General features: G+C 72.1%; 58 protein-coding genes (2 of these 58 only partly in view). 35 read left to right on the top strand and 23 right to left on the bottom strand.

Annotated elements, in window-relative coordinates; translation table 11 throughout:
• On the bottom strand, positions 1-107 hold the start of the coding sequence (locus ACIGAQ_RS13530) for a bifunctional [glutamine synthetase] adenylyltransferase/[glutamine synthetase]-adenylyl-L-tyrosine phosphorylase (RefSeq protein ID WP_399782268.1). The gene continues 2,902 nt to the left of window position 1, outside the view; only the first 107 of its 3,009 coding nucleotides appear in the window; its start codon is at positions 105-107; the stop codon falls past the left edge of the window.
• A gap of 113 nt (positions 108-220) precedes the next feature.
• Here ACIGAQ_RS13530 and ACIGAQ_RS13525 point away from each other — a divergent pair, with 113 nt between their 5' ends.
• The 3 genes from ACIGAQ_RS13525 to ACIGAQ_RS13515 all read left to right on the top strand — a co-directional run bounded on the left by ACIGAQ_RS13525 (position 221) and on the right by ACIGAQ_RS13515 (position 1,945).
• Positions 221-685 (top strand): pyridoxamine 5'-phosphate oxidase family protein, encoded by a 465-nt coding sequence (locus ACIGAQ_RS13525; protein WP_399783172.1) that lies wholly within the window; start codon positions 221-223, stop codon positions 683-685.
• A 106-nt stretch (positions 686-791) separates the two neighbouring features.
• Positions 792-1,241, top strand: coding sequence for a VOC family protein (locus ACIGAQ_RS13520; protein ID WP_311687351.1), 450 nt, complete (start codon positions 792-794; stop codon positions 1,239-1,241).
• Positions 1,242-1,318: 77 nt separating this feature from the next.
• On the top strand, positions 1,319-1,945 hold the full coding sequence (locus ACIGAQ_RS13515; RefSeq protein ID WP_399782265.1) for a glyoxalase: 627 nt from the start codon (positions 1,319-1,321) through the stop codon (positions 1,943-1,945).
• 54 nt (positions 1,946-1,999) lie between these two features.
• Here ACIGAQ_RS13515 and ACIGAQ_RS13510 read toward each other — a convergent pair whose 3' ends face one another.
• Together ACIGAQ_RS13510 and glnA are read right to left on the bottom strand one after the other, a co-directional pair.
• On the bottom strand, positions 2,000-2,206 hold the full coding sequence (locus ACIGAQ_RS13510; protein ID WP_399782262.1) for a hypothetical protein: 207 nt from the start codon (positions 2,204-2,206) through the stop codon (positions 2,000-2,002).
• A gap of 81 nt (positions 2,207-2,287) precedes the next feature.
• A complete protein-coding gene (glnA, locus tag ACIGAQ_RS13505; RefSeq protein ID WP_311687354.1) occupies positions 2,288-3,649 on the bottom strand; it encodes a type I glutamate--ammonia ligase in 1,362 nt (453 codons plus the stop codon).
• A gap of 292 nt (positions 3,650-3,941) precedes the next feature.
• Between glnA and ACIGAQ_RS13500 the strand changes: the two genes are divergently transcribed.
• On the top strand, positions 3,942-5,129 hold the full coding sequence (locus tag ACIGAQ_RS13500) for a globin domain-containing protein (RefSeq protein WP_399782259.1): 1,188 nt from the start codon (positions 3,942-3,944) through the stop codon (positions 5,127-5,129).
• Here ACIGAQ_RS13500 and ACIGAQ_RS13495 read toward each other — a convergent pair.
• Positions 5,120-5,578: an Rrf2 family transcriptional regulator gene (locus tag ACIGAQ_RS13495; RefSeq protein WP_362273994.1), complete on the bottom strand. Its 459-nt coding sequence runs from the start codon at positions 5,576-5,578 to the stop codon at positions 5,120-5,122. The two genes, ACIGAQ_RS13500 and ACIGAQ_RS13495, sit on opposite strands and share 10 nt — an antisense overlap.
• A 186-nt stretch (positions 5,579-5,764) precedes the next feature.
• On the opposite strand from ACIGAQ_RS13495, the gene ACIGAQ_RS13490 reads away from it, so the two are divergent.
• The 6 genes from ACIGAQ_RS13490 to ACIGAQ_RS13465 all read left to right on the top strand — a co-directional run bounded on the left by ACIGAQ_RS13490 (position 5,765) and on the right by ACIGAQ_RS13465 (position 11,722).
• Complete coding sequence (locus tag ACIGAQ_RS13490) at positions 5,765-6,430, top strand: DUF3105 domain-containing protein (protein ID WP_311687358.1); 666 nt, start codon at positions 5,765-5,767, stop codon at positions 6,428-6,430.
• Entirely contained in the window at positions 6,427-7,047 is a 621-nt protein-coding gene (locus ACIGAQ_RS13485; protein ID WP_399782254.1) for a DUF305 domain-containing protein, read from the top strand. The genes ACIGAQ_RS13490 and ACIGAQ_RS13485 overlap by 4 nt, the downstream gene beginning before the upstream one ends.
• A gap of 158 nt (positions 7,048-7,205) precedes the next feature.
• Positions 7,206-9,146 (top strand): protease pro-enzyme activation domain-containing protein, encoded by a 1,941-nt coding sequence (locus ACIGAQ_RS13480; RefSeq protein WP_399782251.1) that lies wholly within the window; start codon positions 7,206-7,208, stop codon positions 9,144-9,146.
• Between the two features lie 77 nt (positions 9,147-9,223).
• Positions 9,224-10,978 (top strand): NAD+ synthase, encoded by a 1,755-nt coding sequence (locus tag ACIGAQ_RS13475; protein ID WP_399782248.1) that lies wholly within the window; start codon positions 9,224-9,226, stop codon positions 10,976-10,978.
• Between the two features lie 55 nt (positions 10,979-11,033).
• Positions 11,034-11,333 (top strand): ArsR/SmtB family transcription factor, encoded by a 300-nt coding sequence (locus tag ACIGAQ_RS13470; protein WP_399782245.1) that lies wholly within the window; start codon positions 11,034-11,036, stop codon positions 11,331-11,333.
• Complete coding sequence (locus ACIGAQ_RS13465; RefSeq protein WP_362274004.1) at positions 11,330-11,722, top strand: VOC family protein; 393 nt, start codon at positions 11,330-11,332, stop codon at positions 11,720-11,722. The genes ACIGAQ_RS13470 and ACIGAQ_RS13465 overlap by 4 nt, the downstream gene beginning before the upstream one ends.
• A gap of 79 nt (positions 11,723-11,801) precedes the next feature.
• On the opposite strand, the gene panB is transcribed toward ACIGAQ_RS13465, so the two are convergent.
• Positions 11,802-12,674, bottom strand: a complete 873-nt coding sequence (gene panB / locus ACIGAQ_RS13460) for a 3-methyl-2-oxobutanoate hydroxymethyltransferase (protein WP_399782242.1) — start codon at positions 12,672-12,674, stop codon at positions 11,802-11,804.
• 217 nt (positions 12,675-12,891) lie between these two features.
• Here panB and ACIGAQ_RS13455 point away from each other — a divergent pair, with 217 nt between their 5' ends.
• From ACIGAQ_RS13455 to ACIGAQ_RS13430, 6 genes are all read left to right on the top strand, one after another.
• Complete coding sequence (locus ACIGAQ_RS13455) at positions 12,892-14,493, top strand: MFS transporter (RefSeq protein WP_311687367.1); 1,602 nt, start codon at positions 12,892-12,894, stop codon at positions 14,491-14,493.
• 77 nt (positions 14,494-14,570) lie between these two features.
• The gene (locus ACIGAQ_RS13450; RefSeq protein WP_399782239.1) at positions 14,571-15,209 is read left to right on the top strand and encodes a TetR/AcrR family transcriptional regulator; all 639 of its coding nucleotides are present in this window, start codon (positions 14,571-14,573) and stop codon (positions 15,207-15,209) included.
• Between the two features lie 280 nt (positions 15,210-15,489).
• Positions 15,490-16,452: an endonuclease/exonuclease/phosphatase family protein gene (locus ACIGAQ_RS13445; protein ID WP_399783169.1), complete on the top strand. Its 963-nt coding sequence runs from the start codon at positions 15,490-15,492 to the stop codon at positions 16,450-16,452.
• Between the two features lie 136 nt (positions 16,453-16,588).
• Positions 16,589-17,806: an MFS transporter gene (locus ACIGAQ_RS13440; protein ID WP_399782236.1), complete on the top strand. Its 1,218-nt coding sequence runs from the start codon at positions 16,589-16,591 to the stop codon at positions 17,804-17,806.
• 235 nt (positions 17,807-18,041) lie between these two features.
• Entirely contained in the window at positions 18,042-19,061 is a 1,020-nt protein-coding gene (locus ACIGAQ_RS13435) for an ATP-binding cassette domain-containing protein (RefSeq protein ID WP_362274018.1), read from the top strand.
• Positions 19,058-19,873, top strand: coding sequence for an ABC transporter permease (locus tag ACIGAQ_RS13430; protein ID WP_311687375.1), 816 nt, complete (start codon positions 19,058-19,060; stop codon positions 19,871-19,873). Before ACIGAQ_RS13435 ends, ACIGAQ_RS13430 begins: the two co-directional genes overlap by 4 nt.
• Before the next feature lie 21 nt (positions 19,874-19,894).
• On the opposite strand, the gene ACIGAQ_RS13425 is transcribed toward ACIGAQ_RS13430, so the two are convergent.
• Both ACIGAQ_RS13425 and ACIGAQ_RS13420 read right to left on the bottom strand, forming a co-directional pair.
• Positions 19,895-23,230: an AfsR/SARP family transcriptional regulator gene (locus tag ACIGAQ_RS13425; RefSeq protein ID WP_399782232.1), complete on the bottom strand. Its 3,336-nt coding sequence runs from the start codon at positions 23,228-23,230 to the stop codon at positions 19,895-19,897.
• A 23-nt stretch (positions 23,231-23,253) separates the two neighbouring features.
• The gene (locus ACIGAQ_RS13420; protein ID WP_399782229.1) at positions 23,254-23,628 is read right to left on the bottom strand and encodes a DUF6578 domain-containing protein; all 375 of its coding nucleotides are present in this window, start codon (positions 23,626-23,628) and stop codon (positions 23,254-23,256) included.
• A 104-nt stretch (positions 23,629-23,732) separates the two neighbouring features.
• Here ACIGAQ_RS13420 and ACIGAQ_RS13415 point away from each other — a divergent pair, with 104 nt between their 5' ends.
• A complete protein-coding gene (locus tag ACIGAQ_RS13415; protein WP_311687380.1) occupies positions 23,733-24,533 on the top strand; it encodes a site-2 protease family protein in 801 nt (266 codons plus the stop codon).
• Positions 24,534-24,537: 4 nt separating this feature from the next.
• Here the strand turns inward: ACIGAQ_RS13415 and ACIGAQ_RS13410 are convergent, their stop codons facing one another.
• The 3 genes from ACIGAQ_RS13410 to ACIGAQ_RS13400 are packed head-to-tail and all read right to left on the bottom strand — an operon-like array spanning position 24,538 to position 26,613.
• Entirely contained in the window at positions 24,538-24,777 is a 240-nt protein-coding gene (locus ACIGAQ_RS13410) for a hypothetical protein (protein ID WP_311687382.1), read from the bottom strand.
• A gap of 4 nt (positions 24,778-24,781) precedes the next feature.
• Positions 24,782-25,501 (bottom strand): NADPH-dependent F420 reductase, encoded by a 720-nt coding sequence (gene npdG, locus ACIGAQ_RS13405; protein ID WP_399782224.1) that lies wholly within the window; start codon positions 25,499-25,501, stop codon positions 24,782-24,784.
• Positions 25,502-25,539: 38 nt separating this feature from the next.
• On the bottom strand, positions 25,540-26,613 hold the full coding sequence (locus ACIGAQ_RS13400; RefSeq protein WP_399782221.1) for an exo-alpha-sialidase: 1,074 nt from the start codon (positions 26,611-26,613) through the stop codon (positions 25,540-25,542).
• A 118-nt stretch (positions 26,614-26,731) separates the two neighbouring features.
• On the opposite strand from ACIGAQ_RS13400, the gene ACIGAQ_RS13395 reads away from it, so the two are divergent.
• Complete coding sequence (locus ACIGAQ_RS13395) at positions 26,732-27,334, top strand: hypothetical protein (RefSeq protein WP_311687388.1); 603 nt, start codon at positions 26,732-26,734, stop codon at positions 27,332-27,334.
• A gap of 79 nt (positions 27,335-27,413) precedes the next feature.
• On the opposite strand, the gene ACIGAQ_RS13390 is transcribed toward ACIGAQ_RS13395, so the two are convergent.
• Positions 27,414-27,644, bottom strand: a complete 231-nt coding sequence (locus tag ACIGAQ_RS13390; RefSeq protein ID WP_399782218.1) for a hypothetical protein — start codon at positions 27,642-27,644, stop codon at positions 27,414-27,416.
• Positions 27,645-27,702: 58 nt separating this feature from the next.
• Between ACIGAQ_RS13390 and map the strand changes: the two genes are divergently transcribed.
• Together map and ACIGAQ_RS13380 are read left to right on the top strand one after the other, a co-directional pair.
• Positions 27,703-28,560, top strand: coding sequence for a type I methionyl aminopeptidase (gene map / locus ACIGAQ_RS13385; RefSeq protein WP_311687391.1), 858 nt, complete (start codon positions 27,703-27,705; stop codon positions 28,558-28,560).
• Between the two features lie 155 nt (positions 28,561-28,715).
• A complete protein-coding gene (locus tag ACIGAQ_RS13380; RefSeq protein ID WP_399782215.1) occupies positions 28,716-29,363 on the top strand; it encodes a heme oxygenase (biliverdin-producing) in 648 nt (215 codons plus the stop codon).
• A gap of 80 nt (positions 29,364-29,443) precedes the next feature.
• On the opposite strand, the gene ACIGAQ_RS13375 is transcribed toward ACIGAQ_RS13380, so the two are convergent.
• Complete coding sequence (locus ACIGAQ_RS13375) at positions 29,444-29,656, bottom strand: hypothetical protein (RefSeq protein ID WP_311687395.1); 213 nt, start codon at positions 29,654-29,656, stop codon at positions 29,444-29,446.
• A 98-nt stretch (positions 29,657-29,754) separates the two neighbouring features.
• Positions 29,755-30,399 carry a PhzF family phenazine biosynthesis protein gene (locus ACIGAQ_RS13370; protein WP_399782212.1) on the bottom strand — a complete coding sequence of 215 codons (645 nt, stop codon included), beginning with the start codon at positions 30,397-30,399 and terminating at the stop codon, positions 29,755-29,757.
• A gap of 143 nt (positions 30,400-30,542) precedes the next feature.
• Here ACIGAQ_RS13370 and efeO point away from each other — a divergent pair, with 143 nt between their 5' ends.
• The 4 genes from efeO (at position 30,543) to ACIGAQ_RS13350 (ending at position 34,874) form a co-directional block, all read left to right on the top strand.
• The gene (efeO, locus tag ACIGAQ_RS13365) at positions 30,543-31,691 is read left to right on the top strand and encodes an iron uptake system protein EfeO (RefSeq protein ID WP_311687399.1); all 1,149 of its coding nucleotides are present in this window, start codon (positions 30,543-30,545) and stop codon (positions 31,689-31,691) included.
• A 13-nt stretch (positions 31,692-31,704) separates the two neighbouring features.
• Positions 31,705-32,943 carry an iron uptake transporter deferrochelatase/peroxidase subunit gene (gene efeB / locus ACIGAQ_RS13360; RefSeq protein WP_399782208.1) on the top strand — a complete coding sequence of 413 codons (1,239 nt, stop codon included), beginning with the start codon at positions 31,705-31,707 and terminating at the stop codon, positions 32,941-32,943.
• Positions 32,944-32,947: 4 nt separating this feature from the next.
• The gene (gene efeU / locus ACIGAQ_RS13355) at positions 32,948-33,778 is read left to right on the top strand and encodes an iron uptake transporter permease EfeU (protein ID WP_399782205.1); all 831 of its coding nucleotides are present in this window, start codon (positions 32,948-32,950) and stop codon (positions 33,776-33,778) included.
• Between the two features lie 103 nt (positions 33,779-33,881).
• Entirely contained in the window at positions 33,882-34,874 is a 993-nt protein-coding gene (locus tag ACIGAQ_RS13350; RefSeq protein ID WP_362274047.1) for a hypothetical protein, read from the top strand.
• A 13-nt stretch (positions 34,875-34,887) separates the two neighbouring features.
• Here the strand turns inward: ACIGAQ_RS13350 and ACIGAQ_RS13345 are convergent, their stop codons facing one another.
• Positions 34,888-35,619 (bottom strand): bifunctional DNA primase/polymerase, encoded by a 732-nt coding sequence (locus ACIGAQ_RS13345; RefSeq protein WP_311687406.1) that lies wholly within the window; start codon positions 35,617-35,619, stop codon positions 34,888-34,890.
• A 249-nt stretch (positions 35,620-35,868) separates the two neighbouring features.
• Here ACIGAQ_RS13345 and ACIGAQ_RS13340 point away from each other — a divergent pair, with 249 nt between their 5' ends.
• The gene (locus ACIGAQ_RS13340; RefSeq protein WP_311687408.1) at positions 35,869-36,726 is read left to right on the top strand and encodes a glycerophosphodiester phosphodiesterase; all 858 of its coding nucleotides are present in this window, start codon (positions 35,869-35,871) and stop codon (positions 36,724-36,726) included.
• Here ACIGAQ_RS13340 and ACIGAQ_RS13335 read toward each other — a convergent pair.
• Positions 36,705-37,376, bottom strand: coding sequence for a TetR/AcrR family transcriptional regulator (locus ACIGAQ_RS13335; protein ID WP_399782200.1), 672 nt, complete (start codon positions 37,374-37,376; stop codon positions 36,705-36,707). The genes ACIGAQ_RS13340 and ACIGAQ_RS13335 overlap by 22 nt on opposite strands.
• A gap of 106 nt (positions 37,377-37,482) precedes the next feature.
• Here ACIGAQ_RS13335 and ACIGAQ_RS13330 point away from each other — a divergent pair, with 106 nt between their 5' ends.
• Complete coding sequence (locus tag ACIGAQ_RS13330; protein WP_311687411.1) at positions 37,483-37,689, top strand: DUF6243 family protein; 207 nt, start codon at positions 37,483-37,485, stop codon at positions 37,687-37,689.
• Between the two features lie 101 nt (positions 37,690-37,790).
• Here ACIGAQ_RS13330 and ACIGAQ_RS13325 read toward each other — a convergent pair whose 3' ends face one another.
• A complete protein-coding gene (locus ACIGAQ_RS13325) occupies positions 37,791-38,783 on the bottom strand; it encodes a small ribosomal subunit Rsm22 family protein (protein ID WP_311687413.1) in 993 nt (330 codons plus the stop codon).
• Positions 38,784-38,932: 149 nt separating this feature from the next.
• Here ACIGAQ_RS13325 and ACIGAQ_RS13320 point away from each other — a divergent pair, with 149 nt between their 5' ends.
• Complete coding sequence (locus ACIGAQ_RS13320; RefSeq protein WP_399782196.1) at positions 38,933-39,379, top strand: SRPBCC family protein; 447 nt, start codon at positions 38,933-38,935, stop codon at positions 39,377-39,379.
• A gap of 43 nt (positions 39,380-39,422) precedes the next feature.
• Here the strand turns inward: ACIGAQ_RS13320 and ACIGAQ_RS13315 are convergent, their stop codons facing one another.
• Positions 39,423-40,004, bottom strand: a complete 582-nt coding sequence (locus ACIGAQ_RS13315) for an HD family hydrolase (protein WP_399782193.1) — start codon at positions 40,002-40,004, stop codon at positions 39,423-39,425.
• A gap of 14 nt (positions 40,005-40,018) precedes the next feature.
• Positions 40,019-41,140 carry a helix-turn-helix domain-containing protein gene (locus ACIGAQ_RS13310; protein WP_399783166.1) on the bottom strand — a complete coding sequence of 374 codons (1,122 nt, stop codon included), beginning with the start codon at positions 41,138-41,140 and terminating at the stop codon, positions 40,019-40,021.
• 419 nt (positions 41,141-41,559) lie between these two features.
• Between ACIGAQ_RS13310 and ACIGAQ_RS13305 the strand changes: the two genes are divergently transcribed.
• Both ACIGAQ_RS13305 and ACIGAQ_RS13300 read left to right on the top strand, forming a co-directional pair.
• Positions 41,560-41,883 (top strand): hypothetical protein, encoded by a 324-nt coding sequence (locus ACIGAQ_RS13305; RefSeq protein WP_399782190.1) that lies wholly within the window; start codon positions 41,560-41,562, stop codon positions 41,881-41,883.
• A 414-nt stretch (positions 41,884-42,297) separates the two neighbouring features.
• Positions 42,298-42,882 (top strand): hypothetical protein, encoded by a 585-nt coding sequence (locus tag ACIGAQ_RS13300; RefSeq protein ID WP_399782188.1) that lies wholly within the window; start codon positions 42,298-42,300, stop codon positions 42,880-42,882.
• A 21-nt stretch (positions 42,883-42,903) separates the two neighbouring features.
• Here ACIGAQ_RS13300 and ACIGAQ_RS13295 read toward each other — a convergent pair whose 3' ends face one another.
• From ACIGAQ_RS13295 to ACIGAQ_RS13285, 3 genes are all read right to left on the bottom strand, one after another.
• A complete protein-coding gene (locus ACIGAQ_RS13295; protein WP_399782185.1) occupies positions 42,904-43,632 on the bottom strand; it encodes a hypothetical protein in 729 nt (242 codons plus the stop codon).
• Between the two features lie 108 nt (positions 43,633-43,740).
• Positions 43,741-44,916, bottom strand: coding sequence for a serine hydrolase domain-containing protein (locus tag ACIGAQ_RS13290; RefSeq protein WP_362274063.1), 1,176 nt, complete (start codon positions 44,914-44,916; stop codon positions 43,741-43,743).
• Positions 44,868-46,166 carry a multidrug effflux MFS transporter gene (locus tag ACIGAQ_RS13285; protein WP_311687421.1) on the bottom strand — a complete coding sequence of 433 codons (1,299 nt, stop codon included), beginning with the start codon at positions 46,164-46,166 and terminating at the stop codon, positions 44,868-44,870. The genes ACIGAQ_RS13290 and ACIGAQ_RS13285 overlap by 49 nt, the downstream gene beginning before the upstream one ends.
• Positions 46,167-46,251: 85 nt before the next feature.
• On the opposite strand from ACIGAQ_RS13285, the gene ACIGAQ_RS13280 reads away from it, so the two are divergent.
• Positions 46,252-47,298 carry a Gfo/Idh/MocA family oxidoreductase gene (locus tag ACIGAQ_RS13280; protein WP_362274069.1) on the top strand — a complete coding sequence of 349 codons (1,047 nt, stop codon included), beginning with the start codon at positions 46,252-46,254 and terminating at the stop codon, positions 47,296-47,298.
• Here the strand turns inward: ACIGAQ_RS13280 and ACIGAQ_RS13275 are convergent.
• Positions 47,285-48,925, bottom strand: coding sequence for an alkaline phosphatase D family protein (locus tag ACIGAQ_RS13275; protein ID WP_399782181.1), 1,641 nt, complete (start codon positions 48,923-48,925; stop codon positions 47,285-47,287). The genes ACIGAQ_RS13280 and ACIGAQ_RS13275 overlap by 14 nt on opposite strands.
• 134 nt (positions 48,926-49,059) lie before the next feature.
• On the opposite strand from ACIGAQ_RS13275, the gene ACIGAQ_RS13270 reads away from it, so the two are divergent.
• Entirely contained in the window at positions 49,060-49,818 is a 759-nt protein-coding gene (locus ACIGAQ_RS13270; RefSeq protein WP_399782178.1) for an SDR family oxidoreductase, read from the top strand.
• A gap of 241 nt (positions 49,819-50,059) precedes the next feature.
• Here ACIGAQ_RS13270 and ACIGAQ_RS13265 read toward each other — a convergent pair whose 3' ends face one another.
• Positions 50,060-50,386 carry a nuclear transport factor 2 family protein gene (locus tag ACIGAQ_RS13265; protein ID WP_399782175.1) on the bottom strand — a complete coding sequence of 109 codons (327 nt, stop codon included), beginning with the start codon at positions 50,384-50,386 and terminating at the stop codon, positions 50,060-50,062.
• Positions 50,387-50,553: 167 nt separating this feature from the next.
• Between ACIGAQ_RS13265 and ACIGAQ_RS13260 the strand changes: the two genes are divergently transcribed.
• The 4 genes from ACIGAQ_RS13260 to ACIGAQ_RS13245 all read left to right on the top strand — a co-directional run.
• Entirely contained in the window at positions 50,554-51,120 is a 567-nt protein-coding gene (locus ACIGAQ_RS13260; RefSeq protein ID WP_399783163.1) for a DoxX family protein, read from the top strand.
• 97 nt (positions 51,121-51,217) lie between these two features.
• Entirely contained in the window at positions 51,218-51,571 is a 354-nt protein-coding gene (locus tag ACIGAQ_RS13255; RefSeq protein ID WP_311687433.1) for a MazG-like family protein, read from the top strand.
• A complete protein-coding gene (locus ACIGAQ_RS13250; RefSeq protein WP_399782172.1) occupies positions 51,568-51,843 on the top strand; it encodes a hypothetical protein in 276 nt (91 codons plus the stop codon). The genes ACIGAQ_RS13255 and ACIGAQ_RS13250 overlap by 4 nt, the downstream gene beginning before the upstream one ends.
• A gap of 490 nt (positions 51,844-52,333) precedes the next feature.
• Positions 52,334-53,826, top strand: the 5' end (the start) of a protein-coding gene (locus ACIGAQ_RS13245) for an amino acid adenylation domain-containing protein (RefSeq protein WP_399782169.1). It continues 11,332 nt past the right edge of the window; 1,493 of the gene's 12,825 nt are visible here — the first part of the coding sequence; it begins with the start codon at positions 52,334-52,336; the stop codon falls past the right edge of the window.

Genomic DNA, 53,826 nt, shown 5'->3' with positions numbered 1-53,826 from the left:
GCGAGCTCGACGCTGTCCAGGAGCCGCTCGGCGGCGGAGGCGTCGGTGAAGCCGTGCCGCAGCAGCCGTGTGAAGGTACTGCTCCTGCGCCCCGGGGCCGCCGTCATCCGGGCCTCCCTCACACTCTTTCCCGGTCCTGCATCGGATCAAGGTCGTACGGCTTCGAGCCTAACCGCAGGGCCCGGGACGAGCGCCGGTGAGTTCGGCGGGCGGACAGGGTCTGTACGGGGAGAGCACGGGCCAGGAGGAGGCGCGGGCCCGGCTCATGGCGGCCGAGCTGTTCCGGATCTCGACCGTTCGGCCGGACGGGCGCCCGCACGTCACCCCCCTGCCGGCGGTCCGGTCGGACGGCGCCCTGCACTTCTGCACGGGCCCGGAGGAACGCAAGGCGCGCAACCTCGCGCGGAACCCGCACGTGGTGCTGACCACCGGCACGAACACCTGGGACCGGGGGTACGACCTGGTCGTCGAGGGCGAGGCGGTGCGGGTGACGGACGAGGCGCGGCTACGGGAACTGGCCACCGCGTGGGAGGAGAAGTACGGCAGTTTCTGGCACTTCGAGGTACGGGAGGGCCATTTCCACCACGGCGCGGGGCGCGCGGCCGTCTACTCGGTGGCGCCGCGCACGGTTTTCGGCTTCGGTAAGGGGGAGCCGTTCAGCCAGACGCGGTGGCGCTTCGCCTGAGGCCCGGCCCCCGGTGCCCGACGCCCCACGCCTGGTGCGTGTGCCTCGCCTGATGCCTGATGCCTGATGCCTGATGCCTGATGCCGCCCGACGAAGGAGTCACGCCGTGGACATCACCCTCGAAGTCATCCCGCTGCCCGTGACCGACATCGACCGGGCCCGGGACTTCTACCGGGACAAGGTCGGCTTCCACGTGGACATCGACCAGGAGGTCATGCCCGGGATGCGGATCGTCCAGCTGACTCCTCCGGGTTCCGGCTGTTCGATCGCCCTCGGCGACTCGCTCTGGGAGATGACCCCGGGCCCCACCCCGGCCCCCGGCACCTACCAGGGCCTGCAACTGTGCGTGGCCGACATCAAGGCGGCGCACGCCGAGTTCGTCGCCCGCGGCCTCGACATCTCGGAGCCGGTCCAGTACGCCCCGGACGACGGCGCCACGTTCATGCATTTCCAGGACCCGGACGGCAACGGCTGGGCGGTGCAGGAGTACCGCAGGCGGGCGACGGAACCGCTGCACGAGCTGCTGGCGAACCAGAAGCGGCAGCGGGAGTCCTGACCGGTCGCGGTGGGGTGCGTGCGGACCGGTCAGGAATCGAGAAGCCGGAAACCGGGGGCGGGGCTAGCGTCGGGGACATGACCTCCATCGCATGCGTCACCCTCGAAGTGTCCGACCCCGCCGCCGCCGAACGCTTCCACACCACCGCCTTCGGCCTGGCCGGGCAGGTGCGCCTGCGGGCCTCGCAGGCACCGTCGACCGGCTTCCGCGGCTTCACGCTGTCCCTGGTGACCTCCCAGCCGGGCCATGTCGACGCCCTCTTCGACGCGGCCGTGGCGGCCGGTGCCACGGTGCTCAAGCCCGCCGCGAAGTCCCTGTGGGGCTACGGCGGCGTGGTGCAGGCCCCGGACGGCACGATCTGGCAGCTCGCCTCGTCGTCGAAGAAGGACACCGGCCCGGCCGCGCGGGAGTTCGACGAGATCGTGCTGCTGCTCGGCGTGGCCGACGTCAAGGCCAGCAAGCGGTTCTACGTCGAGCGCGGCCTCGCCGTGGCGAAGAGCTTCGGCGGCAGGTACGTCGAGTTCGAGACCGGGCCCGGCCCCGTCAAGCTGTCGCTGTACAAGCGGTCCGGCCTGGCGAAGGTCGCCGGCGTCTCCCCCGACGGCACGGGCTCCCACCGGCTCGTCGTCAACGGCGACACCGGTGCGTTCACGGACCCGGACGGCTTCGCGTGGGAACCGGTGACGCAGACGGCGTCCCTGTGAGCGAGGCCGACGGTCCCCCGCCGGCCTCCACCACGCCGGAGAGCCCGCCCGGCCTCATCCGCCGCCCGGCTTGATCCATGGCCACCTGACGACGCAGACCACGACGGGCGCGACGACCATGGCCAGCAGCCACAGGCCCACGCTCGCCGGAGAGTAGACGTAGTGGCGCCAGTGCTCCGGCAGCGGCGACGGCGCGAGGAGAAGCGCGATCAGGGCGGCCCAGGTGACCAGCACCGCTGCCGCCATACGCACTGCGACCACCCTGCCCGCTCCCCTCCACGGCTGATCGTCCCGTCGGACCGAATGACAGGCCGGACGGGAACAGCGCCCTCCGGCCGGCGCCTACAGCGCGGGAAGATTCTTCCGCAGCTCGAACGCCGTGACCTCGCTGCGGTACTCCTCCCACTCCTGCCGCTTGTTGCGCAGGAAGAAGTCGAAGACGTGCTCTCCGAGCGTCTCGGCGACCAGGTCGCTGCGTTCCATCAGGGTCAGGGCCTCGCCCAGGTTCTGGGGCAGCGGTTCGATGCCCATCGCGCGGCGCTCCGCGTCGGACAGGGCCCAGACGTCGTCCTCCGCGCCCGGCGGGAGCTCGTAGCCCTCCTCGATGCCCTTGAGACCGGCGGCGAGCAGGACCGCGTAGGCGAGGTAGGGGTTCGCGCCGGCGTCGAGGGAGCGGACCTCGACGCGGGCCGAGCCCGTCTTGCCGGGCTTGTACATCGGGACCCGGACCAGGGCCGAGCGGTTGTTGTGGCCCCAGCAGATGTACGACGGGGCCTCGCCGCCCGCGCCGGCCGTGCGCTCAGCGCCGCCCCAGATGCGCTTGTAGGAGTTGACCCACTGGTTGGTGACGGCGGAGACCTCCGCCGCGTGCCGCAGCAGGCCCGCGATGAAGGAGCGGCCGACCTTGGAGAGCTGGTACTCCGAGCCCGACTCGTAGAACGCGTTGCGGTCGCCCTCGAAGAGGGAGAGGTGGGTGTGCATGCCGGAGCCCGGGTGCTCCGAGAACGGCTTCGGCATGAACGTGGCGTGCACGCCCTGCTCCAGCGCCACCTGCTTCATGACCAGGCGGAAGGTCATGACGTTGTCGGCCGTGGAGAGCGCGTCGGCGTAGCGCAGGTCGATCTCCTGCTGGCCGGGCGCGCCCTCGTGGTGGGAGAACTCGACGGAGATGCCCATGGACTCCAGCATGGTGATCGCCTGGCGGCGGAAGTCCATGCCGACGTTGGTCGGGGTGTGGTCGAAGTAGCCGGAGTTGTCGGCCGGGGTGGGGCGGGAGCCGTCCAGCGGGCGGTCCTTCAGCAGGAAGAACTCGATCTCCGGGTGCGTGTAGAACGTGAAGCCCAGGTCGGAGGCGCGGGCCAGGGCGCGCTTGAGCACGTAGCGCGGGTCGGCGAAGGACGGGGAGCCGTCCGGCATGAGGATGTCGCAGAACATGCGCGCCGTGCCCGGGGCCTCGGCGCGCCAGGGCAGGATCTGGAAGGTCGACGGGTCCGGCTTGGCGATCATGTCGGATTCGTAGACCCGGGCGAAGCCCTCGATCGCGGAGCCGTCGAAGCCGATGCCCTCGTCGAAGGCCTGTTCCAGCTCGGCCGGGGCCACGGCGACGGACTTGAGGAAGCCCAGCACGTCCGTGAACCACAGGCGTACGAACCGGATGTCGCGCTCCTCCAACGTCCGGAGCACGAACTCCTGCTGCTTGTCCATCTTCCGCTTCCCCATCCTTGCTGGTCAGGCCGCCTGTCTTCCGTACCACGGGAGGCGGTCGGGCACCTGAGCATCCCACCACACCACCATTTCGTACGCGTTGCGGGCCATGATCGCCCGACCGGCGGGGACCGGACGACCCGCGTACGCCGGGTGGACTGCTCTGGAGCCCATAGTGCCTGCTCGCACCGACATCCGTAACGGCCGGTCCGCTTCACTCCCGCCCGCTTTAATTTGCATCTCATATGCAACTTTAACTAGCGTGCGCGCAGTCGAGCGTTGAGGAGCCCCGATGCTGTCCGAGCAGTCCGCCGCCATCGTCCGCGCGACCCTCCCCGCCGTCGGCGCGGCCCTGGACACGATCACCGAACGCTTCTACGCGGGTCTGTTCGAGGCCCACCCCGAGTTGCTGCGCGATCTGTTCAACCGGGGCAACCAGGCCGCCGGCACGCAGCGGCAGGCGCTCGCCGGCTCCGTCGCCGCCTTCGCCTCGCACCTTCTGGACCATCCGGAGCAGCGGCCGGACGCGATGCTGCGGCGCATCGCCCACAAGCACGCCTCCCTCGGTGTCACCGCCGAGCAGTACGGCATCGTCCACGAGCACCTGTTCGCCGCCATCGCGGGCGTGCTGGGCGAAGCCGTCACGCCCGCGGTCGCCGCCGCCTGGGACGAGGTCTACTGGCTGATGGCGAACGCCCTGATCGCCGTCGAGAGACGGCTGAGCGAGGAGCGCGGCGGACCGGCCTGGCGACCCTGGGAGGTCGCCGAGCGGGTCACCGAGACCGCGGACGTGGTCACGTTCCGGCTGCGGCCCGCCGACGGCGGCCCCGTGCGGGACTTCTCCGCCGGCCAGTACGTCTCCGTCCGGGTCACCCTCCCGGACGGCGCCCGGCAGGTACGGCAGTACAGCCTCTCGGGTGCACCCGGCCCGGACCTGCGGCAGATCAGCGTGAAGCGCGTGCTCGGCGACGGCGGCCCCGACGGCGAGGTATCCCACCACCTGCACGCGCGCGTGCGGGAGGGCGACGTCCTGGAGCTGTCGGAGGCCTACGGCGACCTGGTCCTGGACGCCGGCCCCGACACCCCCCTGCTGCTGGCCTCGGCGGGCATCGGCATCACGCCGATCACCGCGATGCTGGCCCACCTGGCGGGCTCGGGCCACCGCGCCCCGGTCACCGTCGTCCACGGCGACCGCTCCCCCGCCACCCACGCCCTGCGCACCGACCACGAGTCCTGGACGGACAAGCTGCCCGACGCCGCCCTGCACCTCTGGTACGAGCAGGACGCCCCGGCCGGGGCCCGCACCGGACTGGTCGACCTCGCCGGGGTCCCGGTCGCCCCGGGCACGCGCGCGTACCTGTGCGGCCCGCTGCCGTTCATGCGGGCGGTGCGGGCGCAGCTGCTCGCCAGGGGTGTGGCACCGGCGGGCATCCACTACGAGGTGTTCGGCCCGGACCTGTGGCTGGCGGGTCAGGACTGAGGCGAGCCGCGGTCCTCGGGGCGCCGCGAGATCCCGAGCAGCAGCGCCCCCGTCGGCTCCGCGGCGATGTCCGCCACGGTGAGCGGGTCCAGGGAGGCGAAGAACGCCTCCTGGGCGCGGCGCAGGGCGCCGCGCAGCCGGCAGGCGGAGTTCAGCGGGCAGGGAACCGGGCCCTCGCAGTCGACGACGTCGCCCTCGCCCTCGAAGGCGCGCACCACGGCGCCCACGGACGCCGTGCGGCCCTCCTCGGTGAGGGCGAGCCCGCCGCCGCGTCCGCGGCGGGCCGTCAGCAGCCCGCGGTGCTGCAGCTCGGCGACGACCTTCGCCAGGTGGGTGTACGGCACGCCCATGCCGTCCGCGACCTCCCGGGTCGTCGGACTCGACCCGCCCGCGACGGCGAGCCGCATCAGGACCCGCAGGGCGAGGTCGGTGGAGCGCAGCAGCCGCATGCGGGCAGCGTAGATAAAGGGGCACGGGCGGTTCAAATGATCCGGGGCGCAGCGGCCCGAGCTGTCGGGGAGCTGTCGGTGCCGTATCGATTCGGCCCTTTCCCGCGGCCGCTCTACGAGGGGCCCCGCCTCCCCCATTACGATCAGGCCACCCGACCGTCCCACTTTTCCCGCGAAGGACACCTCATGGGCTCCGCCAAGAAGAGCAACACGGCACGCAAGGCGCGAATAGAGGAGATGCGGCGTGCCGAGCAGGCCCGTGAGCGCCGCGCCCGGATCCTCACCATCGCGGCCAGCGTCGTGATCGTCGGCGGCCTGGTCGCCGGCGGCGTCGTGCTCGTGCGGTCCCAGTCCGACAACGGCGGCGGCAGCGCGGCGAGCGACTCCTCGGGCAAGGGCAGGTTCGTCACCGGCAAGGACGGTGTGAAGACCTGGGAGGGCAAGCTCTCCCGCAACCACGTCACCAAGGCCGTGAAGTACGCGACCGAGCCGCCGGTCGGCGGCGACCACAACCAGGTGTGGATGAACTGCAACGGCGACGTCTACACCAAGGAGATCAACAACACCAACGCCGTGCACTCGCTGGAGCACGGCGCGGTGTGGGTGACGTACAACGCCGCCGCGAAGAAGGCCGACGTCGACGCGCTCGCGGCGAAGGTGAAGAAGACGCCGTACACGCTGATGAGCCCGATGGACGACCAGAAGGACCCGATCATGCTCTCGGCGTGGGGTCACCAGCGCACCGTGACGGGCGCGGACGACCCGGACGTCGACAAGTTCTTCGAGAAGTTCGTCCAGGGCGAGCAGACCCCCGAGCCGGGTGCCGCCTGCACCAACGGGCTGTCGCAGTGAGGCACGTCGGTCTGGTCGCCGGGGCCGCGGTGACGGCGCTCGTCGCGGCCGGCGCGATCACCTACGCCGTCGCCGGGGACGACGGCGGGAGCACGACCCCCTCCGCCGAGTCGGCGGACGCCGGGTTCGCGCGCGACATGGCGGTGCACCACCAGCAGGCCGTGGAGATGTCGTACATCGTGCGCGACCGCACGAAGGACGAGGAGGTGCGCCGCCTGGCCTACGACATCGCGCAGACGCAGGCCAACCAGCGCGGCATGATGCTGGGCTGGCTGGATCTGTGGGGCCTGCCCAAGGTGTCCTCGGAGCCGCCGATGACCTGGATGGACATGGGCGGCATGGCCTCCGGCAAGGACGGCGCGCTGATGCCGGGCATGGCCACGAACACCGAGATGAAGAAGCTCGGCGAACTCAGCGGGAAGCAGGCCGAGATCTTCTACCTGCAGCTGATGACGGACCACCACGAGGGCGGCATCCACATGGCCCGGGGCTGTGTGGACAAGTGCGCGGTCGGGGTGGAGAAGCGGCTCGCGCAGGGCATGGTGGACGCGCAGCAGTCGGAGATCGGACTCATGGCGGACCTGCTCAAGGCCCGCGGCGCCGAGCCCCGCGCGTAGGGCGTAAGCCTCAAATCGCCCTTCCCTGCGGGCCCTTGGGGTCTTCTTGGCCCGCGCAGGGTGCTTCTTGGGCTCCGCATTCCCCTGGCATGAACGGTTCCTCGCGAGAGTGGCGGGCGGCGAGTGATCCACTCGCGACGAACCGCACAGGGGGTTCCATGAGATCGAACCGCGCCGCCGTGCGCGCCGGGCTGAGCCGGGCGGCCACACTGTCCCTGCTCGCCGGTGCGCTGGCGCTCGGCACACCCGCGGCGCACGCCGCCGGCCACCCGCTCCGCGACCCGCTCGCCGGGACCAGGCCCGCCTGGGCCACGGCCGGGGCCGACCGGGGCGCCACCTCCGACGGCACCCGGATGTCGGCCCGTGTCTACCTCCGGGGCCGGGACGCCGCCGGTCTCGCCGCGTACGCGAAGGCCGTGTCCGACCCGGGGTCCGCCACGTACGGCAGGTATCTGACGGCCCGGCAGGCCAGGGCCCGCTTCGGCGCGACCACGGCGCAGGTGGCCGCCGTGAGGGCGTGGCTGACGGCCGCGGGGCTGAAGGTCACGGGTGTGACGCAGCACTACGTCTCTGTCACCGGTGACGTGGCCGCCGCCGAGAAGGCCTTCGGCACGCAGCTGCACGACTTCGCCAAGGGCGCCCGCACCTATCGCGCGCCGGCGGGCACCGCCTCCGTGCCGCAGGAACTGGCCGGAGCCGTGCTGACCGTGACCGGCCTGGACGACGCGCCGCACCGGGTCACGCACGACGACCGGCTGCCGCCGCCGGACACCGTGTTCCGCAACGCCGGGCCGTTCTCCTCCCTCTACGGCTCGAACACCGCGAGCACCCTGCCGGACGCGTACGGCACGAAGATCCCGTACGCGGTCAAGGGCTACACGGGCCGGCAGTTGCGCGCCGCCTACGGTGCGGGCACGCGCACCGGCAAGGGGGTGCGGGTGGCCATCACGGACGCCTACGCCTCGCCGACGATCGCCCACGACGCCGCCACCTACGCCGAGCGCCACGGCGACGCCGCGTGGAGGACGGGGCAGCTGCACCAGGTGCTGCCCGCGAAGTACACCGGCACCAAGGACTGTTCGGCGTCCGGCTGGTACGGCGAGGAGACCCTGGACGTCGAGGCCGTGCACGCGGTGGCGCCGGCCGCGGACGTGACGTACGTGGGCGCCGCCTCCTGCGGCGACGAGGACCTGCTCGACGCGCTCGGCAAGGTCGTCGACCACCACCTGGCCGACATCGTCTCCAACTCCTGGGGCGAGGTGGAGGCGGCGCAGACCCCCGACCTCGCGGCCGCCTACGACCAGGTCTTCCAGTTCGGCGCCGTCGAGGGCATCGGCTTCTACTTCTCCTCCGGCGACGACGGAGACGAGGTCGCGAGCTCGGGGACGAAGCAGGTCGACTCCCCGGCGAACTCGGCGTGGGTCACCGCCGTCGGCGGCACCTCGCTGGCCGTCGGCAAGGGCGACACCTACCTCTGGGAGACCGGCTGGGGCACCGAGAAGGCGAACCTGTCGGCCGACGGCACGAGCTGGACGGACTTCCCCGGCGCCTTCACCTCGGGCGCGGGCGGCGGCACCAGCAGGACGGTCCCCGAGCCCTTCTACCAGCAGGGCGTGGTGCCGGACGCGCTGGCGAAGGCGAACAGTGCCGACGGCAACCGGGTCGTGCCGGACATCGCGGCGATCGCCGACCCCAACACCGGCTTCCTGGTCGGCCAGACGCAGACCCTGCCCGACGGGAGGAGGCAGGCGTACGGCGAGTACCGCATCGGCGGCACCTCGCTCGCCGCGCCGACGGTCGCCGCCGTCCAGGCCCTGGCCCAGGAGGCCCGCGGCGGCAAGCCGATCGGCTTCGCCGATCCGGCGATCTACGCGAGGTACGGCTCGAAGGTCTACCACGACGTCACCGACGACCCGACGGGCTCCGGCCTCGCCGTGGCCCGCGTCGACTTCGTGAACGGCTACGACGCCACCGGCGGCCTGGCCACGTCCGTGCGCAGCCTGGGCAGGGACAGTTCCCTGCGGGCGGTGAAGGGTTACGACGACGTCACCGGCGTGGGCACGCCCGCGAACGGCTACGTCGAGTCGTACAGGCGCTGACGGCCGTACGGCCACAGGGGTGGTGTGGGATGGACCACACCACCCCATTGCGTCGCTCTGACGATTACACTGACCTCGTGCCTCAACTACGTCTCGCCCTGAACCAGATCGACTCGAGCGTCGGCGACCTCGCCGGGAACGCCGAGTCGATCGTCCGCTGGACCCGGCACTCCGCCGAGCAGGGAGCGCATCTCGTGGCGTTCCCGGAGATGGCGCTGACCGGGTATCCCGTCGAGGACCTGGCCCTCAGGTCGTCCTTCGTGGAGGCCTCCCGGGCGGCGCTGCGCGCGCTGGCCGCCCGCCTGGCCGACGAGGGCTTCGGCGAGCTGCCGGTCGTCGTCGGCTATCTCGACCGCAGCGAGACCGCCCAGCCGAAGTACGGCCAGCCGGCCGGCGCCCCGCGGAACGCGGGGGCGGTGCTGTACGGCGGCGAGGTGGTCCTGACCTACGCCAAGCACCACCTGCCGAACTACGGCGTCTTCGACGAGTTCCGCTACTTCGTGCCCGGGGACAGCATGCCGGTGCTGCGGGTGCGCGGGGTCGATGTCGCCCTGGCCATCTGCGAGGACCTCTGGCAGGACGGCGGCCGCGTCCCCGCCGCCCGTTCCGCCAGGGCCGGCCTGCTTCTCTCGATCAACGCCTCCCCCTACGAGCGCAACAAGGACGACACGCGCCTGGAGCTGGTGCGCAAGCGGGCCCAGGAGGCCGGCTGCACCACGGCGTACCTGGCCATGATCGGCGGCCAGGACGAGCTGGTCTTCGACGGCGACTCGATCGTCGTCGACAAGGACGGCGAGGTCGTGGCGCGGGCCCCGCAGTTCTCCGAGGGCTGCGTGGTGCTGGACCTGGACCTGCCGGCGGCGGCCGCGGACGCCCCGACGGGTGTGGTCGACGACGGTCTGCGCATCGACCGGGTGGTGCTCTCCGAGGAGCCGCTGCCGGCCTACGAGCCCGAGCTGACGGGCGGCTACGCGGACCGGCTGGACGACGACGAGGAGGTCTACTCGGCGCTGGTCGTGGGCCTGCGGGCGTACGTCGCGAAGAACGGCTTCACGTCGGTGCTGATCGGCCTGTCGGGCGGCATCGACTCGGCCCTGGTCGCGGCGATCGCCTGCGACGCGGTGGGCGCGCAGAACGTGTACGGCGTGTCGATGCCGTCGAAGTACTCCTCGGACCACTCCAAGGACGACGCGGCCGAACTGGCCCGCCGCACGGGCCTCAACTACCGCACGGTCCCCATCGAGCCGATGTTCGACGCCTACATGGGCTCGCTGGGCCTGACGGGCCTGGCGGAGGAGAACCTCCAGTCGCGCCTGCGCGGCACGCTGCTGATGGCCATCTCCAACCAGGAGGGCCACATCGTCCTGGCCCCCGGCAACAAGTCGGAGCTCGCGGTCGGCTACTCCACGCTCTACGGCGACTCCGTCGGCGCGTACGGCCCCATCAAGGACGTGTACAAGACGTCGGTCTTCCGGCTGGCGGAGTGGCGCAACCGCGCGGCACGGGAGCGCGGCCAGACCCCGCCGATCCCGGAGAACTCCCTCACCAAGCCGCCGAGCGCGGAACTGCGCCCCGGCCAGGTGGACACGGACTCGCTGCCCGACTACCCGGTGCTCGACGCGATCCTGGAGCTGTACGTCGACCGGGACCGCGGCGCGGACGAGATCGTCGCGGCCGGCTTCGACCGCGAGCTGGTCGTGAAGACCCTGCGCATGGTCGACACGGCCGAGTACAAGCGGCGGCAGTACCCGCCGGGGACGAAGATCTCGGCGAAGGGCTTCGGCAAGGACCGGCGCCTGCCGATCACGAACGGGTGGCGCGAGTCGGTCTGACGCGCGGGGGCGAGGGGACTTGATAGGCAAGTGGCCACTTGCCTATCCTGGAGCCATGGCCGACGACCTTTTCAAAGCCTTGGCCGACCCCACCCGTCGCACCATCCTCGACGAGCTCGCGGAGAAGTCCGGACAGACCCTGTTCGAGATCTGCTCGCGGCTGAGCATGAAGCACCGGCTCGGCATCTCGCGCCAGGCGGTCTCCCAGCACCTCGCGGTGCTGGAGACCGCCGGGCTCGTCGAGACCCGGCGGGAGGGCCGCTACAAGTTCCACGACCTGAACACGGCCCCGCTCCGGCACATCACCGAGCGATGGCCGGCGCCCGCCACCCGACCGGAGGAGAGCACCCCATGAAGATCCACCTGACCAGCGTCTTCGTCGACGACCAGGCCAAGGCCCTGCGCTTCTACACCGAGATCCTCGGCTTCGAGAAGAAGCACGACGTCCCGGTCGGCGAACAGGACCGGTGGCTGACCGTGGTCTCCCCGGAGGAGCCGGGCGGCACGGAACTCCTGCTGGAGCCCGCCGGCCACCCCGCCGTCAAGCCCTACCGCGACGCCCTGATCGCCGACGGCATCCCGCTGATGCAGTTCGCCGTGGCCGACGTGCACGCCGAGTACGAGCGTCTGCGCGCCCTCGGCGTCCGCTTCACCCAGGAGCCCCTGGAGATGGGCCCCGTCACCACCGCCGTCTTCGACGACACCTGCGGCAACCTGATCCAGATCGCGACCCAGCCGGAGTAGGCCCCGGCCGGCCGGGCGCCGAACGGAACAGCCCCGCCGACGGGGGAAGATCGGCGGGGCTGCGTGGTACCGCAGTGGCTCAGTGGACGGAGTGCTCCTCCTGCGGGAACGTTCCGCCGACCACGTCCTCGGCGAACGCCTTCGCGGCGTTGCCCATGACCTCGCGCAGGTTCGCGTACTGCTTCACGAACTTCGGCACGCGCCCGCCGGTCAGACCCAGCATGTCGGTCCACACCAGCACCTGCGCGTCCGTCTCCGGGCCCGCCCCGATCCCCACGGTCGGAATGTGCAGCACCCGCGTCACCTCGGCCGCGAGCTCCGCGGGCACCAGCTCCAGGACCACGGCGAACGCGCCCGCGTCCTGGACGGCCTTGGCGTCCCGCAGCAGCTGCTGGGCCGCCTCCTCGCCGCGGCCCTGCACGCGGTAGCCCATCGCGTTGACGGACTGCGGGGTCAGCCCGATGTGCGCCATGACCGGGATGCCGGACTCGACGAGCAGCCGGATCTGCTCGTGCGACCGCTCGCCCCCCTCCAGCTTCACGGCCTGCACGCCCGCCTCCTTCACCAGCCGGGTCGCCGAGCGCAGCGCCTGCACCGGACCCTCCTGGTAGGAGCCGAAGGGCAGGTCGCCGACGATCAGGGCACGCGAGGTGCCCCGTACGACCGCCGCCGACAGCATGGTCATCTCGTCGAGGGTCACGGGCACGGTGGTCTCGTACCCCAGGTGGCAGTTGCCCGCCGAGTCGCCGACGAGCATGACCGGGATGCCGGCCTCGTCGAAGACGGACGCGGTCATCGCGTCGTAGGCGGTGAGCATGGGCCACTTCTCGCCGCGCTCCTTGGCGGCGGCGATGTCGCGCACGGTGATGCGACGAGTGCCCTTGCCCCCGTACAGCGTCCTGCCGCCGTCGGAGGGCTTCGTCGCGGTCTGGGCAGCCGAAAGCTGCGTCATGACACGGCTCCTCACACGTCATCTCGAGGCGCCCTGACGGCGTCCCCGGACCACGTCCATGGTGGCACCTCGTGCCATCGAGGGCTAGGGGAGCCCCTGTGAGTTCCGACCCGGGAGCGGCGGGCCGCGGCACGGCGCCGTCTGCGCCCTTGAGAATCCGGTAAGAGAGTTCCAATACGAGACGGTCTCGTATCGGAATGCGCCTAGGCTCGACGGCATGACCACACCTGCCGACGGCGCCGCCCCCACCGGCCGCCGCATACCGGAAGCGGTGCACCGGCGCCGCTGGGCGATCCTCGGCGTGCTGATGCTGAGCCTGCTGATCGTCGTCCTGGACAACTCGATCCTGAACGTCGCCATCAAGACGATCTCCACCCCCGCCCCGACCGGCCTGGGCGCCACGCAGAGCGAGCTGGAGTGGGCGATCAACGCCTACACCCTGGTCTTCGCCGGCCTGCTGTTCACCGCCGGACTCCTCGGTGACCGGCTGGGCCGCAAGAAGGTGCTGCTCGGCGGGCTGGCCGTGTTCGGCGTCGGCTCGGCGTTCGCCGCGTTCTCCGGTTCGCCGGGCGAGCTCGTCACCTTCCGTGCCGTGATGGGCCTGGGCGCCGCGTTCGTCATGCCGGCCACCCTCGCCGTCCTCATGAACGTCTTCGAACGCGAGGAGCAGCCCAAGGCCATCGGCATCTGGGCGGGCGGCGTCGGCCTCGCCATCGCCATCGGCCCGATCACCGGCGGCGTGCTGCTCGACCACTTCTGGTGGGGCTCGGTCTTCCTCATCAACGTGCCGATCGTGCTGCTCGCCCTCGGCCTGATGCTGTGGCTGGTCCCCGACTCCCGCGACCCGAGGCCGGGCCGGCTCGACCCGGTCGGCGTGGTGCTGTCGGTCGTCGGCCTGGTGCTGCTCGTCTACGGCATCATCAAGGGCGGCCAGCTCGCCGACTTCACGGACGCCACCGTGCTGGCGACCATCGGCGCCGGTCTCGCCGTGCTCGTCGCCTTCGTGGTGTTCGAGAAGCGCAGCGCCCATCCGTCCATCGACGTCACGTACTTCAAGAACAAGGTCTTCTCGGCCGCCATCGCCGCCATCGCGCTGGTGTTCTTCGCGCTGATGGGCGTGACGTTCTTCTCGGTCTTCTACACGCAGAGCGTGCGGGGCTACTCGCCGCTGGAGACCGGTCTGCTGATGCTGCCGCTGGCCGCCGCCCAGATGATTTTCGCGCCGCGCGCCCGGCTGCTGGTCGACCGGTTCGGCAACAAGGCCACCACGACCGCGGGTCTGCTGGTCATCGCCGCCATGCTGGCCGCCTTCGCCACCCTGGACGCCGACACCCCCATCTGGGTCCTGGAGGTCGTCTTCTTCCTGATGGGCACCGGCATGGCGCACATCATGACGCCGGTCAGCGTCGTCATCATGCAGGCCCTGCCCCGCGAGAAGGCCGGCTCGGCCTCCGCGCTCAGCAACACCTTCCGGCAGGTCGGCGGCGCCCTCGGCATCGCCGTCCTCGGCTCGGTCCTGTCGACGGCGTACCGCACGGGCATCGAGGACAAGCTGGGTGCCCTGCCGCCCGGCCTGCGGCACACCGCGGGTGAGTCCATCGAGGCGACCCTGGGCGTCGCGGCGAAGCTGGGGCCGCGGGGCGAGGCCCTGGTCGCTCCCGCCCACGACGCGTTCCTGCACGCGATGCACGTCACCGCCCTGTGGGGCGCGGGCGTCGCGCTGGTGGGCGCGGTCGTCGTGGCGCTGTTCCTGCCCGGCAGGCAGCCGGCCGCTCAGCCCGGACGGGAGGAACGCGAGTTGTCGGACGCCCGGTCCTAGACCTGCTGCGAGAATCGGTCCGCCCCGGCTCCCCGGGGCGCGCCCCCGGTCCACTCCGGCCAGAAAGGACGCAGCGCGTGAGCCTCGCCGAACGGCAGCCCCGGCACGACGGCCCCCCGAGGGGTCGCCCGAGAAGCGAGGCCGTGGAGCGCGCCATCATCGAGGGCGTGATGCAGCTCCTGGAGGAGGGCGTGCCGCTGGCGGAGCTGTCGATCGAGCGCGTGGCCCGGACCGCCGGGGTGGGCAAGGCCACCATCTACCGCCGCTGGAGCGGCAAGGAGGAACTCTTCGTCGACGTCGTGCGCGCCGCGGAGCCCTCCGACCCGCCGCTGCCCGGCACGTCGATGCGCGACGACCTCGTGGTGCTGCTGGAGCAGATGCGCCGGCGCGGGCTCGCCAAGCGCTCGTCGGCGATCCTGCACAGCGTGCACGCCCAGATGAAGAGCAGCCCGAAGATCTGGGCGGCGTACCACGCCATCGTCGTCGAACCGCGCCGCCGCCTGGGCCTGGAGGTGCTGCGCCGGGGCCAGGAGAACGGCGAACTGCGCACGGACGTCGACCTGGAGCTGCTCAACGACCTGTTCGTCGGCCCGCTGCTCGTGCGCTCGGTGCTGCATCCGGACGCCGACCTGCGGGAGGGCCTCGCCGAACAGGTGGTCGACACACTGCTGGAAGGCCTGCGGCCGGCCGGCTCACCGCCCGTCGGTTCCGCGTAGGCCCGGCCCCAGTGTGCGCGTTTCGTCACAGACCGCGCTTTCGGGGGCCGCGGTCGGAACTCGCCGGACGGGCTCGAACGTCCTCGCCCCCGTACGGCCGTCGCGGGACGGCGGGAACGGAACGGATCATCCCCTAGGGTCGTAAGGACACGGGGGCGATGGTGTGCACGGCAGGTAGTGAGGCGACGGTATGGCGCAGCAGGCGTACATGACGGAGACGGACAACGGCGGCTCGGGGCCCGAGCACCGCGGAACCCGGCTTCGGCGCCTGTTCGACCGGCTGGTGAGCGGCTGGCGGGGCGATCCGAGAATCTGGCGGCGCGGTCTGGTGGTGGCCGGGTGCGCGGTGCTGCTGGCCGTGATCATGCTGCTGCACGCGCAGATCCCCAACGCCGTCGGGAACCTGGGCAGCCTCATCGAGACGTTCCTGCCCTGGCTCGGGCTGTTCGTGCCGGTGCTGCTCGTGCTGGCGCTGGTGCGCAGGTCGGCGACGGCGCTGATCGCGGTGCTCGCGCCGACCGTGGTCTGGTTCAACCTCTTCGGCGGGCAGTTGAGCGACAAGACCGTCACCGGCGGCGACCTCACCGTGGTCACGCACAACGTCAACGCCGAGAACCCGGACCCGGCCGGCACCGCCCGTGACGTGGCCGCCTCGGGGGCGGACGTGCTGGCCCTGGAGGAGCTGTCCCCGGCGGCGGTGCCGACGTACGAGAAGGCGCTCGCGTCGACCTACCGCTACCACGCGGTGGAGGGCACGGTCGGGGTGTGGAGCAAGTACCCGCTGAGCGGTGTCCGGGCCGTCGACCTCGACATGGGCTGGACGCGGGCGATGCGCGCCACCGTGACCGCGCCGGCCGGGCAGGTCGCGGTCTACGTCGCCCATCTGCCGTCGGTGCGCGTGAAGATGGAGGCCGGGTTCACGGCACGGCAGCGCGACCGCAGCGCCGACTACCTGGGCGAGGCCATCGCGCACGAACCGCTGAGGAACGTCGTGCTGCTGGGCGACCTGAACGGCACGATGAACGATCGCGCGCTCAACGCCGTCACCTCCCAGATGCGTTCCACGCAGGGCGCGGTGGGCAGCGGCTTCGGGTTCAGCTGGCCGGCCTCGTTCCCGATGGCCCGCATCGACCAGATCATGGTCCGGGGCCTGGAGCCGCAGAGCTCGTGGACCCTGCCGGAGACCGGCAGCGACCATCTGCCGGTCGCCGCCCGTGTGAGGGTCGCCACAAGCGGTTCGTGAAAACCGCAGGTCAGCGACGTATCGGCGTGATTCGGCAACCTCGGCTTCACCGCGTGGAATAGTGCGCCTGCGAGACTTTGTTCCGTACTTGAACATACGACGTACGGATCTTCACGCAAGTCTCGAAAGGTTCTTCATGCCCCTGGCCCTGCTCGCCCTCGCCGTGGGTGCCTTCGGCATCGGCACCACCGAGTTCGTGATGATGGGGCTGCTGCCCGATGTCGCGGACGACCTGAACATCTCGATACCCGGCGCCGGCCACCTGGTGTCGGCGTACGCGCTCGGCGTCGTCATCGGCGCCCCGTTGCTGGCCGCGGTCACCGCCCGGATGTCCCGCCGCACGGTCCTGATCGGACTGATGGTGCTGTTCGTCGCGGGCAACGCCCTGTCGGCCCTCGCCCCCGGCAACGGCTGGCTGCTGGCCGCCCGTTTCCTGAGCGGACTGCCGCACGGCGCCTTCTTCGGCGTGGGCGCCGTCGTCGCCACCAACCTGGTCGCCCCGGAGCGCAAGGCGCGCTCGGTCTCCCTGATGTTCCTCGGCCTGACGGTCGCGAACGTCGTGGGCGTGCCGGTGGCGACCCTCATGGGCCAGCAGCTCGGCTGGCGGGCGACCTTCCTCGGCGTCAGCGGCATCGGCCTGGCGGCCATCGCCGCGCTCGCGTTCCTCATCCCGCACGACCACGAGCACGCCACCGCCCAGGGCCTGCGCGGTGAACTCGCCGCGCTGCGCTCCGTCCCGGTCTGGCTGTCGCTCGGCACGACCGTCGCGGGCTTCGGCGCCCTGTTCGCCGCCTACAGCTACATCACCCCGATGCTCACGGACGCCGCCGGTTACGCGGGCGCCAGCGTGACCGTGCTGCTGGCGCTGTTCGGCGTCGGCGCGACCGCGGGCAATCTGCTCGGCGGCCGCCTGGCCGACCACTCCCTGCGGGGCACGCTCTTCGGCGGCCTGGTCTCGCTGGTGGCGGTCCTGGCGCTGTTCCCGCTGCTGATGCGCACGGAGCTCACCGCCGCCGTCGCGGTGACGCTGCTCGGCATGGCGGCCTTCGCCACCGGCTCCCCGCTGCAGCTGATGGTCATGGAGAAGGCCGCCTCGGCCCCCTCGCTGGCCTCCTCGGCGAACCAGGCCGCCTTCAACCTGGCCAACGCCGGCGGCGCCTGGATCGGCGGCCTCGCCCTGGCCGCCGGCTTCGGAGTCACCTCCCCGGCCCTGGCCGGCGCGGCCCTGGCCGTCCTCGGCCTGGGCGTCGCCGCGCTGGCCGCGGTCGTGGACCGGCGCCGGACCCCGGCCACCGGCCGCGAGCGGGTCGTGGCGAGCCACGTCCCGCGGGAGGCGGAGGCGGTACGCCACTGACGGTTCCCTGCGCACGGCAGCCCGCGGACCCCGCTCCACGGGCTGCCGTTCGCGTCTGCCGGGGGCGGTCCCCCGCACGCGTGTCCCCAGGGGCCCGGCGCCCGGCCGCCCAAGCCGGTGCGCAGGGCCGGCACCGGCTGTCGCGGGAGGCCTGCACCGGCTGTAGCGGAAGGCCGGCACGGGCTGTCGGTGGTCTGTCGGTGATTTGTCGGTGGGGGGTGGCACCGTCGGGGGCATGACGCGAATCGACGACAACGCCAGCGGTGCCGCTGTGACCGTGCGGGGGCTGGTGAAGCACTACGGCGAGACCAAGGCACTGGACGGGGTCGACCTGGATGTGCGGGAGGGCACCGTCATGGGCGTCCTCGGGCCGAACGGAGCCGGGAAGACCACCCTGGTCCGGATCCTGTCCACCCTGCTCGCTCCCGACGCGGGCCGGGCCACCGTGGCCGGCTACGACGCCGTACGGCAGCCCCGGCAGCTGCGGCGGGTGATCGGGCTCACGGGGCAGTACGCCTCCGTGGACGAGAAGCTCTCCGGCTGGGAGAACCTCTACATGATCGGGCGCCTGCTCGACCTGCCCCGCAGGGACGCCCGCAACCGGGCCGACGAGCTGCTGGAGCGCTTCTCGCTGACCGATGCGGCCAAGCGCCCGGCGGCGACGTACTCGGGAGGCATGCGGCGCCGGCTGGACCTGGCCGCGTCCATGATCGGCCGGCCCGCCGTGCTCTTCCTCGACGAGCCGACCACCGGCCTCGACCCGCGCACCCGCAACGAGGTGTGGGACGAGGTGAAGCGCATGGTCGGCGACGGCGTGACCGTGCTGCTCACTACCCAGTACATGGAGGAGGCCGAACAGCTCGCCACCGAGCTGACGGTCGTCGACCGCGGCCAGGTCATCGCCGGCGGCGCCATCGAGGAACTGAAGGCGAAGGTCGGCGGCCGGGCGCTGCGGATCCGCCCCGCCGACCCCACCCACCTGCGACCCCTCGCCGGCGCGCTGGACGAGCTGGGGATCACCGGACTGGCCACCACGACCGTGGACACCGACCGGGGTGACGTCCTGGTGCCGATCCTCAGCGACGAGCAGCTGACCGCCGTGGTCGGCGCGGTCACCGCGCGTGGCATCACGCTGTCCTCCATCACCACCGAACTGCCCAGTCTGGACGAGGTGTTCCTGTCCCTCACCGGCCACCGCGCCAGTGCCCCGCAGGACGCCGTGCCCGCCGAAGACCTTCAGGAGGCCGCCGTATGAGCGCCGTCACCGTCCACGACGCCGAGGCGGACGCCCGGATCCCGCTCCGTGGCCACCTGCGGCACACCGGGGCCCTGATCCGCCGCAACCTGCTGTGGATCCGCAAGGACCCGGAGTCGATGGCCGACGCGCTGCTGATGCCGGTCATCTTCACGCTGCTGTTCGTGTTCGTCTTCGGCGGCTCCATCGGGCAGGCCCTGGGCGGCGGGCAGGACCGGTACGTGCAGTACGTGATCCCCGGCATGATCGCGATGATGAGCATGACGCTGTCCCAGGGCGTCGGCACCGGCTTCAGCCAGGACTTCAACTCCGGTGTCATGGACCGCTTCCGGTCCCTGCCGATCGGGCGCGGCTCGGTGCTGTTCGCGAAGATCTCGGTGGAGCTGCTGCGGATGCTGTTCGCGACGGCCGTGCTGATGATCGTCGCCGTCGCGGTCGGTTTCGAGATCACGAACTGGCCGGGGCTGTTCGCGACGGTGGCCCTGTCGACCGCGTTCGCCTCGTCCATCATGTGGGTGTTCCTCACCCTGGGCGTGATCCTGAAGAACGCGCAGTCCGTGCAGGCGATGGGCTTCCTGGTGCTGTTCCCGCTCCAGTTCGGCTCGTCGATCTTCGCGCCGACGACGTCGATGCCGGGCTGGCTCCAGGCCTTCACCGACTACAACCCGCTGTCCACGCTCGCGGACGCCGCGCGCGGGCTGATGATCGGCGGGCCGGTCGCGCACGACCTGTGGGTCACGCTCGGCTGGTCGGTGGCGATCACGGCCGTGATGGCGCCGTACGCGATCCACAAGTTCCGCACGAAGAACTGAGCGGGCGCGGGTCGTTCAACGTCAGAGCAGGGCGGCGGCCTCCTCGACCGAGAGGCCGCCGCCCCGCGCGTACGCGCTCTCGTACGCCGCGTCGCCGAGCACCCTCCGGGCCTGCCGCTCCGCCTCCTCGCGGGTACGGCGCTCCTGGCGCTGGGCGACGTGGCCGGGCGGCAGCAGGGCGTCGGCGGCGCCGAGGCAGCGGGCCGCGTCGGCGGCGCGCCGCCCGGCTTCGTGGACGGACAGGGCTCGGGCCCCGAGGGTCAGGAACACCGCCCGCATGTGGGGCGCGATGGCCGCGGACACCGGGTCCCCCGCCCGCTCCAGCGCCTTGCGGGTGCGGTCCAGACAGTCCTCGTACCGGCCGTCCTCCGCGTCCAGCCAGGCCTCGGCGCCGAGGATGAACGCGTCGAAGACGATGAAGTGGGAGATCGAGAAGTCCTCGCGCAGCCGCCGCAGCTGGTCACGGGCCTCGGGCGTGCGGCCGGTCATGCCGAGCCGGGCCGCCAGGAAGAGCCGGGCGGCGGGCATGGCCTCGCTGTGCGAGTTCTCGTGCTGGGCGATCACCTCGCGCAGCAGCCGCTCGCCGCGTTCGGTCTCCCCCGCCTCCAGCAGGGCCCCGCCGAGCCGGGCCGTCAGGACGGCCGCCTGGGCGCGGGCGCCGAGCTGCTCGGCGTGGGCGATGGCCGCCTCGTAGTCGGCGGCGGCCAGGGCGTGGTGGCCCCGGCGCTCATGGGCCTCGGCGCGGGCCGAGAAGGCCTCGGCGGTGCCCCAGGCGTCGCCGAGCCGGCGGTAGATCTCCAGCGACTCGTCGGCGTCGCGTCCGGCGTCGCCGGCCCAGTCGGTGCGGTTGGCGAGGAAGTTGGCACGCATCTGCAGGCCGGAGGCGAGCTCCCAGTCGAAGCCGGGGGTGGTGCGGCAGGTGCGGATGGAGGCGTCCATGATGACGCGCAGCCGTTCCATGTCGCCGGTCAGCATCACGGCGAAGAACCACAGCAGGCCCGGCAGCCGGCAGGTCTGCGGCAGGCCGGGCTCGTAGGTCTGGGAGATGGTCCGCAGCTTCTGCCGGGAGCGCGGGTTCTGCCAGGCGTCCAGCTCGGTGTCCATGCAGGCGAGATGGGCCAGATGCACGCCCCGCCGGGCCTCCCACAGGACCTCCCCGGTCATCGGGGGCGGGGCGTCGGTGCAGCGCTGCCAGACGGGGGCGGCACGGCGGACGGGCTCGGTGAAGGGGTCGGGGCCGAGGGCCATCACCTCGCGGCACCAGTTGCGGGCCTCGATGCGCAGGTCGCGCATCTGCCAGTACCAGACCAGGGACAGGGCCAGGCACAGCGCCTCCTGCTCGTCGCGCAGGGCGACGGCGTGGCGCAGGGCGGTGCGCAGGTTCTCGTACTCCCGCTCCAGCCGGCGGATGGCGGCGAGCTGGTCCGGGCCGCGCAGCAACGGGTCGGTGGTGCGGGCGAATTCGCGGAAGTACGTCAGGTGGGCCCGTTCGGCCTCGGCGCGCCGGCCGGACTCGTCCAGGCGCTCGGCGGCGTACTCGGCGACGGTCTCCAGCAGCCGGTAGCGCATCTCGCCCTCGGCCGTGTCGCCGGGCGGGGCGGCGACGACCAGGGAGCGGTCCACGAGCGACCCGAGGGCCTCCAGGGCGACCGGTCCGCACACGGCCTCGGCGGCGGACAGGTCGCAGCCGCCGGCGAACACCGAAAGGCGCCGCAGGACGTCCCGTTCGTCCTCGTCGAGCAGGTCCCAGGACCAGTCGACGACGGCTCTGAGGGTCTGCTGGCGGGGCAGCAGCGTGCGGCTGCCGGAGGTGAGGAGGCGGAAGCGGTCGTCCAGCCGGTCGGCGATCTGACGGGGGGTGAGCATCCGCAGCCGGGCGGCGGCGAGTTCGATGGCGAGGGGCAGGCCGTCCAGGCGCCGGCAGATCTCCGCGCAGGCCTCGGGGTCGTCCTCGACGCGGAAGCCGGGCCGGGCCGCCGCGCCCCGGTCGGCGAACAGCCGCAGCGCGACCGGCTCGGGCAGCGGCTCCACCGGGCGCAGCAACTCCCCCGGCACACCCAGGGGTTCACGGCTGGTGGCGAGGACGGTCAGACCGGGGCAGCGCTCCAGCAGGTCCTCGGTGAGGCGGGCCGCGGCGTCGGCGACGTGCTCGCAGTTGTCCAGGATGAGCAGCATGCCGGGGCGGGAGCAGTGCTCGGCGAGGCGTTCGACGGGGTCGTCGAGCCGGTCGGTGACGGCGGCCCGGATGCCCTCGGCGCCCGCGCCGTACAGGACGGTCTCGCGGGCGCCGACGGCCGTGAGCACGGCTTCCGGGACGGCGGCGGGGTCGTCGACCGGGGCGAGTTCGGCCAGCCACACCCCGCCGGGCATGGTGTGCCGCACGGTCTCGGCGGCCTCCTGCGACAGGCGGGTCTTCCCGGCGCCGCCGGGACCGAGCAGGGTGACCAGGCGGGCCGCGGCGAGGTCCCCGCGGATGGACTCGATGTCGCTCTCCCGGCCGATGAAGGAGGTGAGGCGGGCGCGCAGGTTGCCGGGGGCGGGGCTGGCCGGGACCGGCGGGGGCGTCACCGGCGTCGCCGCTCGGGCGGCCGGGGCCGCGGCGGACCGGCGCGGGCCGCCGCCGTCGTCCGGGGCGGTCAGCAACTCCGTGTGCAGCGCGCGCAGCTCCGGGCCCGGGTCGGTGCCCAGCCGGTCGGCGAGGAGCCGGCGTACGTCGTCGTAGGCGGCGAGGGCCTCGGCGGTGCGGCCGGCGTCGCGCAGGGCCCGCAGGCGCAGCGCCTGCAGGGGTTCGTCCAGGGGGCGGCTGTCGCACAGGGCCGTCAGTTCCGGCAGCGCCTGCTCGGCCTGGCCGAGGGCGAGGGCGGCTCCGTGGCGGGCGCGCAGCACGTCCAGGCGCCGGGCCTCGCGGCGGGCCGCCTCGGCAGTGCGGTCGGGGAGGTCGGCGAGGGCGGGGTCGCGCCACAGGGCAAGGGCGTCGTCGAGCAGCACGGCGGCTTTGGCGGGGTCGTCGTCGGCCAGGGCGCGCAGCCCGTCACCGGCCAGCCGCTCGAACCGGTGGAGGTCGATGTCGTCGGGCGCGGCGGTGAGCCGGTAGCCGCCCTCGGCGGAGGCGACCGCGTCCGCCCCGAGCGCCCGCCGCAACCGTCCGATCAGCGCCTGCAGCGCGCCGGCCGCGTCGGCGGGCGGGTCCCCGCCCCACACCTCGTCGACGAGCATCCCGGCGGGGACCGTACGCCCCGCCCGCAGGGCGAGGACGGTCAGCAGCGCACGCAACCGCGCCCCGCCGACCGGGACGACCGTGCCGTCGGTGCGGATCGCCTGCGTGGTGCCGAGGATGCGGTAGCGCACGGAACCCATTCTCTCCGGAGGCAGCAGGCCGGTCACGACGGCCCGACGGCGCGGCGGGGGTGGGCCGACGGCGCCCCGTCCGGGGCGTCCAGGGTCGCCAGGGCCCCGGTCTCTCTCCACTGCCGTCCTCGCTCCGTCTCTTCCTCCGCGAACCACTCCGGGCTTCGCCTGACCGTCCGCGGCCGCCGCTCCCCCGCCACCGGCTCCCACGTGCGCGAGCCGGGCGGGGTCCGGGTGCAGGCCTGGGACAGGGCCTGTGCCTCGGTGAGCCGGTCGGGCCGGTCGCCGCCGAACACGGTGTCCGGGTCCGCGAAGAGCAGGGGCCGGCTCCCCTCGTCCCCCACCGCGAACGGCGTGCCGCAGCACTCCGTCCGCCGGTCCTCGTGGATCACGTGCCGAAGCCCCATGGACCCACCCTCCCCGGAACCGGCCGCCCCGCGCGAGACGTTTTCCTCCCGCGCCCGGTACCGTCGGGCCGTCCCATCGCGTGTTCGAGAGTGCAGGGAGTCCCATGACCACCGCCACCAGCCGCCACAGTGAGCGGCGGATCAGTCCCGTCTTCGTCGGGATCCTGGCCGTGACGGCGGTCACGGGGTGGGCGACCTGGACCGGGTTCGCCGAGCAGCCCGGGGTCGCCGTGTTCCTGTTCGTGACGGCGGCGTGGATCGTCTCGCTGTGCCTGCACGAGTACGCGCACGCCCGCACGGCCCTGCACAGCGGCGACATCTCGGTCGGCGCGAAGGGCTATCTGACCCTGAACCCGCTGAAGTACACGCACGCGCTGCTCAGCATCGTGCTGCCGGTGATCTTCGTGATCATGGGCGGGATCGGCCTGCCCGGCGGAGCCGTGTTCATCGAGCGCGGCCGGATCCGCGGGCGCTGGAAGCACAGTCTGATCTCGGCGGCGGGCCCGCTGACCAACGTGCTGTTCGCCGTCGTGTGCACCGCCCCGTTCTGGCTGGACGCGCTGGACGGTGTGCCGAGCGACTTCCGCTTCGCGCTGGCGTTCCTGGCTCTGCTGCAGGTGACGGCCGCGCTGCTGAACTTCCTGCCGGTGCCGGGTCTGGACGGCTACGGCGTGATCGAGCCGTGGCTGTCGTACAACGTCCGGCGTCAGGTGGAGCCGTTCGCGCCGTTCGGCCTGCTGTTCGTGTTCGCGCTGCTGTGGCTGCCGGCGGTGAACGGCGTGTTCTTCGACGTGATCGACGCGATCCTGAAGTCGCTCGGGATCAGTGACGTGGAGACGTACTGCGGTCAGGAGCTGTACCGCTTCTGGCAGGGCTCGAACGAGTTCTGCTCGGCCGCGCCCTGACGGTTCAGCCCGTGACGGACTTCTGCTGCCTGGCGCGCTTGAGGTAGTACCAGCACATGTTGGACGACAGGCCCGCCAGCAGCACCCACACGATCCCCAGGAAGCTGCCCCGGGTGAAGGACACCACGGCGGCGGCCACGGAGAGGACGCAGACGATCAGGGCGTAGAGGGCGAGGCGGGGCATACGGGTCGACTCCTGTCGGGGGACACTTCGGGCAGTGCTGTGCCGTCCAGTGTCCCCCATCGGCTCACACGTCCGTGACCCGGAGCCCCGCGTGCGCCTTGTAGCGGCGGTTCACCGAGATCAGGTTCGCCACCAGCGACTCCACCTGGTGGGCGTTGCGCAGCCGCCCGGCGAAGATGCCGCGCATGCCGGGGATGCGCCCGGCCAGGGCCTGGACGATCTCCACGTCGGCGCGGACCTCGCCGAGCACCATCACGTCGGTGTCGATCTCGTCGATCTCCGGGTCCTGCAGCAGCACGGCCGACAGGTGGTGGAAGGCGGCCGTGACCCGGGAGTCCGGCAGCAGCGCGGCGGCCTGCTCGGCGGCGCTGCCCTCCTCGGGCTTGAGGGCGTAGGCGCCCTTCTTGTCGAAGCCGAGCGGGTTGACGCAGTCGACGACCAGCTTGCCGGCCAGTTCCTCGCGCAGGGACTCCAGGGTCCTGCCGTGGCCGTCCCAGGGCACGGCGACGATCACGATGTCGCTGCGGCGCGCGGTCTCGGCGTTGTCGGCGCCCTCGACGCCGTGGCCGATCTCCTCGGCGGCGGCCTGCGCGCGGTCGGCGGCCCGCGAGCCGATGATCACCTTCTGCCCCGCCTTGGCGAGCCGGTAGGCGAGGCCCTTGCCCTGCGGCCCGGTCCCGCCGAGCACCCCGACGACGAGTCCGGAGACGTCGGGCAGGTCCCAGGGGTCCTTGACGGGGGCCTTCTGGGCGTTGTCGGTGGCAGCACTGTCGGTAGAGGTCATGGCCCCGACTCTACGACCGCGGCCCCGCCCCGACCGGCTCAGGTCAGCGCCGCCACCGGCACCCGCCGGAAGGTGATCGTCTCGTAGGCGCCGAAGTCGCCCGTCTCGTACAGCAGCCCCACGGTGTCCCGGTCGGCGCGGACGAGGTCGGAGTAGGCGGCGGGCAGTCCGTCCACGGTGTGGGCCGGGCGCCAGGTGGTGCCGCCGTCGGTGGAGGCGCGGACGGTCATCAGGGCGCGGAAGCCCGGGTCGGCGGGCCCGGAGTACAGCAGCAGGTCGGGGTCGCGGAGCTGGAGGACGCCCGCCTGGCACACGGGGGCGGTCAGGCCCGCCTGCGGGCGGAAGGGCTTCAGCAGGCTCTGCCCGCCGTCGCCTGAGTGGGCGTCGGCGCGGGTGCCGGGCGACGGGGAGTCGTTGCGGGTGTTGAAGTAGACGCGCCCGTCGGGCAGTTCGGCGGCGGTGGTCTCGTTGGCGTTGACGTAGCCGTCGGGGTCGTCGTCGACGTAGCCGATCCGCCAGGTGGCGCCGGCGTCGTCACTGAGCAGGCAGTGGCCCCCGTTGTACTTCCCCTCCGTGCCGGTGTCGGTGCCGGTGGGCGGCAGGGAGTGGTTGGCGGGGACGACGACCCGGCCGGTGCTCAGCTGGATCGCATGGCCGGGGGTGGTGGCGTACCAGCGCCACTGCGGCTTCTTGGTCTCCCGGGTGATCTCCCGCGGCGCCGACCACGTCAGGCCCTCGTCGTCGCTGTGCTGCACCCACACGCGGCGCCCGTCGGCCGCGCTCACCTTGCCGCGCCGGATGGCGTCCTCGGTGGCCGGGGCGGCGTTGCGCACGTGGACCAGCAGGACGCGGCCGGTGTCGAGCACGACGGGGGCCGGGTTGCCGGCGAGGGCGTCGCCGTTGCGCGCGGCGACCTGGAGCGGGCCCCAGGTGCGGCCGCCGTCCGTGGAGCGTTTCAGCACGATGTCGATGTTCCCGAAGTCGTCCCGGGAGCCGACCCGGCCCTCGCAGAAGGCGAGCAGGGTGCCGCTGCCCGTGGCGACGACGGCGGGGATGCGGAAACTGGCGTATCCCTCCCGGCCGGCGCGGAAGGGGACGCTGGTCTCGGTCATCGGCGGGGCTCCTCCGGGCGTTCGACGACGGAATGCGTGACCGGGCCGCCTACCCAGGCCGGGCGAATGCGCGGTGAACTCCGCGTCACGACTGACCCGTTCGGGCAGGATGCGGCCCATGGACGCGGTACGGGTCGCACTGTTGCGGGAAGTGCTCGCCGGGACGGAGTGGCTGGGCGCCACCCGGCGGTTCGCCGGGGCGCTGCGCGGGTCGGTGGTGTCGCACGGGGGCGGGCTGCTGCTCGTCGGCACGCCCGCCTACGAGCCGTGGCATCTCGCGGCGCATCTGGTGGACGAGGCCGCGTGGTCGGGAACGCCGGAGCTGGCCCCGACGCTGGTACGGCACGACGCGCGTCCCTCGGACCCGGCGCACCTCGCGGTGGGTCTCGGCCGGCTGGAGGCGGCCCGGCGGGGCGAGACGCTGCTGGTGGTGTCACCCGAGGGCCCTGCCGCGCCCCTGCTCGAACGGGTGTCGGACGCCCGCCGTGCCGGGGCGACGGTCCTGGCTCTCGGTCCCGACCGGGGCGAGCTGCCGGCCGTGGCGCACGAGGCGCTGGCCGTCCCGGCGGGCTCGGAGCTGGACCTGGACACGGTCCAGCACCTGGTCAGCGCGGCGGCGGGCGAGAACGCGGTTCCCGCCCCGCGGGGGCGGCGCCGCTTCCGGGACCGGGTGTCGAGGCTGGCGGAACATCTGACGGCTCCGCCACCGGCCCGCTGGTGAGGCCCGGGAGTCACGACGCACGCCCGGGCCGGGACACGGCGCCCGCCCGGGGCTGCCGGGGCCCCGGGCGGGCGGTGGGTCAGCTCTCCTCGCGGCCGCCCGCGGGGGCGTCGTGCCACTTGGGGTCGTTCTCCCACTGGAGGTTCCGCTCGCGGGCGGTCTCCATGGCGTGCTCGGCCTCGGTGCGGCTCGCGTACGGGCCGAAGCGGTCCTTGCCCGGGCAGTCGGGCCCCTCCTCGACCTTCCTGTGTTCCAGGCAGTAGTACCACTCGCCCGGCTTGCCGACCGTCCGCTTCTTGAACAGGGCCATGACCAGCTCCTCTCGCCATCGACATGTTCCCCCATGGCCGCTGGTTAGACTCGCTGGCATGTCTGGCCAGTCGCTGCTCGTCCCGGGGGAGCTGTCCCCCACCCGTTCCGTGCCCGGAAACATCCGCCGCCCCGAGTACGTCGGCAAGCCCGCGCCGACGCCGTACACCGGACCGGAGGTGCAGACGCCCGAGACGATCGAGGCGATGCGCCGCGCCGGCCGGATCGCCGCCCGGGCGATGGCGGAGGCCGCGAAGCTGATCGCCCCCGGGGTGACCACGGACGAGCTGGACAAGGTGGCGCACGAGTACATGTGCGACCACGGCGCCTACCCCTCGACGCTCGGCTACCGGGGCTTCCCGAAGTCGCTGTGCACCAGCGTCAACGAGGTCATCTGCCACGGCATCCCGGACTCCACCGTCCTGCGCGACGGCGACATCGTCAACCTGGACGTGACCGCGTACATCGGCGGTGTGCACGGCGACAACAACGCCACCTACCTGGTGGGCGACGTCGACGAGGAGTCGCGGCTGCTGGTGGAGCGGACGCGGGAGTCCCTGAACCGGGCGATCAAGGCGGTCAAGCCGGGCCGGCAGATCAACGTCATCGGCCGGGTCATCGAGTCCTACGCCAAGCGCTTCGGCTACGGCGTGGTGCGGGACTTCACCGGTCACGGCATCAACTCGTCGTTCCACTCGGGCCTGATCATCCCGCACTACGACAGCCCGCACGCCACGACGGTCATCCAGCCCGGGATGACGTTCACGATCGAGCCGATGCTGACGCTCGGCACGCACGAGTACGACATGTGGGACGACGGCTGGACGGTCGTGACGAAGGACCGGAAGCGCACGGCCCAGTTCGAGCACACCCTGGTGGTGACGGACTCGGGCGCGGAGATCCTCACGCTGCCGTAACGCTCCGCTTCCCCCGTCCGGCGGCCCGCTCTCCCCCGAGGGCGGGCCTTTTTTCGTGCCCGCCCGGGTTTTTCCCGACAACGCGTCGGGAAGTTTACCGACAGCCGGTCGGCAAGGCATTGACTTAGGTAACCCTAACCAGTGAGAGTGGGCCCATGGAATCCTTCTCGACCCTCATCCGGACCGCTTCCCGCGAGCAGCACGAGGAGGTCAGGGCCTCGACCTTCCTGAGTGACCTGCTGGGGCACAAACTGGGGGTCGACGCGTTCGCGCGCTACACGGAGCAGCTGTGGTTCGTGTACCAGGCGCTGGAGTCCGCCGCGCGGCGGCTGGCCGGGGACCCGGTGGCGGGCCCGTTCGTCCGCCCCGAGCTGTTCCGCACGGCGGCGCTGGAACAGGACCTGGAGTACCTGCGCGGCCCCGGCTGGCGGTCGGCCGTCAGCGCGCTGCCGGCCACGCTGGAGTACGCCGGACGGATCACCGAGTGCGCCCGCGACTGGCCGGCCGGCTACGTCGCCCATCACTACACCCGCTACCTCGGCGACCTCTCCGGCGGGCAGATCATCCGGGACACGGCCGAGAAGACGTGGGGCTTCGCGAAGAAGGGCGACGGGGTCCGCTTCTACGTCTTCGAGGAGATCCCCAACCCGGCGGCCTTCAAGCGGGCTTACTGGGAGCTGCTGGACGCGGTGCCCGGGGACGAGCTGGAGCGGCAGCGGATCGTGGCCGAGTGCAGGCGGGCCTACGAGCTGAACAACGGCGTCTTCCTGGCGCTGGGCGAGGAGTTCCCGCTGTCGGCGTGAGCGGCCCGGGACGACGGGCGGGGCCCCTCGCGCACGGCGAGGAGCCCCGGATCCGTCTCGGGAGGAGAGCCGGCCCCGGCTCAGATGTCGAACGGGCCGTTGTGGCAGACCGCGCCGCCCCACTCCATCTCGGCGGTCTCGGCCTCGAGCTCACCGAAGTACGGGCTGCACGCCACGTGGTGGCCGTCGCGGTAGTCCCGGCCGTCGTCGTCGTTGGCGGCGGCGGTCGCCGCGCCGGTGGCGGTGACGGCGACGGTCAGGGCGGCTACGGCCAGAGCGGATCGAATGCGCATGAGAGTCCTCTCGCGGTGGTGCTTGGTCACGCCCAGAGGTCCCCGTTCGGCGCCGCGCACACACGCTGTTCCACCCGTACGGCCGCGCGCCGCCCGGGTCAGCGTTCGAGACGCACCCGGCCGCCGACCTCGGTCCAGCCGCCCGGCTGGGGCGCGGTGAGGATCTGCGAGCCCGCCCCCTGGGTGATGTTCAGGGCCCGGCCCAGCCGGTCGGTGAGCAGCAGGGCCGCCGCCCCGGTCGCCTCGTCCTCGTCGATGCCGTCGCCCCGGCCGGGGAAGGCCCGGGCCCGCACCCGCCCGGCGGGCTCGTCCTCCCACGCCCAGGCGTAGACCCACTCCCCCGGCGGGGGCACGGGCAGTGCGTCGACCTCGGCGGCGCCGCCGTACTGCCGCAGGGTGCGCGGCGGCACCCAGTCCGCCCGGGCCTCGATCCAGCAGAACTCCCCGTCCTGCCGCGCCCCGACCACTCCGGCGGGTGTCACCAGTTCGGGCACGTCGAGCAGCCAGGCCGTGCCGACGCAGGGATGCCCGGCGAAGGGCAGCCGCAGGGTCGGCGTGTAGATGTCGATCACGCCCCGCTCGGGGTCGTCGACGAACACGGTCTCACTGAACCCGAGCTTCGCGGCGAACGCCTGCCGGTCCTCCGGGCCGGGCAGGACGGACCCCTCACGCACGACACCGAGTTCGTTGCCGTACCCACCGTTCGGCCCGCAGAAGACGCGGAGCACGTCGTAGTCAGTCACGGGGGCATTCAAGCACCGGCCGGGGCGTCACGCCGAACGTGAGCTTTGACCGTCCCTTGACTGCCTCATGGCAGCGATTTTGAGCCACTTAGGTAATCCTTATGTGCCTTAGGTGAGCCTCACCTTCCTGTCTTGGAGCCTCCATGCGACCCGTCAGACCAGCCTCCGTCCTCGTCGCCGCCGCGGCGGCCCTGACCGCCGTCACCGGCTGCACCGAGAAGGGCGGCACCCAGGACGGCGACCGCGTGATCAACGTGACGGCCACCGACGACAAGTGCGAGGTGTCCAGGAAGGAGTTCCCGGCCGGGCACGTCGAACTCGCCGTCGAGAACAAGGGATCCAAGGTCACCGAGGTCTACGTCCTCTTCCCCGACGACCGCGTGGTCACCGAGCGGGAGAACATAGGCCCCGGCACCAAGCAGCGCGTCACCGCCGAGGTGAAGGCGGGCGACTACCAGATCGCCTGCAAGCCGGGCATGAAAGGCAAGGGCATCCGCCAGGCCGTCAAGGCCACCGGCGGCAGGACCGCCGAGCGCGACCCGCGCCTGGACAAGGCCGTCGCCGCGTACCGCGCCTACGTGCAGCAGCAGGCCGACGAGACGCTGCCGCTCGCCGAGACCTTCGCCGAGGCCGTCCGGGACGGCGACATCGCGGCGGCGAAGAAGGCCTACGCCCCCTCCCGCATCGGCTGGGAGCGCACCGAGCCGGTCGCCGAGTCCTTCGGCGACATCGACCCCAAGGTCGACGTCCGCGAGGACGGCCTGGAGGACGGCCAGGACCCCGCCACCGACTGGACGGGCTGGCACCGCCTGGAGAAGGCCCTCTGGCAGGACGGCAAGATCGGCGACCGCGAGAAGGAACTCGCCGGGCTGCTCGTCGAGGACCTGAAGGACTGGCAGAAGCGGGTGGGCTCGGCCGAGATCACCCCCACCTCCATGGCCAACGGCGCGAAGGAACTCCTCGACGAGGTCGCCACCGGCAAGGTCACCGGCGAGGAGGAGCGCTACTCGCACACCGACCTCGTCGACTTCAAGGCCAACGTGGAGGGCGCGCAGAAGTCGTACGACCTGCTCGAGCCGGTCGCCCGGGAGAACGACGCGGCCCTGGTCACCGAGCTGGACCGGCAGTTCGCCGCGCTGAACGGACTCCTCGACCGGTACCGCCCGAACGCCGGCTCCTACGACTTCACGTCCTACGACAAGGTCGGCAAGGCGGACCGCAAGGAGCTCTCGGACGCGGTCAACGCCCTCGCCGAGCCGCTGTCGAAGCTCGCCGCGGCCGTCGTGAAGTGACCGGGACCCGACGATGACGGACTCCAACGCCCCCTCCCCGTCCCGGCGTTCGCTGCTCGGCTGGGGCGGCGCGGGCCTCGCGCTCGGCGCCGCGGCCGCGGGCGGCGCGGTGGCGATCGCCCGTACGGACGACGCCGCCGCGCCGGCCGCCGGCGCGGCAATCCCGTTCCACGGACCCCACCAGGCGGGCATCGCCACCCCGGTCCAGGACCGCCTGCACTTCGCCGCGTTCGACGTGACCACCGAGGACCGCGAGGACCTCGTCCGGTTGCTGAAGGACTGGACCCAGGCGGCCCGGCGCATGACGGCCGGCCGCGCCGTCGGCGAGGGCGCCTACGGCGGCCTGGCCGAGGCACCCCCGGACGACACGGGCGAGGCGCTGGGCCTGAAGCCCTCCCGTCTGACCCTGACGATCGGCTTCGGCCCGAGCCTGTTCACCCGGTTCGGCCTCGCCGACCGCCGCCCCGAAGCCCTCGTCGACCTGCCGAGGTTCGCCGGCGACAACCTGGACGAGGCCCGCAGCGGGGGCGACCTGTGCGTCCAGGCCTGCGCCGACGACCCGCAGGTCGCCGTGCACGCCATCCGCAACCTGGCCCGCATCGGGTTCGGCAAGGTCGTCATCCGCTGGTCGCAGCTCGGCTTCGGCAAGACCTCCTCCACGACGCCCGAGGCCCAGACACCGCGCAACCTCATGGGCTTCAAGGACGGCACGCGCAACATCGCGGGCACCGAGACGGCCCGCCTGCGCGCACACGTCTGGGTGGGCGAGAAGGACGGCCCGGCCTGGATGGCAGGCGGCAGCTACCTCGTCGCCCGCCGCATCCGCATGCACATCGAGACCTGGGACCGCACCTCGCTGCAGGAGCAGGAGGACATCTTCGGCCGCGACAAGGGCGAGGGCGCGCCCGTGGGCAAGGCCAAGGAGCGCGACGAGCCGTTCCTGAAGGCGATGAAGCCCGACGCGCACGTGCGCCTCGCGCACCCCGACTCCAACCACGGGGCGACGATCCTGCGCCGCGGCTACTCCTTCACCGACGGCACGGACGGTCTGGGCCGGCTGGACGCGGGCCTGTTCTTCCTGGCCTACCAGCGCGACGTCCGCGAGGGGTTCATCCCGATCCAGCGCAACCTGGCGACGGACGCGCTCAACGAGTACATCCAGCACGTCGGTTCGGCGCTCTTCGCCGTCCCGCCGGGCGTCCGCGACCAGGACGACTGGTGGGGCCGGACGCTGTTCTCCGAGGAGGCCTAGGCCCGTGTTCTCCAACTACCTGATCGGTCTGCGCGAGGGCCTGGAGGCGAGCCTGGTCGTCTGCATCCTCATCGCCTACCTGGTCAAGACGGACCGCCGCGACGCCCTGAAGCCGATCTGGGCGGGCATCGGCGTCGCGGTGGCGCTCGCGCTCGGCTTCGGCTGCGCCCTCGAGTTCGGCTCCCAGGAGCTGACGTTCCAGGCGCAGGAGGCGCTCGGCGGTTCGCTGTCGATCCTGGCGGTCGGCCTGGTGACGTGGATGGTGTTCTGGATGCGCCGCACGGCCCGGCACCTGAGGTCGGAGCTGCACGGCCGGCTGGACGCCGCCCTCGCGATGGGCACGGGCGCGCTGGTCGCCACGGCGTTCCTCGCGGTCGGCCGGGAGGGCCTGGAGACGGCCCTGTTCGTCTGGGCGTCGGTCCACGCGGCGAGCGACGGCACCCCCCGTCCCCTGCTGGGCGTCGCCCTGGGCCTGCTCACGGCGGTCCTCCTGGGCTGGCTGTTCTACCGCGGCGCGCTGCGCATCAACCTGTCGAAGTTCTTCACGTACACCGGCGCCATGCTGGTCGTGGTCGCGGCGGGTGTCCTCGCGTACGGCTTCCACGACCTCCAGGAGGCCGACTTCCTGCCCGGCCTGAACGACAAGGCCTTCGACATCTCCGGCACGATCCCGCCGGACAGTTGGTACGGCACCCTGCTGAAGGGCGTCCTCAACTTCCAGCCCGACCCGACGGTCCTCCAAGTCACGGTGTGGCTGCTGTACTTGGCCCCCACCCTGGCCCTGTTCTTCGCCCCAGCCAGGGCCGGCCGGGAGCCGGTGGGCGACCGGGCCTGAAGGCGACGGGGCCCGAAGCCCCACCACCGCACCCCACCCCGGCCAGGCCGCCGGAGGCACCCGGTAGGGTTCGCCTCCGGAAAGGGGAAGGTGAAGGAACCCGATGAGCAGGGATCGCGACCCTCGAACGCTCCGCAGGTCCGCCCGGAGCGCCCTCATAGCGGCGTCCGTGACCGCTTTGTCGCTGACGGCCGGTGGCTGCGTCGTGGTGCACGGCGAACGGGAGATCCTCCCGTCCACCACCCGCGCCGAAGCCGCGAAGGCCCTCCGGCAGTTCACCACCGCGTACAACGAGGCCGACAAGGCCTACGACCCCGCCCTGGACGCCGATCACACCACCGGCGCCCTCGCCGACATCGACGCCGCCCGCCTGAAGGCCGGCAGGGCGAACAACCCGGACGGCAACCCGAACCACACCCCCCTGCGGCTGACGGACGCGAAGTTCACCATCCCGAAGAAGGCCGGCTGGCCCCGCTGGTTCCTCGTCGACGCCGCCGGCAACAAGGGCGGCACCGCCCGCTGGCTGCTGGTGTTCACCCGCAGCAGCCTCGACGCCCCGTTCCAGGTGGCGTACCTGACGCTCGTCGCCCCGGGCAAGGTCCCGGAGTTCAGGAAGGACGCGGACGGCTGGGCCGAGTCCGTCCCCGTGAAGTCGGCCGGCCTGGCCGCCGATCCGGGCGAGCTGAGCCGGAACTACACCACGTACCTGAAGGACGGCGGCGAGACCTTCGCGGAGGGCCCGCACACCACCCAGTGGCGCACCCTGCGCCAGAAGAACGCCAAGAAGCCGGGCCTGGTCACCCAGTACATCGACGAGCCGCTGACGAACGGCGACTACGCGCCGCTGGCGCTGCGCACGACGGACGGCGGAGCGCTGGTGTTCTTCACCACGCGCCACTACGAGAAGCAGACGGCCGCCGCGGGCACCTCGGTCCCGGTGCCGAACAAGGACGTGCTGGCCCTGACGAAGGGCGAGATCAAGCAGTCCCTCACGATGGAGTTCGTCTCCAACGAGGTGGCGCTGGACCCCAAGGGCCAGGGCAAGGTGACGATCCTGGGCAGGATCCAGGGCCTGACCGCGGCGGAGGGCTCGTAGCGGTCCGGGGAGTTCAGTGCCGCAGGGGCCAGGCCGCCCGCTGGTCGGTCTCCTCGCCGGCGTACCGCCCGCAGACCTCGGTGAGCACCTCCAGCAGGCTCAGCGGGTCCGGCAGCGCGTGCTCGGGCCCGCGCACCCACCGCACCGACTGGTCCTCACCGGGCAGCCGGGCCGGCGGCACGAGGACGTAGGAGCCGCGGCAGTGCCAGCGCAGCCCGGGGTGTTCGTCCATCGTCTCGGGGTGGCAGTCCAGCTCGCACGGCCACCACTCGTCCTCGTCCTCGGGCGTACCGCGTGTGAGGGTGAAGAAGAGCATGCGCCCGTCGTCGCTCTCGGCGACCGGCCCGACCTCGACGCCCTCGGCCAGCAGCCGCTCCAACGCGGCGCGACCGGCGTCGAGGGGCACGTCGAGGACGTCGTGCACCATGCCGGTCGCGGTGATGAAGTTGGCCTGCGGCTGATGGCGGGCCCAGCGCTCGACCTGGGCGCGGTCGGTGGTGGACTGCGTCTGCCAGGCGAAGGACACCGGGTGCCGGGCGGGGGTGGGACAGCCGACGCGGTCGCAGGAACAGCGGTATCCGGCCGGGTGGGCGGCGGGCGCGAGCGGCAGCCCCGCCCCGGCGGCGGCGAGCAGCAGGTCCTCACGGCCGCCGTCCCCGGCGGTCTCCTTGGGCCGGCGCCCCGCGCGCAGCCACTGGGTGAGTTTGCCCTGCAGGCCGGTCCGGCCGCCGAACTCCGCGCTCATCTATCCCCTCGCCTCGCCGTCGTGCGGAACAGCATGCCTTATGGTCCCATCTTCCCGCGCACCGGGGGGCCAGTGCCCACATCCGGGGCATGAGGGCCGAGACATGGACCGGTGGGGCGAGACACGGACCGGTGGGGCGAGACGCGCACGGGCGGGCGAGGCATATGCCACAGGACGAAAAAGGGCGCAGCACCTCCATCTGGTGTCATTGCCCGCTTTGCCAGGACATGGCGCCCTACCGTGGTCGCCATGGTCACAAGCATCGCGCTGACGGCCCTGGCCACCGCGGCGTCCGTGGTCCCGCTCGTCCTCACCGGCCCCGCCGGCCGCGCCCCGGCCCCGCTGGAGTGGGGCGCGGGCCCGCTGACCGTGGCGGCGCTGCCCCGGATCACCTATGTCGCCCACCGCGGCGGCGCCCGTGAGGTCCCGGAGAACAGCATGACGGGCCTGATGGCGGCCTATCAGCGCGGTACGGCGCAGGTGCTGGACTTCGACACCCGGCTGCTGCGCGACGGCACGCCGGTGGTGTTCCACGACGAGACCCTCAACCGCACCACCTACCTGGGCGGTGAGGTGCGCGCGCTGGACGCGGAGGAGTGGCGGGGCGTACGGCTGCGCCCGAAGGACCGGCTGCCCGGGAGCTGGCGGTCGGAGCGGCCGCCCACGGTCGCCGAGGTGCTGGACCGTTTCGGCGGCCGGATCGTGCTGATGCTGGAGGCGAAGGACCCGCGGGCCCTGGACCGGCTGGCCGCCCTGATCCGGGCCCGGGGCCTGACCCGCTCGGTGTTCGTGAACTCCAACGACCCCGAGGTGGCCCGGCGCGCCCACCGCCTCGGCCTGCTCGCGCAGGTGTGGCGCTCGGCGGAGCAGCTGCGCACGGACCGCCCCGAGCGCTGGCGCTCGTACGTCGATCTGCTGGACGTGGACCACCGGGCGCGCGACGCGGACCTGTTGCGGGCCGTGCGGTCGGGGATCCCGCGGGTGTGGGCGCACACGGTGGTGACGGACGCGCAGCGGGACCGGGTGCTGGCACTGGGCTGCGACGGGGTCATCACGGACGCGCCGGGGCGGCTGGCCCGGGCCGCTCAGCGGGGTGCGAGGCCGTGAAGGGCGTAGTCGACGAGGGTGTCGGTGTACTCGTGGGAGATCGGGCCGGTGTGCTGGAGCCAGCGCTGGGCGAGCGGGGAGATGAAGAACTCCAGCGCGATGCGCAGGTCGAGGCCCTCCCGGACCTGGCCGGCGGCCTGCGCGGCGCGCAGCCGGGTCATGTAGAGGTCGAGTGAGGGCTGCATGAGCTTGGCCACGAGTTCGCGGCCGAGTTCCTCGTTGACGACGCCCTCGGCGGCCAGGGCGCGGGACGGCGCCTCGAAGCGGGGGTCGCGCAGTTCGTCGACGGTGGCGCGCAGGACGGTCTTGAGGTCGGCGGCGACGTCCCCGGTGTCCGGGAAGACGTGGGTCACCGGCTCCGCCGCCACCTCCTGCTGGGACCGTTCGGCCAGGTCGAGGAAGGCCTCCATCAGCACGTCCGCCTTGGACGACCACCAACGGTAGATCGTCTGCTTCCCGACGCCGGCGCGGGCGGCGATGCCCTCGATGGTGGTCTTCGGGTAGCCGACCTCGACGACCAGGGCGAGGGCGGCGTCGTAGATGGCGCGGCGGGACTTCTCGCTGCGCCGGGTGGAGTCGGGGGCGGATTTGCCGGGGGCGGGCCGGACGGACTTGCCGGGGGCGGGCCGGGCTGGCTTCTGGGCGGACATGGGTCGAATTTATCAGGTTGACAAGACGGAGCGTCTCGCGGAGAGTGGGAGCGAGATTGCGAGACGAACCGTCTCGTTCCATCGTAGGTGCGGAAGGGAGTCCGACATGGCCCGAGGTGGAGCCGGAAACATGCTGGGAGTCGGCGGTTCACGCAAGAACCTCGGCCGAGAGGCCCTGCGGGGCGGGGGCCGGGGCGGCCGGACGGGCGGCGGACTCGATCCGCGGGCCCAGAAGCGCGAACTGCTGCGCAGGCTCCAGGAGAAACGGCAGCAGCAGCGACAGGAGGGCGACACGCAACAGGGCTCCTCGTGAGCCTCCCCCGCCCGGGGTGAGAGCGCCCCTCGGGCGCGGGATCCGCCCGAGGGGAACTTGTCTCGTCGGTCGGCGCTGCCGCGCTGGACGGCTGCCCCGGCTCACCCGGAGGCGGAGGGCGGCCAGGGGTCTCCCCAGTCGGCGTCCCTGGCCGCCTTGTACAGGTCGCCGTGGCGTTTGGTGACGGTGGCGCGGCGCAGGGACGGCTCCGTCTCGCAGAGGTCCAGCAGGACCTGGCCCTTGCGGATCTGGGGGCGCCGCACGACGCGGGAGGGCGCCGGTTCGACGGGGAAGCGGGCGGCGGCGACGTAGCTGAACTTCTCGTCCTCGTAGGCCAGGGAGCCGCCCTTGACCTGGCGGTGCAGGGAGGAGCGGCTCACCCGGGCGGAGAAGTGGCACCAGTCCGTGCCCGGGGCGATGGGGCAGGCGGCGCTGTGCGGGCAGGGGGCGGCGATCCGGAAGCCGGCGCCGATCAGCCGGTCGCGGGCCTCGATGACCCGGGCGTAGCCGTCGGGGGTGCCGGGTTCGACGATCACGACGGCCCGGGCGGCGGCCGCGGCGGCGTCGACGAGGGCGGTGCGGTCGGGGGCGGTCAGCTCGTTGAGGACGTACGAGACGGTGACGAGATCAGTGCTCTCCAGGGAGAGCGCCGCTCCGATCCGGGAGCGCTGCCAGCGGGCGTCGCGCAGGGCGGGCCGGTCCGCGGCGATCTCCCGGCCGAGGGCGAGGGCCGGCTCGGCCCAGTCGAGCACGGTGACGGGCCGCTCCCCCTCCCAGGTCGCGCTCACGGCCCAGGCCGCGGCGCCCGTACCGCCGCCGACGTCGGTGTGCGACGCGGGGGTCCAGCCGGGCGCGGCCTCGGCGAACGCCTCCAGCGCCGACCGCACGGCCTCGAAGGTCGCGGGCATCCGGTAGGCGGCGTAGGCGGCGACGTCGGCCCGGTCCCGCAGGATGGGCGCGTCGGTCGGGGTGGTCCCCCGGTAATTGCTGATCAGCCGCTCCACGGCCTGCGCGGCCTGCCGCGGCGGCAGCCCGTCGAGCAGACCGGCGAGGGCGGCGCGGAGGGAGTCGGCCGGGGGTACGGGGGCGTTCACCCGGCGATTCTACGAGGGCCCCGGCGCCGCCGGACTCCCCCGTCCGGCCCCGCCGACCTGCGCACGCGGCACGGCGCACAACACCCTGGAACCCCTTCCCGCATCGATCGCAGCTGCCCTCACCGCCTCAGTTGCCCAGGAGCGTGACCATGGCCCGGACCCGCCGCCTCATCCTGAGCTCGCCGCCGGAGGTGTGGGGCCTGTTGTCGGACGGTCACCGCTACGGGGAGTGGGTCACGGGGACCCGGCAGATCCTCGCCGCCGATCCGCACTGGCCCGCCGAGGGCGCCCGGCTGAAGGTGCGCGTCGGCGCGGGCCCGCTCACCCTGGACGACACCTGCGTCGTCCGCATCTGCGAGCCGGGCCGCCGCCTGGAACTGGAGGCCAAGGCCGACCCCTTCGGCGCGGCCCGCATCGCCATGCGACTGCTGCCCTGGGGCGACCACACCCTCTTCACCCTCGACTGGCACCCCCTGCGCGGTCCCGGCACCCGCATGCACGGCCTCCCCGTGGACTACCTGGTCGCGATCCGCAACGGCATGATGCTGACGAAACTGGCGCGGATCGCGGTACGGGAACGGAACGGGAACGGCTGACGGAACCACTGCCGCTCTGCTCCGGGCGCCGATCCCGGAGGCATCAGCCCAGCTCGCCCATCGTGCTGCGCAGCCAGTCCAGTGGGTCGGTCGCCAGCAGCTGATCAGCCAGTTCGTTCGCCGTCTTGGTAACGAGGCGGCCTCGGCTGTTGTCGATCCATCGCTGTGCGTGCTCGTAGCCCTGAGCCTTGTACTCGATGCCCTGCAGCATGCATTCCAGCTTGTCGGCGTCCCGCGCGCAGATCGCCTCGGGCGATTCGCGGGCCTCGTATTCACCGATCAGTTCCCGCACTGTGGACGCGAGGACCTCGGGCATGCCTGTCACCTGGTCGGCGGTGACCACCTGGGGGTCGGCTTCGCCGGCACCGTACTTCTTGGCCAAGTGGTTGAGGTCCCCGGTCCTCGTCTCCTGCGAGTCGTGCCACACCGCCAGGAACGCGGCACGGGCAGGGTCCGCCCCTTCCAGCTTGGCGATGATCGAGGCGATCAGCGAGGTACGCCAGGAGTGCTCGGCAACGCTCTCCGGGTCACGCACCCCGGCCATCCACCACCCGGTGCGCTTCGATTGCTTGAGTGTCCCCGCTTCGTACAGGAACCGCGCCACCTGGGTCAGCTCTTCGGCCACGGTCGAGTCTCCTCTCACGCCTCGGCAAGGCGGATCGCATACCTGATGCTGTCCAGTTCACGGCGAGCGCGAGCCGACAACCCCCGGCTATCCAACATCACCGGCAGCCGCTCGCGCAGGACTCGGGTCGCTGCCCCGGACTTCAGCAGGTTCGGCCGGACGGAGAGCAGAGACCATAGGGAATGGACGTTCAACTCGACGTAGCCGTGGTGGGGCGTCAGCCCGTTCGCAAGGTGGGCGAGCAGCTTGTTCCCGGCCCAGGGCCACGGCCCGGGCTCGCGGCGACCGATGAAGTCGTCGGACAGTTCGAGGTGCCGACTCTCACCCACCCAGTAAGCCCAGTAGTTCAAGTTGGCGGCCTCACCGCGATCATCGTCGAGAAGGACGGTGTCGATGAAGCGGCTCATCGGCTCACGATCGCCCTGCCGCGCGGCGACGGCCGCCACGGAGCGGGCGTTCAGCCAGTCGGCAAGCCAGCCACCGGGCCGTTCCGCGGCCTGCTGGTGTGCGAGCCACTCGGAGGTGTCAGCCTGGTCGTCGTAGCCGGACAGGTACAGCGCCTGGCGCCGCAGCAGGAACTGCTCCTCACGACGGGCCCGTTCCGCAGTGTCTCGCATCCGTGCGAAGAACGTGCGCCGGTCGGTCAGCGCCAATTCCGGAGCCGACGGCACGGGGCCGCGGCGCGGCCGCCGGGGCTCTGGCAGATCGCGGATCGGCTGCGGCGGGATCCGTGTGAGCGGCCACGAGAGAAGCTCCACCAAGTCGCGCTGCATGACCCACGCCCCGAGGGGGTTCTGGCCGACGGGAGTCTCCTCGTCCAAGGCGCCCACCAATAGGACGTCGGCCTCTATCGCCCGCTCAAGGGCCAGAAGCAGAGCGGGGGAAGTTCCCACCTGCATGAGTCGGTGCCGGTGTACGAGCATCTGCCCTACCGGCACGGCGGTGAGCGGCCGCCGCCCGGACTCCCAGCCCGCGATCGTGTCCGACGAGACCTCCAGCCGCTCGGCTACATCGTCTTGCGTCAAGCCAAGTTGCTCCCGGACGACCCTGAACGTGTAACCGGAGATGATCCCGACCCTGCGTCGTCCGGCCGTACCCCGACCGCCAGTCAGGGTTCGCTCCGCACCCGACGTCATCTCGACCACCTATCCCCCTGTGGGCCCCGTCCGTTCCCGTACTGCCGGTCACTTCAGCCAGTAACCAGCGTTTTCTACCGTTCAGGCAGTAGTGGCTCGATAACTGAGCGTATAGGGAAGGTGGGTCTGTGGACGTCCATACGCCGACAGGGCTCCAGCCGGGGGAAACCTCCGGGTTGATCACTGCGACACGAGAGACCAGGGCGGAGACTGCTCCGCCGACAGCTCTCATCCGCCGCCGTCGTCTGGCAACGGAACACCGACTGCTGGCCACGCTGCCGCCCGCGCTCAGAGACCGTGCTCGGTTCGAGTGGGAACAACACGGGGTGGCGATGCTCCCGCTGGGTGGGCTCTTCTCCGCCGTGCGGATCCCCGAGCATCTGCTGACCGCTCTGAGTGCGAGGAGCGGAGTCGGCTGCGTGGACACCTTCCTGGCCGAGACCCTCGGTGGCGGGCCGGTCGTCTGCGACCCACGCTTCTCGCGCTACTACGCGCTGGTGTCCGCCGGCTTGCCGGAGACGCTGCGCCAAGTCGCCAACGCATGGACCGCCCTGGATGTGCATTGCCTCGGCAGGGACAGCTATCTGGGGGTGCCACGGCCAGACGTCGCTCGTCGAGACCACACGCTCGCCTCTTACTGGTCGGTCCCTATGGACTCAGCCACAGAGCTGTGCGCGTTGGTCGCGGTCGCTCGGCTGATCGCCACTGGGTGGCAGTGCCTGGACCCGGAGCCCGAGCCGTGAGCGACACCGACGACATGCCATCCTTCCGTGCCCCATGGCTGGCCGCATACGCACTCCTGGCAGACCACTGCGTCACATGTCCAACGTGCACGACGGTAAACGAGAAGGGCGCGAACCTCGAATTGCCCTGCACGACAGCAGACAAACTGAACGAGGAGTATCTACGGGCCCGCCGCGCAGGTCGTCCGTGACATCAGCTCGGAAGTTGTGATCAACACGTCAGCATGCATGCTCACCGAGTGCAGCTGCTGCCCGCCGTCTTCGCCGCCAGGATGCCGTGAACCCTGTTCAGGGCGGTGTGCGCCCCCTTTGTGCGCTGGTTGACACCTTGTGTGACCCGCCAGGACACAGCACGGTTTAGGTGGATGCTGCTCGGTGCTGTGTTGCCGGACCACCAGGAGAGGGCGGTTCGTCGTGGGTTCAGCCAGTCAATGGGCACGTGAAACCTTCGGGGACATAGCAGATGAACTGGCGGACATCATCCCGGCTTGCCTCCTCCGAGCTCATGAGCGGGCCCGCACCGGGCACGAGGGTGTCCACACTCAGACACTCGAAGCGTACGGACACGGTCTCTACGCAGTGCAATACGAGGAACTGGCCGCCGGCATCTCCGGTCTCGGGGAAGCTCTGCGCCTGCAAGGACGCACGATGATGCTCGTCCGCGGCCACCTGATCTACCCCCTCCGCTACGCCAAGAAAGACGTGCCCGTCACGGCTGCACGCCTCCGTCGGGCCGCAGGATTTCGAGCAGAGCTGATCCGCCGTCACGGCCCTCCTCCCAGGCAGCCGGCATTCGACCTGGACTGGGGGGACCTGGATGACTCCGAGGTACACCCAGACCTGGATCTCCTTCCCGAGGATGTGCAACTGGTTCTCGTCGCCTATGCCTGCTCCATGGAGGCCGGCGTCATGCGCATTGAGTGGGGTTCCGCAGAATTACGCCGCGAGGATCGCTACTTGGTCTGGCATCATCACGAACCGCTGCCAACCAGAGGTTGACCCGAGGCGTGGGCGGGAGGATCAAGCATCCGCAACCCGCCATGACCCGTCTGTATAGATGTGCTCTTCAAAGCCATCAAGACCACATGTTCTGAACCAGCCATCACTGTCGCCAGAAATCGGCACTATCATCCGCCTTCCGTCCACAAGGACAGGTAGGTCCAACCTCCATTTATAGAACCCCGAGTCGACTCGAGTGAAAATATAGAATTGCTCCACTTCCCCAGGCGACAGCGTCAGGCTCAGCGGCCCCATGGATTGACCCTCTTCATCAATCCACATCGATGTGCCAGTTTCAGGGCACACTTCGATCCTCCTGGGCTCCAGCGCCGCTCCGCCGACGGGATTGGCTGCTATGACTCCTCCGCGCGATAGCTCTGTGGGCATCTCCTTGACTCGGAGTTTCGGCTGATCCACAACTACGGTGGTGGAGATCCGGGAGGTGATGGTCACCTTCAAAACCGAAACGTAGGCATCACAGCCACCGAGACTCGAGGCCCAAGCGTGCCAATCAGTAGGGTGCTCTGGTGGGGAACCGGCGGGAAGGCCTGGCAACCAAACCCAGGAGGCGATCCAGTTGGGAAATCCTGCCCACGCCACAGACGGATCCGCCTCCACATGCACACTTACGGGCTTGATCCTGTAGATCCGTTGGGAGATGGATTCGAGCTTCCGTGACAGCGGGTGAAATAGCGGAGTCATGATCAGCATGATCAGCGCTCCGGTCACGGCGATGACAAGATCCGCCATTTCGCATCTCCTGTTAGTCCGGCAGCCCGTGATGTTTGCCCATTGACGCGAGGGAAAAGCAGGATCCCCGCTGCTCTGGATCGCGGCAGACGCACACCGCTTCTTCCCTCATCTCCCCCGCACAGCCCGCGCCACCCGGGTCGCCGCTGCTGCTCTCGGGGCGTTGTCCGGGCGTCTGCGGCGGGGGTGGACCGAGTTCGTCAGGAGGATGAGGAACGTGTCCGTCGCCGGGTCGAGGATCAGGGACGTGCCCGTGAAGCCCGTGTGGCCCGCCGCTCCGCGGCCCGCCAGGTCGCCCATGAACCAGGGCTGGTCGAGGGTGAAGCCGAGGCCCGGTGGGGTGAAGAGGAGTTCGACGAAGTCGGGGCCGAGGATGCGGGCGGGGCCGTAGGAGCCGCCCGCGAGGAGGGCGCGGCAGAACACCGCGAGGTCGCGGCCCGTGGAGAAGAGGCCCGCATGGCCCGCCACTCCGCCGAGCGCCCAGGCGTTCTCGTCGTGGACCTCGCCCCGCAGCATGCCCCGGTCCGCCTTGGCCCAGGGCCGCCGCTGGTCCTCCGTGGCCGCCGCCCCGGGGCACGGCCCGAAGTCCGTCGCCGTCATGCCCAGCGGCCGGGTGATGCCGTCGTGGATCAGGACGTCGAGGGTGCGGCCGGTGAGGCGTTCCAGCACGTGCTGGAGGAGGAGCATGTTGAGGTCGGAGTAGCGGTGGGTGCCCGGCGCTCCGACCGGGGCCTCCGAGCGGAGCGCCGCGAGGCGTTCGGCGTCGTCGGCGCAGTCGTGGAGAGGGAGTTCGGGGCGCAGGCCCGAGGTGTGGGTGAGGAGCTGGCGGACGGTGATGCCGTGCCGGGCCGCCGCCGTGAAGTCGGGCAGGTACGCGCCGACCTTCGCGTCGATGCCCAGCGTGCCGCGCTCGATCTGCTGCACGGCGGCGACCGAGGTGAACAGTTTGGTGAGGGACGCCAGGTCGAAGGGCGTGGCGACGGTCATCGGGACCCGCTCCTCGGGGGGCAGTTCCACGCCCGCGTCGGTGGCCTCGTCGTAGGCCGCGTAGCGGACGGCCCAGCCCGCCGCCTCCTCGACCGCGATGACCGGGCCGCGGCCCACGACCAGCACCGCGCCCGGTGCCCAGGGGCGCCGTCCGGTGGTGAGGACGTGGACCTCGCGGACGAGGTGGCGCAGTTCCGCGGGGTCGAGTCCGGCCCGTTCCGGCGTGCCGTCGCGCAGTCTCGGTGCGCTCAGCTGTCCGCTCCCTCCACACTCGCGCGGGCCCTCCAGGGTCGGCACATTCCCATGAAACAGGCCAGTGCCACCAGGGCGGCGGCCAGTTGGACGACGGCCATCGGGAGGGCGGTGTCCTCCCCGGCCACGCCGACCAGCGGGGAGGCGATCGCCCCGATGAGGAAGGAGGACGTGCCGAGCAGGGCGGAGGCGGAACCGGCGGCGTGCCGGACCCGCATCAGGGCGAGCGCCTGGGTGTTGGGCAGGGTGATGCCCATCGCGGACATCAGCACGAACAGCGCGACGGCCACGGGCGCGAGCCCGACCTCGCCGAACACGCCCAGGGACATCAGCAGCAGCGCGGTCGCGGCCGTGATGACGATCGCCAGGCCGACGCCCAGCACCTTGTCCAGGCTGACCCGGCCGACCAGGACCTTGCCGTTGATCTGGCCGACGACGACCAGCCCGATCGAGTTGAGGCCGAACAGCAGGCTGAACGTCTGCGGGGAGGCGCCGTGGATCTCCTGGATGACGAACGGGGACGCGGAGATGTAGGCGAAGAGGGCGGCGAAGGCGAAGCCGCCGGTGAGCATGTAGCCGGTGAAGGAGCGGTCGGCGAGCAGGGTGCGCATCGCGCGCAGGGCCTCGCCGACGCCGCCGCTGTGCCGTTCGGCGGGCGGCAGGGTCTCGGGGAGCCTCGTCCAGACCAGGACGCCGATGAGGACGCCGACGGCCGTCAGGACGACGAAGACGCCCCGCCAGTCCGTCACCCGCAGCACCTGCCCGCCGATCAGCGGCGCCACGATCGGGGCGACGCCGGAGATCAGCATGAGGGTGGAGAAGAAACGGGCCATGGCCATGCCGTCGTAGAGGTCGCGGACGACGGCCCGGGCGATGACGATCGCGGCGGCGCCCGCGAGGCCCTGGGCCAGGCGGAAGGCCACCAGGAGTTCGACGGTGGGGGCGAGCGCGCACAGGACGGTGGCGACGACGAAGACGGCGAGCCCGGCGAGGAGCGGGCGGCGGCGCCCCCAGCGGTCGCTCATCGGCCCGACGACGAGCTGCCCGAGGGCCATGCCGGCGAGGCAGGCGGTGAGGGTCAGCTGGACGGTCGCGGCGGGCGCGTGCAGGGAGCGGGTGACCTCCGGCAGCGACGGGAGGTACATGTCCATCGCCAGGGGCGGTACGGCGGTCAGGCTCCCGAGGAGGAAGGTGACCAGGAGCCCGGTGCGGCGGTGCGATGCGAGGTCGGGGGGAGCCGTCCCGGTCGCGGCCCCCTGCGCGGTCTTCGATATGGACGCCCCACCCTCGGGCATGAGTCCCTCCCTTTTCGAGTCGATCGCCACCTATGCTCTCAGCTCGTACGGACTGCTAGGGGTCACGAGGCGGAGGCGGGCGGGAATGACGGTGGACACGGTGCGGTGGGGGATCCTGGCGACCGGAGGGATCGCGGCCGCGTTCACCGCGGATCTGGTCGACCTGCCGGACGCGGAGGTCGTGGCGGTGGCGTCGCGCTCGCAGGAGTCGGCGGAGGCGTTCGCGGAGCGGTTCGGGATAGCGCGGGCCTACGGCGACTGGAACGCGCTCGCGCAGGACGAGGACATCGATGTCGTCTACGTCGCCACGCCGCACACGGCGCACCGGGCGGCTGCCGGGCTGTGTCTGGCGGCCGGGCGGCACGTGCTGTGCGAGAAGCCGTTCACGCTGAACCTGCGCGAGGCGGAGGAACTCGTCGCGCTGGCGCGGGAGCACGGGCGCTTCCTGATGGAGGCGATGTGGATGTACTGCAATCCGCTGGTGCGGCGGCTGAAGGCGCTGGTGGACGACGGGGCGATCGGTGAGGTGCGCAGTGTGCAGGCCGACTTCGGTCTCGCCGGCCCCTTCCCGCCCTCGCACCGGCTGCGCAACCCGGAGCTGGGCGGGGGCGCGCTGCTCGATCTGGGCGTGTATCCGGTGTCGTTCGCGCAGCTGCTGCTCGGGGAGCCGTCGGACATCGCGGCGCGAGCGGTGCTCTCGGACGAGGGCGTCGATCTCCAGACGGCAGCGGTGCTCTCCTGGGAGAGCGGCGCTCTCGGATCGGTGCACTGCTCCATCGTGGGCGGTACGGCCACCGCCGCCTCGGTCACCGGCTCCGAGGGCCGCATCGACATCCCCCACGGCTTCTTCTTCCCGGAGGGCTTCGTGCTGCACCGGGACGGCCGCGACGCCGAGGAGTTCACGGCCGACCCGGCGGACGGCCCGCGCAACAGCATGCGCCACGAGGCGCTGGAGGTCATGCGGGCCGTGCGCGCCGGTGAGACCGAGTCGCCGCTCGTGCCGCTCGACGGCACGCTCGCCGTGATGCGGACGCTCGACGCGATCCGCGACCGCGTCGGCGTCCGCTACCCGGGTGAGACCCCTGGCGAGACCCCGGACGGGGGCCGCGCCGCGGAGCTCACGCCGGCCTGAGCCCCTGCCTGCCCACCTCCGTCACGAAGGACGCGGCCGTCGTGACCGGCGCCCCCTGCCGGGTCACGTACGGCACCGTCCTGAAGTCGGCGCGCGCCGCCTGCTTTCCGAGCTCGACCGTGACGTAGCCGCGCCGGCCGTGGAAGAACTTCAGGTGCGGGTTGGCGGACATGTAGGTGTCCCAGGTGGCGGGCTTGTCGGCGCCGTCCCGGCCGCTGGAGATCGAGGTCGCCACGATCTCCGTGCCGAGCGTGGCGGAGGACGGGTCGTCGAAGTCGTCCTTGATGTCGAAGGCGTAGGCGGCGTGCACGTCGCCGCTGAGCACCATCAGGTTCTCCACGCCGGCGGCCTTCGCGCCGTCCAGGACGCGCCGGCGGGAGGCGCTGTAGCCGTCCCAGGCGTCCATCGACACGCGGGACGGGGTGGTGGCGTCCATGTGCCGGCGCGCGAACAGGACCTGCTGCGGTACGACGTTCCACAGGGCGCGCGAGGAGCGCCAGCCGTCGAGCAGCCACCGTTCCTGCGTGGCACCGGTCATGGTGCGTGCCGGGTCGTCGGACTCGGGGCCGGGCACGTGCGCCGTGTCGCCGTAGGCCTGGTCGGAGCGGTACTGACGGGTGTCCAGGACGTCGAACTGGGCGAGCCGGCCCCAGGTCAGGCGGCGGTACAGCCGCATGTCGGATCCGGCCGGGCGCTGGGGGCGGCGCAGCGGCTGGTTCTCCCAGTAGGCGCGGTAGGCGGCGGCGCGGCGCAGCAGGAACTCCTCCGGCGGGACGCTGTTCTCCGGGATGTCGCCGGCGTAGTTGTTCTCGGTCTCGTGGTCGTCCCAGGTGACGACGAAGGGGTGCGCGGCGTGTGCGGCGGCCAGGTCCGGGTCGGACTTGTACAGGGCGTAGCGCAGCCGGTAGTCCTCCAGGGTCAGCGTCTCGCGGGCGAACAGGGCGGGCAGGGTGCGGTCGGTGTACTTGCGTTGGCCGCCCGCCGCGTCGACGGCGTACTCGTAGAGGTAGTCGCCCAGGTGGAAGACGAGGTCGACGTCCTCGGCGGCGAGGTGGGCGTACGGGGTGTAGTAGCCGTCGTGGTAGGCCTGGCAGGAGACGGCGGCCAGGGTGAGGGACGCCACGCGGCTGCCGGGACCGGGGGCGGTGCGGGTGCGGCCGGCGGGGCTGGTCCAGCGGCCCGCGCGGAAGCGGTAGTGGTAGACGCGGCCGGGCTCCAGGTGGCCCACCTCGACGTGGACGGTGTGGTGGAACTCGGGGTGCGCGGTGGCGGTGCCGCGCCGGGCGATGCGGCGGAACCGCTCGTCGTGGGCCAGTTCCCAGTGCACGGTGACGCGTTCGGCGGGCAGTCCGCTGTCGGCCTGGAACGGCACGGGCGCGAGGCGGGTCCACAGGACGACCGAGTCCGGCAGGGGGTCGCCCGAGGCGACGCCCAGCGTGAAGGGGTTCTCGGTGAGGCGCGCGGCGTCGAGTTCGGCGGCGGCCGCGACTCCGGTGGCGGGCAGGTTGGTCGAGAAGGCCAGCGCGGCGGCGGCGCCGGTGGTGGTGAGGAAGCGGCGGCGGCCGATGTGGCGGGCGGCGGCGCGGAGTTCGGGGGCGTGCTGGGACGGGTGTGCTGCGGGTGTCATCCGGTCCTCCCCTGGCGAATGGCTGCAGGGGGCATTGGAGTGGCCGGGGACGACGCGTGAGGGACGCGTACACCGCACTCACATGACGGACGGATGAGTTCCGCATGACGGGCCCTCCCGTACGCTGCGGGCCCATGAATGCGAAGGAGATCGGAATCGCGGTGGTGACCGGCGCGGGCTCCGGCATCGGCCGGGCCGTCGCCGTGGAACTGCTGCGCGCGGGCTGGTCGGTGGCGCTGGCGGGCCGGCGGGTGGAGGCGCTGGAGGAGACGGCGGCCCTGGTCCCCGGGGGTGCGGCTCTCGCCGTACGGACGGACGTCTCACGCCCTCAGGACGTGACGGACCTGTTCGCCGCCACCGTCGAGCGGTTCGGGCGGGTGGACCTGCTGTTCAACAACGCGGGCACGTTCGGGCCCGGCGGTGTGCCCGTCGAGGAACTGTCCTACGACGCCTGGCGGGACGTGGTGGACACCAACCTCAACGGGGCGTTCCTGTGCGCGCAGGCGGCGTACCGGCAGATGAAGGAGCAGGACCCGCAGGGCGGGCGGATCATCAACAACGGGTCCGTCTCGGCCCACACGCCCCGTCCGCGGTCGGTGGCGTACACGGCGACCAAGCACGCCCTGACCGGCCTGACCAAGTCACTGTCGCTGGACGGGCGGCCGTACCGGATCGCCGTGGGCCAGATCGACATCGGCAACGCGGCGACCGACATGACGGCCGGGATGCAGACGGGGGCGCTGCAGGCGAACGGGGTGGTCGCCCCGGAACCGGTCATGGACGTCGCGGACGTGGCCCGCACGGTGCGGCACATGGCGGAGCTGCCGCTGGAGGCGAATGTGCAGTTCGCGACCGTGCTGGCCACGACGATGCCGTACGTCGGGCGCGGCTGAGCGGACGGCCGAGTTCGTCAACTCGTCAACTTGCACAACCGGAATAGGAACGTCCGCACCATTGCAGCCGGTGGGGGGCCTATGCTCAAATCTCCTACACCAAAGCTTCACACTTGGAGCAGAGAGCTTCCGTTGGCCACATCCAGGGGGGTGGAGGCGGCAGTCGTTCCACGGGACCGGGTGGGGGTGGACCCCGCGAGGGACCGCGGGGTGCGCACCGGTGCGTGGAACGACTGCCGCGTCAGGCCTGGCCGGTCTCGAAGCGGGAGATCCTGCCGTCCTCGTCGACGGTGAAGCTCCACCGGGTGCGCATCTCGCCCCAGGTGTCGTTGCTGTAGCGGGCGAGGAGGGACCGGCCGCCGTCGGACTCGTTGTCGACCTCCATGTGCCCGTGGGAGGAGAAGATCTCCCGGTCGACCCAGTCGGCGAGGTCACGATCGGATCCGTCGTCCGCCATGGTCGCGCCCGGCGCGAGGAGCGCCATGAAGCCCTCGCGGTCGTGGTTGTTCACGGCGGTCACGAAGGCGCGGACGGCCGGGTCGCTCAGGCGCGTGGTCTGAATCGTCATACGCCTCAGCCTCGTCCCGGCCGCCCGGCGACGCCACCCGTGCCACCCGAACGGCGCCCCGCGCGCGGCCGCGGGAGGCCGCGCGGTGCCGGAGGTGCGACGGTGGGAGCGCGACGAGAGGCGTTCCCCTGTCCCTGCTGTCCGCTCCGGGAGACGACGTGAAGTACGTGAGGCGCGCAAGGCATGACCACCGAGGCGATCTGGGGCTGCTGCTGCTGCGGCTGGGGACGGGGGGTGTGCTGGCCGCCCACGGCGCGCAGAAGCTGTTCGGCTGGTTCGGCGGCCACGGCATCGAGGGCACCGGCCAGTTCATGGAGTCCGTGGGCTACTCCCCGGGCAAGGCCAGCGCGACGGCCGCGGGGCTCGCGGAGACCGGCGGCGGCGTGCTGCTGGCCCTGGGCCTGGCCACGCCCGCGGCCGGAGCGGCGGCGGCCGGCGCCATGGCGGGGGCTTCGGCGGTGCACGCCCCGAACGGGTTCTTCAACCAGGGCGGCGGCTACGAGTACGCCGCCACGCTCGGTCTGACGGCCGCCGGCCTGGCCGTCACCGGGCCCGGCCGCTTCTCCATGGACCACGCGCTGGGGCACGCGGTGAACCGGGGCTGGATGATCCCGGCGGCCTTCGCGGCGACCGCCGCGGGCACCGCCCTGATCGTCGGAGGACGGGCCCGGCGGCTGCGGAAGGCCAAGGAGGGCGAGCAGGACGCCCTGTTCGAAGAGGAGTCGATGGAATAGGCGGCGCAGGGGCCCACGAAGGTAGGGACTGGGCGGTCCACGAGCCCACAAGGGCACGGCGGGGGCACTGTCGGACCCGCGTGGCAGGCTGCCGCCCATGAGCGATCACCCGCCCCCCGCCCCGCCCGCGCCCGACCTGTGGGCCACCGTCGACGCCCTGCACGCCTGGCTCGACACCCACCGCCCGGTCGAGGGCCGTGAGGGCCTGCTGCTGCGCCTGCTGAAACTCAACGAGGAGGTCGGCGAGGTCGCCCAGGCGGTGATCGGCGCGACCGGCCAGAACCCCCGCAAGGGCGTGACGCACAGCTGGGACGACGTACAGGCGGAGCTGTGCGACGTCGTCATCACGGCGCTGCTGGCGCTGCGGACCCTGACGCCCGAGGCGCGGCAGGTGTTCGCGCGGCATCTGGAGCGGGTGACGGAGCGGTCCCTGGCATCGGTGCGCCCGTGACCGCCCGCCCGTCGTGCGTCGGTTCCTGCCCGGCTCGGAGCGGCTGGGTGCGCGTCGGCGGCGACCGGATCCCGGAGCTGGGCGAACTGGTCAGCGGCGTCGCCCTGATGGCCGAGACGTTCTGCGTGGTGCTCGCCCGCCCCGCCCGCCCCGTGGACGGGACCGTCCACCGCGGTCAGGCCGTCCCCCGGGACCACTGGTGGCCCGGGCCGATGGAGCCCCTCAGCGGCTGGGTGCGGTGGAACCAGTTGGCCGGCAGGTCATCTCCATGACGAAAGTCCCGTCCACAGCACCGTCGAATCGACGGAGAGCACCTTTTCGCCGAAGACGACGTTCTCGTTCTGTTCACTCGCGCAGCGCAGACGGTTCCGGTATTCCTGCCAAGGCATGGCGTCGAACCGCGCGTTGATGAAGTGGTGGCTCTTTCCGTGAATTGCTGACCGTCGTGCCGGCTGAAGTGGAGGCGAGGCTCGAATCCCACCCGGCGCGGTCGTTCGCCTCCGGCGATACTCGTGCCTATCGGTTCCAAGCACGTGCCGGTCACGAAAGAACCTCCCGGGATTTCAGCAGGTGACCGGTCCCGACTCCACCATTGTTCACTTCGGGGCTTCACGGCAGGGAACGCACGGCCGGGAAAACCTCCCGCCGGGACGCCGGAAATACGGATTCCGGCCCGCCGGTCCGAACACTTCTGCAATGATCGACCGAACGCTCGGGTGGCCGGGCGGCGGACGCCGGACCGGTCGAGGTGTGAGGAGTCGGGTGACGGGGGTGGACTGGAGGTTCCGGTCCCTGGTGGTCGCGCACGCCGTGTCGGCCTACGGGACGTACCTCAACCTGATCGCGCTCAGCCTGTTCTCCTACGAGGTCACGGGCACCGCCCTGGGCGTGGGCGCGGTGATGGCCGTACGGCTGCTGTCGGGTGTCGCGGCCGGGCTCGCCGCCGGAGCGGTGACGGCCCGGGTGACGCGCCGCACGGTCATGGTGAGCACCGACCTCGCGCAGACGCTCGCCATGGTGGTGCTGGCGCTGGGGGCCCGGGACGTCTCGCTCGGAGTGCTGCTCGGCGCGGTGCTCGTCCTGGGCGCGGGCAACACGCTGTTCAACGTGGCCCTGCGCAGCGCGGTCCCGGTCATGGTGGGGCAGGAGAGCCGGGCCCGGGCCAACGGCGTGCTGGTGACGGCCCGTTCCGTCGCCACGGTGCTGGGCTTCGCGTCGGCCGCCCCGGTCATCGCCCTCGGCGGGTTCGGTGTCGCCTTCGCGGTCAACGGCGCGAGCTTCGCGGTGTCGGCGGCCGCCGTGCTGGCGCTGCGGCCGCGTACGGACTCCGGCGGGGAGGACGGACCGGCGGCTGGGACGAGCCCACCGCCGGCGTCGGCCGGAGCGGCCGGAGCGGCGGCCCCGGACGCCCCGGATGCCCCGGATGCCCCGGATGCCCCGGCGACCCCGGATGCCCCGGCAGTCCCGACTGCCCCTGCTGCCCCTGCTGCCCCGGCTGCCCCGGCCGACGGTGAGCGGCCCGATGCGGTGGTGGCTCGGGGCGAGCAGCCCGAGGCGGCGGCGGCTTCCGGCGGACGGCGCGCCGTGGCTTCCGGCGGGCGGCGGACGGCGGCTTCCGGCGGGCGGCTCGCGGTGGCGGCCCGGGGTGGGTGGCTGGGGCGTCATCTCACGGGTCTGGCCGGGCCGTTGCTCGGCCTGATCGCGCTGCGGGGACTGGACGCGCTGGCGTCCGCCTCGCACAACGTCGCGCTGCCGCTGGCGGCGAGCGCGGCCGAGCCGTCCGAACCGGCGCTGTTCATGACCCGGTTCTGGTCGGCGTGGGCGGTGGGCACGCTCCTGGCCCACCAGGTCCTCAAACGCCGGACGCACGGGGCGACCTGGGGGGAACGCGCCTTCGCGGCGGGCACCTGTGCGATGTCGCTGTGCTTCGTCGCGGCGTTCACCGGCCCGCCCGCCCCGGCCCTGATCGTGGCGGCCCTGGCGGCGGGGTTCGCGGACGGCTGGACCGAGATCGTCTACACCTCGCGCCTCCAGGCCGCCCCCGACCGGCAGCGCGACCGGCTGTTCGGCCTGTCCGCCACCGCCGAGCAGTCCGGGTTCGCGCTGGGCACGATCACCGCCGCGGCCGCGTTGGAGACTCTGCCCGCCCTGGCCGTCGTGGGCGTCTTCCACGGGGCGGCGGTGTGCGGGGCGGTGGCCCTGCTGCTCACCGTACGGACGCACCACGCACGCGCGACCACGGACCGTTCGCCGAC

It is taken from the genome of Streptomyces sp. NPDC085932, from assembly GCF_044540525.1.
Classification (GTDB): Bacteria; Actinomycetota; Actinomycetes; order Streptomycetales; family Streptomycetaceae; genus Streptomyces; species Streptomyces levis.
This window is presented reverse-complemented; position numbering and strand designations above follow the sequence as displayed.

What these genes read in the sequence shown, in the direction of transcription:
- ACIGAQ_RS13430 (WP_311687375.1), top strand. Translation starts at nt 19,058, where the DNA reads ATGAGCGCCGTCACCGTCCACGACGCCGAGGCGGACGCCCGGATCCCG.
- efeO (WP_311687399.1), top strand. Translation starts at nt 30,543, where the DNA reads ATGCGACCCGTCAGACCAGCCTCCGTCCTCGTCGCCGCCGCGGCGGCC.
- ACIGAQ_RS13465 (WP_362274004.1), top strand. Translation starts at nt 11,330, where the DNA reads ATGAAGATCCACCTGACCAGCGTCTTCGTCGACGACCAGGCCAAGGCC.
- ACIGAQ_RS13280 (WP_362274069.1), top strand. Translation starts at nt 46,252, where the DNA reads ATGACGGTGGACACGGTGCGGTGGGGGATCCTGGCGACCGGAGGGATC.
- ACIGAQ_RS13340 (WP_311687408.1), top strand. Translation starts at nt 35,869, where the DNA reads ATGGTCACAAGCATCGCGCTGACGGCCCTGGCCACCGCGGCGTCCGTG.
- ACIGAQ_RS13455 (WP_311687367.1), top strand. Translation starts at nt 12,892, where the DNA reads ATGACCACACCTGCCGACGGCGCCGCCCCCACCGGCCGCCGCATACCG.
- ACIGAQ_RS13440 (WP_399782236.1), top strand. Translation starts at nt 16,589, where the DNA reads ATGCCCCTGGCCCTGCTCGCCCTCGCCGTGGGTGCCTTCGGCATCGGC.
- ACIGAQ_RS13335 (WP_399782200.1), bottom strand. Translation starts at nt 37,376, where the DNA reads ATGTCCGCCCAGAAGCCAGCCCGGCCCGCCCCCGGCAAGTCCGTCCGG.
- ACIGAQ_RS13415 (WP_311687380.1), top strand. Translation starts at nt 23,733, where the DNA reads ATGACCACCGCCACCAGCCGCCACAGTGAGCGGCGGATCAGTCCCGTC.
- ACIGAQ_RS13265 (WP_399782175.1), bottom strand. Translation starts at nt 50,386, where the DNA reads ATGACGATTCAGACCACGCGCCTGAGCGACCCGGCCGTCCGCGCCTTC.
- ACIGAQ_RS13420 (WP_399782229.1), bottom strand. Translation starts at nt 23,628, where the DNA reads ATGGGGCTTCGGCACGTGATCCACGAGGACCGGCGGACGGAGTGCTGC.
- ACIGAQ_RS13480 (WP_399782251.1), top strand. Translation starts at nt 7,206, where the DNA reads ATGAGATCGAACCGCGCCGCCGTGCGCGCCGGGCTGAGCCGGGCGGCC.
- ACIGAQ_RS13275 (WP_399782181.1), bottom strand. Translation starts at nt 48,925, where the DNA reads ATGACACCCGCAGCACACCCGTCCCAGCACGCCCCCGAACTCCGCGCC.
- ACIGAQ_RS13345 (WP_311687406.1), bottom strand. Translation starts at nt 35,619, where the DNA reads ATGAGCGCGGAGTTCGGCGGCCGGACCGGCCTGCAGGGCAAACTCACC.
- ACIGAQ_RS13495 (WP_362273994.1), bottom strand. Translation starts at nt 5,578, where the DNA reads ATGCGGCTGCTGCGCTCCACCGACCTCGCCCTGCGGGTCCTGATGCGG.
- ACIGAQ_RS13320 (WP_399782196.1), top strand. Translation starts at nt 38,933, where the DNA reads ATGGCCCGGACCCGCCGCCTCATCCTGAGCTCGCCGCCGGAGGTGTGG.
- ACIGAQ_RS13515 (WP_399782265.1), top strand. Translation starts at nt 1,319, where the DNA reads ATGACCTCCATCGCATGCGTCACCCTCGAAGTGTCCGACCCCGCCGCC.
- ACIGAQ_RS13470 (WP_399782245.1), top strand. Translation starts at nt 11,034, where the DNA reads ATGGCCGACGACCTTTTCAAAGCCTTGGCCGACCCCACCCGTCGCACC.
- ACIGAQ_RS13270 (WP_399782178.1), top strand. Translation starts at nt 49,060, where the DNA reads ATGAATGCGAAGGAGATCGGAATCGCGGTGGTGACCGGCGCGGGCTCC.
- ACIGAQ_RS13380 (WP_399782215.1), top strand. Translation starts at nt 28,716, where the DNA reads ATGGAATCCTTCTCGACCCTCATCCGGACCGCTTCCCGCGAGCAGCAC.
- ACIGAQ_RS13435 (WP_362274018.1), top strand. Translation starts at nt 18,042, where the DNA reads ATGACGCGAATCGACGACAACGCCAGCGGTGCCGCTGTGACCGTGCGG.
- efeB (WP_399782208.1), top strand. Translation starts at nt 31,705, where the DNA reads ATGACGGACTCCAACGCCCCCTCCCCGTCCCGGCGTTCGCTGCTCGGC.
- panB (WP_399782242.1), bottom strand. Translation starts at nt 12,674, where the DNA reads ATGACGCAGCTTTCGGCTGCCCAGACCGCGACGAAGCCCTCCGACGGC.
- ACIGAQ_RS13295 (WP_399782185.1), bottom strand. Translation starts at nt 43,632, where the DNA reads ATGGCGGATCTTGTCATCGCCGTGACCGGAGCGCTGATCATGCTGATC.
- ACIGAQ_RS13500 (WP_399782259.1), top strand. Translation starts at nt 3,942, where the DNA reads ATGCTGTCCGAGCAGTCCGCCGCCATCGTCCGCGCGACCCTCCCCGCC.
- ACIGAQ_RS13390 (WP_399782218.1), bottom strand. Translation starts at nt 27,644, where the DNA reads ATGGCCCTGTTCAAGAAGCGGACGGTCGGCAAGCCGGGCGAGTGGTAC.
- ACIGAQ_RS13425 (WP_399782232.1), bottom strand. Translation starts at nt 23,230, where the DNA reads ATGGGTTCCGTGCGCTACCGCATCCTCGGCACCACGCAGGCGATCCGC.
- ACIGAQ_RS13285 (WP_311687421.1), bottom strand. Translation starts at nt 46,166, where the DNA reads ATGCCCGAGGGTGGGGCGTCCATATCGAAGACCGCGCAGGGGGCCGCG.
- ACIGAQ_RS13330 (WP_311687411.1), top strand. Translation starts at nt 37,483, where the DNA reads ATGGCCCGAGGTGGAGCCGGAAACATGCTGGGAGTCGGCGGTTCACGC.
- ACIGAQ_RS13375 (WP_311687395.1), bottom strand. Translation starts at nt 29,656, where the DNA reads ATGCGCATTCGATCCGCTCTGGCCGTAGCCGCCCTGACCGTCGCCGTC.
- map (WP_311687391.1), top strand. Translation starts at nt 27,703, where the DNA reads ATGTCTGGCCAGTCGCTGCTCGTCCCGGGGGAGCTGTCCCCCACCCGT.
- ACIGAQ_RS13395 (WP_311687388.1), top strand. Translation starts at nt 26,732, where the DNA reads ATGGACGCGGTACGGGTCGCACTGTTGCGGGAAGTGCTCGCCGGGACG.
- ACIGAQ_RS13490 (WP_311687358.1), top strand. Translation starts at nt 5,765, where the DNA reads ATGGGCTCCGCCAAGAAGAGCAACACGGCACGCAAGGCGCGAATAGAG.
- ACIGAQ_RS13400 (WP_399782221.1), bottom strand. Translation starts at nt 26,613, where the DNA reads ATGACCGAGACCAGCGTCCCCTTCCGCGCCGGCCGGGAGGGATACGCC.
- ACIGAQ_RS13410 (WP_311687382.1), bottom strand. Translation starts at nt 24,777, where the DNA reads ATGGGGGACACTGGACGGCACAGCACTGCCCGAAGTGTCCCCCGACAG.
- npdG (WP_399782224.1), bottom strand. Translation starts at nt 25,501, where the DNA reads ATGACCTCTACCGACAGTGCTGCCACCGACAACGCCCAGAAGGCCCCC.
- glnA (WP_311687354.1), bottom strand. Translation starts at nt 3,649, where the DNA reads ATGGACAAGCAGCAGGAGTTCGTGCTCCGGACGTTGGAGGAGCGCGAC.
- ACIGAQ_RS13310 (WP_399783166.1), bottom strand. Translation starts at nt 41,140, where the DNA reads ATGACGTCGGGTGCGGAGCGAACCCTGACTGGCGGTCGGGGTACGGCC.
- ACIGAQ_RS13255 (WP_311687433.1), top strand. Translation starts at nt 51,218, where the DNA reads ATGAGCGATCACCCGCCCCCCGCCCCGCCCGCGCCCGACCTGTGGGCC.
- ACIGAQ_RS13350 (WP_362274047.1), top strand. Translation starts at nt 33,882, where the DNA reads ATGAGCAGGGATCGCGACCCTCGAACGCTCCGCAGGTCCGCCCGGAGC.